The 55,854-nt window shown below is 69.8% G+C and carries 56 protein-coding genes, 4 tRNA genes and 1 pseudogene (1 of these 61 only partly in view); 40 read left to right on the plus strand and 21 right to left on the minus strand.

Going from position 1 to position 55,854, the window contains the following annotated elements; genetic code table 11:
- Together ABZ906_RS33635 and ABZ906_RS33640 are read right to left on the minus strand one after the other, a co-directional pair.
- Window positions 1-242, minus strand: a pseudogene (locus ABZ906_RS33635) (hypothetical protein); the annotation flags it as partial.
- A gap of 56 nt (window positions 243-298) precedes the next feature.
- Window positions 299-676 (minus strand): hypothetical protein, encoded by a 378-nt coding sequence (locus tag ABZ906_RS33640; protein ID WP_361389528.1) that lies wholly within the window; start codon window positions 674-676, stop codon window positions 299-301.
- Window positions 677-854: 178 nt separating this feature from the next.
- Between ABZ906_RS33640 and ABZ906_RS33645 the strand changes: the two genes are divergently transcribed.
- Window positions 855-1,670, plus strand: a complete 816-nt coding sequence (locus ABZ906_RS33645) for an HAD family hydrolase (protein WP_361389530.1) — start codon at window positions 855-857, stop codon at window positions 1,668-1,670.
- A 4-nt stretch (window positions 1,671-1,674) separates the two neighbouring features.
- Here the strand turns inward: ABZ906_RS33645 and ABZ906_RS33650 are convergent, their stop codons facing one another.
- Together ABZ906_RS33650 and ABZ906_RS33655 are read right to left on the minus strand one after the other, a co-directional pair.
- Complete coding sequence (locus ABZ906_RS33650) at window positions 1,675-3,663, minus strand: CocE/NonD family hydrolase (protein WP_361389532.1); 1,989 nt, start codon at window positions 3,661-3,663, stop codon at window positions 1,675-1,677.
- 19 nt (window positions 3,664-3,682) lie between these two features.
- Window positions 3,683-5,197, minus strand: coding sequence for an oligopeptide:H+ symporter (locus ABZ906_RS33655; protein ID WP_361199695.1), 1,515 nt, complete (start codon window positions 5,195-5,197; stop codon window positions 3,683-3,685).
- A 320-nt stretch (window positions 5,198-5,517) separates the two neighbouring features.
- Here ABZ906_RS33655 and ABZ906_RS33660 point away from each other — a divergent pair, with 320 nt between their 5' ends.
- The 5 genes from ABZ906_RS33660 to ABZ906_RS33680 all read left to right on the plus strand — a co-directional run bounded on the left by ABZ906_RS33660 (window position 5,518) and on the right by ABZ906_RS33680 (window position 11,364).
- Window positions 5,518-6,528 carry a polyprenyl synthetase family protein gene (locus ABZ906_RS33660; RefSeq protein ID WP_361199692.1) on the plus strand — a complete coding sequence of 337 codons (1,011 nt, stop codon included), beginning with the start codon at window positions 5,518-5,520 and terminating at the stop codon, window positions 6,526-6,528.
- 163 nt (window positions 6,529-6,691) lie between these two features.
- Entirely contained in the window at window positions 6,692-7,651 is a 960-nt protein-coding gene (locus ABZ906_RS33665) for a CHRD domain-containing protein (RefSeq protein WP_361389534.1), read from the plus strand.
- A 324-nt stretch (window positions 7,652-7,975) separates the two neighbouring features.
- A complete protein-coding gene (locus ABZ906_RS33670) occupies window positions 7,976-9,283 on the plus strand; it encodes a DUF2092 domain-containing protein (protein WP_361389536.1) in 1,308 nt (435 codons plus the stop codon).
- Between the two features lie 151 nt (window positions 9,284-9,434).
- Window positions 9,435-10,412, plus strand: coding sequence for an ABC transporter ATP-binding protein (locus ABZ906_RS33675; RefSeq protein ID WP_361389538.1), 978 nt, complete (start codon window positions 9,435-9,437; stop codon window positions 10,410-10,412).
- Between the two features lie 109 nt (window positions 10,413-10,521).
- Window positions 10,522-11,364: an ABC transporter permease gene (locus ABZ906_RS33680; RefSeq protein WP_361389821.1), complete on the plus strand. Its 843-nt coding sequence runs from the start codon at window positions 10,522-10,524 to the stop codon at window positions 11,362-11,364.
- A 39-nt stretch (window positions 11,365-11,403) separates the two neighbouring features.
- Here ABZ906_RS33680 and ABZ906_RS33685 read toward each other — a convergent pair whose 3' ends face one another.
- From ABZ906_RS33685 to ABZ906_RS33695, 3 genes are all read right to left on the minus strand, one after another.
- Entirely contained in the window at window positions 11,404-11,997 is a 594-nt protein-coding gene (locus tag ABZ906_RS33685; RefSeq protein WP_361389540.1) for an NAD(P)H-dependent oxidoreductase, read from the minus strand.
- Between the two features lie 193 nt (window positions 11,998-12,190).
- Window positions 12,191-13,132 carry a M28 family metallopeptidase gene (locus ABZ906_RS33690; RefSeq protein ID WP_361199678.1) on the minus strand — a complete coding sequence of 314 codons (942 nt, stop codon included), beginning with the start codon at window positions 13,130-13,132 and terminating at the stop codon, window positions 12,191-12,193.
- A gap of 262 nt (window positions 13,133-13,394) precedes the next feature.
- The gene (locus tag ABZ906_RS33695; protein WP_361389542.1) at window positions 13,395-14,261 is read right to left on the minus strand and encodes an AraC family transcriptional regulator; all 867 of its coding nucleotides are present in this window, start codon (window positions 14,259-14,261) and stop codon (window positions 13,395-13,397) included.
- A gap of 100 nt (window positions 14,262-14,361) precedes the next feature.
- Here ABZ906_RS33695 and ABZ906_RS33700 point away from each other — a divergent pair, with 100 nt between their 5' ends.
- Window positions 14,362-15,201 (plus strand): NAD(P)H-binding protein, encoded by an 840-nt coding sequence (locus ABZ906_RS33700; RefSeq protein WP_361389544.1) that lies wholly within the window; start codon window positions 14,362-14,364, stop codon window positions 15,199-15,201.
- Window positions 15,202-15,426: 225 nt separating this feature from the next.
- On the opposite strand, the gene rarD is transcribed toward ABZ906_RS33700, so the two are convergent.
- Window positions 15,427-16,434, minus strand: a complete 1,008-nt coding sequence (gene rarD, locus ABZ906_RS33705; RefSeq protein ID WP_361389546.1) for an EamA family transporter RarD — start codon at window positions 16,432-16,434, stop codon at window positions 15,427-15,429.
- Window positions 16,435-16,637: 203 nt separating this feature from the next.
- Window positions 16,638-17,498, minus strand: coding sequence for an SDR family oxidoreductase (locus tag ABZ906_RS33710; protein ID WP_361389548.1), 861 nt, complete (start codon window positions 17,496-17,498; stop codon window positions 16,638-16,640).
- Between the two features lie 118 nt (window positions 17,499-17,616).
- On the opposite strand from ABZ906_RS33710, the gene ABZ906_RS33715 reads away from it, so the two are divergent.
- Complete coding sequence (locus tag ABZ906_RS33715; protein ID WP_361389550.1) at window positions 17,617-18,051, plus strand: helix-turn-helix domain-containing protein; 435 nt, start codon at window positions 17,617-17,619, stop codon at window positions 18,049-18,051.
- A gap of 36 nt (window positions 18,052-18,087) precedes the next feature.
- Here ABZ906_RS33715 and ABZ906_RS33720 read toward each other — a convergent pair whose 3' ends face one another.
- From ABZ906_RS33720 to ABZ906_RS33740, 5 genes are all read right to left on the minus strand, one after another.
- A complete protein-coding gene (locus ABZ906_RS33720; protein WP_361389552.1) occupies window positions 18,088-19,185 on the minus strand; it encodes a 2-oxoacid:ferredoxin oxidoreductase subunit beta in 1,098 nt (365 codons plus the stop codon).
- Window positions 19,178-21,109: a 2-oxoacid:acceptor oxidoreductase subunit alpha gene (locus ABZ906_RS33725; RefSeq protein ID WP_361389554.1), complete on the minus strand. Its 1,932-nt coding sequence runs from the start codon at window positions 21,107-21,109 to the stop codon at window positions 19,178-19,180. The genes ABZ906_RS33720 and ABZ906_RS33725 overlap by 8 nt, the downstream gene beginning before the upstream one ends.
- Before the next feature lie 309 nt (window positions 21,110-21,418).
- Complete coding sequence (locus ABZ906_RS33730) at window positions 21,419-22,078, minus strand: response regulator transcription factor (RefSeq protein ID WP_361182523.1); 660 nt, start codon at window positions 22,076-22,078, stop codon at window positions 21,419-21,421.
- Window positions 22,079-22,316: 238 nt separating this feature from the next.
- Window positions 22,317-23,675: a sensor domain-containing protein gene (locus ABZ906_RS33735; RefSeq protein WP_361182436.1), complete on the minus strand. Its 1,359-nt coding sequence runs from the start codon at window positions 23,673-23,675 to the stop codon at window positions 22,317-22,319.
- Window positions 23,676-23,907: 232 nt separating this feature from the next.
- Window positions 23,908-25,098, minus strand: a complete 1,191-nt coding sequence (locus ABZ906_RS33740; RefSeq protein ID WP_361389556.1) for a sensor domain-containing protein — start codon at window positions 25,096-25,098, stop codon at window positions 23,908-23,910.
- A 296-nt stretch (window positions 25,099-25,394) separates the two neighbouring features.
- Between ABZ906_RS33740 and ABZ906_RS33745 the strand changes: the two genes are divergently transcribed.
- The 13 genes from ABZ906_RS33745 (at window position 25,395) to ABZ906_RS33805 (ending at window position 37,400) form a co-directional block, all read left to right on the plus strand.
- Window positions 25,395-25,784, plus strand: coding sequence for an NADH-quinone oxidoreductase subunit A (locus tag ABZ906_RS33745; protein WP_361182433.1), 390 nt, complete (start codon window positions 25,395-25,397; stop codon window positions 25,782-25,784).
- Window positions 25,775-26,443 carry an NADH-quinone oxidoreductase subunit B family protein gene (locus ABZ906_RS33750; protein WP_361389557.1) on the plus strand — a complete coding sequence of 223 codons (669 nt, stop codon included), beginning with the start codon at window positions 25,775-25,777 and terminating at the stop codon, window positions 26,441-26,443. Before ABZ906_RS33745 ends, ABZ906_RS33750 begins: the two co-directional genes overlap by 10 nt.
- Window positions 26,440-27,819 (plus strand): NADH-quinone oxidoreductase subunit C, encoded by a 1,380-nt coding sequence (locus tag ABZ906_RS33755; protein WP_361389559.1) that lies wholly within the window; start codon window positions 26,440-26,442, stop codon window positions 27,817-27,819. Before ABZ906_RS33750 ends, ABZ906_RS33755 begins: the two co-directional genes overlap by 4 nt.
- Window positions 27,816-28,784 carry a complex I subunit 1 family protein gene (locus ABZ906_RS33760; RefSeq protein ID WP_361389561.1) on the plus strand — a complete coding sequence of 323 codons (969 nt, stop codon included), beginning with the start codon at window positions 27,816-27,818 and terminating at the stop codon, window positions 28,782-28,784. The genes ABZ906_RS33755 and ABZ906_RS33760 overlap by 4 nt, the downstream gene beginning before the upstream one ends.
- Window positions 28,785-28,786: 2 nt before the next feature.
- Window positions 28,787-29,347 (plus strand): NADH-quinone oxidoreductase subunit I, encoded by a 561-nt coding sequence (locus tag ABZ906_RS33765; protein ID WP_361182427.1) that lies wholly within the window; start codon window positions 28,787-28,789, stop codon window positions 29,345-29,347.
- Window positions 29,344-30,006, plus strand: coding sequence for an NADH-quinone oxidoreductase subunit J (locus tag ABZ906_RS33770; RefSeq protein ID WP_361389563.1), 663 nt, complete (start codon window positions 29,344-29,346; stop codon window positions 30,004-30,006). The genes ABZ906_RS33765 and ABZ906_RS33770 overlap by 4 nt, the downstream gene beginning before the upstream one ends.
- Entirely contained in the window at window positions 30,006-30,410 is a 405-nt protein-coding gene (gene nuoK / locus ABZ906_RS33775; RefSeq protein WP_361389565.1) for an NADH-quinone oxidoreductase subunit NuoK, read from the plus strand. Before ABZ906_RS33770 ends, nuoK begins: the two co-directional genes overlap by 1 nt.
- A complete protein-coding gene (locus ABZ906_RS33780) occupies window positions 30,407-32,407 on the plus strand; it encodes an NADH-quinone oxidoreductase subunit L (RefSeq protein ID WP_361389567.1) in 2,001 nt (666 codons plus the stop codon). Before nuoK ends, ABZ906_RS33780 begins: the two co-directional genes overlap by 4 nt.
- Before the next feature lie 6 nt (window positions 32,408-32,413).
- Window positions 32,414-34,003: an NADH-quinone oxidoreductase subunit M gene (locus tag ABZ906_RS33785; protein ID WP_361389569.1), complete on the plus strand. Its 1,590-nt coding sequence runs from the start codon at window positions 32,414-32,416 to the stop codon at window positions 34,001-34,003.
- Entirely contained in the window at window positions 34,000-35,538 is a 1,539-nt protein-coding gene (locus ABZ906_RS33790) for an NADH-quinone oxidoreductase subunit N (protein WP_361389571.1), read from the plus strand. Before ABZ906_RS33785 ends, ABZ906_RS33790 begins: the two co-directional genes overlap by 4 nt.
- Window positions 35,539-35,738: 200 nt before the next feature.
- Window positions 35,739-36,602, plus strand: coding sequence for a zinc metalloprotease HtpX (gene htpX / locus ABZ906_RS33795; protein ID WP_361182415.1), 864 nt, complete (start codon window positions 35,739-35,741; stop codon window positions 36,600-36,602).
- Window positions 36,599-36,991, plus strand: coding sequence for a YccF domain-containing protein (locus ABZ906_RS33800; protein WP_361182413.1), 393 nt, complete (start codon window positions 36,599-36,601; stop codon window positions 36,989-36,991). Before htpX ends, ABZ906_RS33800 begins: the two co-directional genes overlap by 4 nt.
- Window positions 36,992-37,133: 142 nt before the next feature.
- Window positions 37,134-37,400 (plus strand): GlsB/YeaQ/YmgE family stress response membrane protein, encoded by a 267-nt coding sequence (locus ABZ906_RS33805; protein WP_361182411.1) that lies wholly within the window; start codon window positions 37,134-37,136, stop codon window positions 37,398-37,400.
- A 107-nt stretch (window positions 37,401-37,507) separates the two neighbouring features.
- On the opposite strand, the gene ABZ906_RS33810 is transcribed toward ABZ906_RS33805, so the two are convergent.
- A complete protein-coding gene (locus ABZ906_RS33810; RefSeq protein WP_361389573.1) occupies window positions 37,508-37,996 on the minus strand; it encodes a YajQ family cyclic di-GMP-binding protein in 489 nt (162 codons plus the stop codon).
- Window positions 37,997-38,199: 203 nt separating this feature from the next.
- Here ABZ906_RS33810 and ABZ906_RS33815 point away from each other — a divergent pair.
- Window positions 38,200-38,281, plus strand: a tRNA-Tyr gene (locus tag ABZ906_RS33815).
- A 68-nt stretch (window positions 38,282-38,349) separates the two neighbouring features.
- Window positions 38,350-38,598, plus strand: coding sequence for a hypothetical protein (locus ABZ906_RS33820; protein WP_361389575.1), 249 nt, complete (start codon window positions 38,350-38,352; stop codon window positions 38,596-38,598).
- 33 nt (window positions 38,599-38,631) lie between these two features.
- Here the strand turns inward: ABZ906_RS33820 and ABZ906_RS33825 are convergent, their stop codons facing one another.
- The 3 genes from ABZ906_RS33825 to ABZ906_RS33835 form a co-directional block, all read right to left on the minus strand.
- Window positions 38,632-39,021 (minus strand): nuclear transport factor 2 family protein, encoded by a 390-nt coding sequence (locus ABZ906_RS33825; RefSeq protein ID WP_361389577.1) that lies wholly within the window; start codon window positions 39,019-39,021, stop codon window positions 38,632-38,634.
- Between the two features lie 149 nt (window positions 39,022-39,170).
- Window positions 39,171-39,827 (minus strand): SDR family oxidoreductase, encoded by a 657-nt coding sequence (locus ABZ906_RS33830; RefSeq protein WP_361182406.1) that lies wholly within the window; start codon window positions 39,825-39,827, stop codon window positions 39,171-39,173.
- Window positions 39,828-39,921: 94 nt separating this feature from the next.
- Entirely contained in the window at window positions 39,922-41,217 is a 1,296-nt protein-coding gene (locus tag ABZ906_RS33835; protein WP_361182405.1) for an amidohydrolase family protein, read from the minus strand.
- A 448-nt stretch (window positions 41,218-41,665) separates the two neighbouring features.
- On the opposite strand from ABZ906_RS33835, the gene ABZ906_RS33840 reads away from it, so the two are divergent.
- The 8 genes from ABZ906_RS33840 (at window position 41,666) to ABZ906_RS33875 (ending at window position 46,549) form a co-directional block, all read left to right on the plus strand.
- A tRNA-Thr gene (locus ABZ906_RS33840) sits at window positions 41,666-41,738 on the plus strand.
- A 47-nt stretch (window positions 41,739-41,785) separates the two neighbouring features.
- Window positions 41,786-41,858, plus strand: a tRNA-Met gene (locus ABZ906_RS33845).
- Between the two features lie 90 nt (window positions 41,859-41,948).
- Window positions 41,949-42,113 carry a 50S ribosomal protein L33 gene (gene rpmG / locus ABZ906_RS33850; protein WP_004571794.1) on the plus strand — a complete coding sequence of 55 codons (165 nt, stop codon included), beginning with the start codon at window positions 41,949-41,951 and terminating at the stop codon, window positions 42,111-42,113.
- Between the two features lie 84 nt (window positions 42,114-42,197).
- The gene (locus tag ABZ906_RS33855) at window positions 42,198-42,662 is read left to right on the plus strand and encodes a MaoC family dehydratase N-terminal domain-containing protein (RefSeq protein WP_361182403.1); all 465 of its coding nucleotides are present in this window, start codon (window positions 42,198-42,200) and stop codon (window positions 42,660-42,662) included.
- 4 nt (window positions 42,663-42,666) lie between these two features.
- Window positions 42,667-43,095, plus strand: a complete 429-nt coding sequence (locus tag ABZ906_RS33860) for a MaoC family dehydratase (protein ID WP_361182401.1) — start codon at window positions 42,667-42,669, stop codon at window positions 43,093-43,095.
- Between the two features lie 219 nt (window positions 43,096-43,314).
- Window positions 43,315-43,872: a TetR/AcrR family transcriptional regulator gene (locus ABZ906_RS33865; protein WP_361182399.1), complete on the plus strand. Its 558-nt coding sequence runs from the start codon at window positions 43,315-43,317 to the stop codon at window positions 43,870-43,872.
- Window positions 43,873-43,947: 75 nt separating this feature from the next.
- Complete coding sequence (locus ABZ906_RS33870) at window positions 43,948-45,417, plus strand: DHA2 family efflux MFS transporter permease subunit (protein WP_361389579.1); 1,470 nt, start codon at window positions 43,948-43,950, stop codon at window positions 45,415-45,417.
- Window positions 45,410-46,549 carry a UDP-N-acetylmuramate dehydrogenase gene (locus ABZ906_RS33875; RefSeq protein ID WP_361389581.1) on the plus strand — a complete coding sequence of 380 codons (1,140 nt, stop codon included), beginning with the start codon at window positions 45,410-45,412 and terminating at the stop codon, window positions 46,547-46,549. The genes ABZ906_RS33870 and ABZ906_RS33875 overlap by 8 nt, the downstream gene beginning before the upstream one ends.
- 30 nt (window positions 46,550-46,579) lie before the next feature.
- Here the strand turns inward: ABZ906_RS33875 and ABZ906_RS33880 are convergent, their stop codons facing one another.
- Entirely contained in the window at window positions 46,580-47,212 is a 633-nt protein-coding gene (locus tag ABZ906_RS33880) for an NAD(P)-binding oxidoreductase (protein ID WP_361182395.1), read from the minus strand.
- Between the two features lie 87 nt (window positions 47,213-47,299).
- Here ABZ906_RS33880 and ABZ906_RS33885 point away from each other — a divergent pair, with 87 nt between their 5' ends.
- Complete coding sequence (locus ABZ906_RS33885) at window positions 47,300-47,899, plus strand: TetR/AcrR family transcriptional regulator (RefSeq protein WP_361182393.1); 600 nt, start codon at window positions 47,300-47,302, stop codon at window positions 47,897-47,899.
- On the opposite strand, the gene ABZ906_RS33890 is transcribed toward ABZ906_RS33885, so the two are convergent.
- Complete coding sequence (locus ABZ906_RS33890) at window positions 47,889-48,941, minus strand: adenosine deaminase (protein WP_361182392.1); 1,053 nt, start codon at window positions 48,939-48,941, stop codon at window positions 47,889-47,891. The two genes, ABZ906_RS33885 and ABZ906_RS33890, sit on opposite strands and share 11 nt — an antisense overlap.
- Before the next feature lie 148 nt (window positions 48,942-49,089).
- Entirely contained in the window at window positions 49,090-50,316 is a 1,227-nt protein-coding gene (locus tag ABZ906_RS33895) for a pyridoxal phosphate-dependent aminotransferase (protein ID WP_361389583.1), read from the minus strand.
- A gap of 191 nt (window positions 50,317-50,507) precedes the next feature.
- On the opposite strand from ABZ906_RS33895, the gene ABZ906_RS33900 reads away from it, so the two are divergent.
- The 8 genes from ABZ906_RS33900 to rplJ form a co-directional block, all read left to right on the plus strand.
- A tRNA-Trp gene (locus ABZ906_RS33900) sits at window positions 50,508-50,580 on the plus strand.
- Window positions 50,581-50,685: 105 nt separating this feature from the next.
- Window positions 50,686-50,973, plus strand: coding sequence for a preprotein translocase subunit SecE (gene secE / locus ABZ906_RS33905; protein ID WP_190084400.1), 288 nt, complete (start codon window positions 50,686-50,688; stop codon window positions 50,971-50,973).
- 89 nt (window positions 50,974-51,062) lie between these two features.
- Complete coding sequence (nusG, locus tag ABZ906_RS33910; RefSeq protein ID WP_361182388.1) at window positions 51,063-51,965, plus strand: transcription termination/antitermination protein NusG; 903 nt, start codon at window positions 51,063-51,065, stop codon at window positions 51,963-51,965.
- A 175-nt stretch (window positions 51,966-52,140) separates the two neighbouring features.
- On the plus strand, window positions 52,141-52,575 hold the full coding sequence (gene rplK, locus ABZ906_RS33915) for a 50S ribosomal protein L11 (protein ID WP_160506641.1): 435 nt from the start codon (window positions 52,141-52,143) through the stop codon (window positions 52,573-52,575).
- Window positions 52,576-52,662: 87 nt separating this feature from the next.
- Window positions 52,663-53,385, plus strand: coding sequence for a 50S ribosomal protein L1 (gene rplA / locus ABZ906_RS33920; RefSeq protein ID WP_361182387.1), 723 nt, complete (start codon window positions 52,663-52,665; stop codon window positions 53,383-53,385).
- A gap of 156 nt (window positions 53,386-53,541) precedes the next feature.
- Window positions 53,542-54,435, plus strand: a complete 894-nt coding sequence (locus ABZ906_RS33925; protein WP_361389585.1) for a hypothetical protein — start codon at window positions 53,542-53,544, stop codon at window positions 54,433-54,435.
- 83 nt (window positions 54,436-54,518) lie between these two features.
- Complete coding sequence (locus ABZ906_RS33930) at window positions 54,519-55,466, plus strand: DUF6612 family protein (protein ID WP_361182383.1); 948 nt, start codon at window positions 54,519-54,521, stop codon at window positions 55,464-55,466.
- Between the two features lie 261 nt (window positions 55,467-55,727).
- A protein-coding gene (gene rplJ, locus ABZ906_RS33935) for a 50S ribosomal protein L10 (RefSeq protein ID WP_361182382.1) crosses the window boundary here: on the plus strand, window positions 55,728-55,854 show its 5' end (the start). The gene runs 404 nt beyond the window's last position; only the first 127 of its 531 coding nucleotides appear in the window; the start codon lies at window positions 55,728-55,730; the stop codon falls past the right edge of the window.

The following is a 55,854-nucleotide window of genomic DNA, read 5'->3' on the forward strand; positions in this document are numbered from 1 at the left end:
AGCTTCTTCAGCTTGCCCGGCGCGTCCTCGAACTCCGCCGTGAACGACTCCGCCGTCTTGCCCGCCCACGTGAGGATCGCGTCCTCGCCCGCCATGCCCTTGATGTCACGGAGGACCTTGGAGACGTCGTCGGCGAAGTCGTGCAGGTTCTTCGCCAGATTCCGCACCCGGTCCGGATCACCGGGCGTCGGGTCCTTGTCCAGGTCAAGGACATGCCAATCCGCCGGACGATTCCCCGCCATCCCGCAACCCCCGCCACGTGTCCACCACTAGTCACTCCGTGCAAAGAGCAAAGTTACTAGGAACGCAGGTGGGGACGGGTGCCGGAGGGAGTTTCATTACCAGATGCGTACGTCCAGGCCGGGGAGTCCGGTGGTGGCGCGGGCCAGATTTGCAGGGTGGTGAAGTCGAGGGCCGCGTCGGCTTCCTTGTCGCCCGTGGGTTGGCGGCCTTGTGCGTCGGGCTTGTAGTAGAGGCCGTACGCCCAGAACTCGGGGAACTCGTGGCCCATGATTTCGTGCTCCGGCGTCTCGATGTCCGCCGGCGTGTACCGCTCATTGATCCTGGCGACGGCTTCCGCCCGGGGCATGTCGAACAGTTCCACCATGACGTCCACCATCTCGCGGTAGTACTCCAGCATGGTGTCGCTCAGGGGTGCGAGGAACTCGTGCGTCATCTCTTCTCCGGATGAGGATTTCGGGTCAAGTACTACCGTAAGGACGGTTCGCGCAGACTCGTCTCGGTGAATCCGGTGGGCGCCGGTAGTGCGACCAGCGCACCACGGCGTGTCACGGCGCGTCACAGCTCCCGTCACACTGCTTTCAGCATCGCCCGGGATCCGTATTCTCTGGATCATGGCTGCACCCCTCGCATATTCACTTATCGCCACTGACCTGGACGGAACGCTGCTGCGCGGTGACGACACCGTCTCCGACCGGTCGTTGGCCGCGCTGGCGGCGGCCGTCGCCGCGGGGGCGCACCACCTGGTGGTGACCGGACGGCCCGCGCCGCGGGTGAAGCCGCTGCTCGACGATCTGGGAGGCGGCGGCCTCGCGGTGTGCGGGCAGGGGGCGCAGTTGTACGACGCCGGGACCGACCGCATGCTCTGGTCCGTGACGCTGGACCGCGAGCTCGCCGAGGCCGCGCTCGGCAAGATCGAGGCGGAGGTGGGGGAGGTCTACGCCGCCGTCGACCAGGACGGCGTGGACGGGCTCACCCTCATCGAGCCGGGGTATCTGATGCCGCATCCCACCCTGCCCGCGGTGCGCGTGCACAGGCGGGACGCGCTCTGGGCCGAGCCCATCAGCAAGGTGCTGCTGCGCCACCCCGAGCTGAACGACGACGAGTTGGCCGCCGTGGCGCGCGACGCCGTCGGGCCTCTCGCCACCGTCACCATGTCCGGGCCCGGCACCGTCGAGCTCCAGCCGCGCGGCGTGACCAAGGCGACCGGGCTCGCGCTCGCCGCCGAGCGGATCGGGATGTCCGCCGAGGACACCATCGCCTTCGGGGACATGCCCAATGACGTGCCGATGTTCGTGTGGGCGGCCCGCGGTGTCGCCATGGCCAACGCCCACCCCGACCTGAAGTCCGCCGCCGATGAGGTGACTTCGTCCAATGAGGACGACGGGGTGGCCGTCGTGCTTGAGCGGCTGCTGGCCTCCCCCGAGTGAAGCTCTAGCCCGCCGTTCGCGGGATGCGCTTCTCCCAGGTGCGGTGGAAGACGACCTCGTCGCCCTCCCTGCACACCACCTCGTTCGACGTGATGAAGTCCGCCGCGTCGCACGTGATCTCCGAGCGGGAGACGATCGACACGTCCCACGCCAGTTCCGGGCGGTGCAGCCGGATCGTCCAGTCCGAGCGGGTGCGGGCGCTGAGGGGGTCGAACTCGTTGATCGTGTACGTCTCCACCGCGTCCTCGGTGAATTCGAGGCCGTCCGGGTAGACCCGCGTACCGCCGTAGCGCGGGTCCACCTCCAGGCGCCATTCGCCCTTCGCCACATCGCGGACGACCAGGCGCTCGGGGCGCAGCTCGTCGAGCGTCGCGGGGTACACCACCCCGAGCGGCTCCGACTGCTCGGGGGCGGAGAAGGTGATCGCCGGGTCGAGATCGCCCTCCCGCACCGGGAGTTCGAGGGCGCTGCCGACCGGGTCGAGGACGAAGCCCGCCGAATCCGCCTGCGGCCAGATCCACGGCCAGTACGCGGACGACACCGCGAGGCGGATCTTGTGGCCCGGCGGGAACGTGTGGCCGATCGCGTTCAGTTCGAAGGTCACGTCTTCCGTCTCGCCCACCGGCCACGGGTCCACCCGGTCCCGGCCGTTGCGGGCGGAGAGGTTCAGGACGCCTCGCGTGACCAGGGTCGACGAGCCGTCCGGGGCGACGTCGCACACCCGCGCGATCGCCTGGCCCGACGGGGTGTCCATCGCCAGGCGCAGCGTCACCCTGGGGCGGCCGAGGATGCGTACGGCCGAGGGGACCTCGAACTCGAAGCACGCCGACTTGGCGTCCTCGTCCCGCTGGTCGGGCGGCAGGTCAGCGTCATTGCCGAAGGGGAAGTAGCGGCCCGCGTCCAGGCCGGTGTGCTGGGGCGAGTTCACGATCACCGGGGCGCCCTGGAGGGCGTACGGGGTCGGCGTGACGTTCGGGGAAGGCCAGGAGGGGTCGCCGACCCAGCCGCCCGGCAGCTCGTCGTACACCGTCGCCGGCGGGTGCGAGTCGCTGATCCAGGAGCGGAGCTTCGGCTCCGCCATGACGCCGGTGTCCACCCCCTTCAGGTGGTGGTCCCACCAGCGCAGCGTCTCCTGGAGGAAGCCGATCGCCGGGCCCGGCGGCAGACCGCGGTCCGGGTACTGGTGCGACCACGGTCCGATCAAGCCCCGTACGTCGCCCGGCAGATGTTCGACCAGGCGCAGGACCGTGTCCCGGTAGGGGTCGTGGAAGCCGCCCACCGCGAGCACCGCGGCCCCGATCGCGGAGTAGTCCTCGCAGACGCTGCCGTGCTGCCAGTAGGCGTCGCGGGTCTGGTGGTCGAGCCAGGTGTGGATGAAGGGGGCGACGGCTTCGAGGCGGGAGAGCCACATGTCCCGCCAGCGGTCGCCGACGAACAGCGGGTCCGGCGGCCGGGACACGAAGGCGAGCATCGTCGACGCCCACGCGTGCATGTCCACCGCGAGGACGGAACCACCCATGTAGTGCACGTCGTTGTCATAGCGGTCGTCCGCGGAGCAGACCGTGACGATCGCCTTGAGCGGCTCGGGCGCGAGGGCCGCGATCTGGAGGGAGTTGAAGCCGCCCCAGGAGATGCCGAACATGCCGACCTTGCCGGTGGACCAGGGCTGCGCGGCGAGCCAGTTGACGACCTCGACCCCGTCGGCCAGCTCGACCGGGGAGTATTCGTCGCCCGGCATGCCCTCCGAGTTGCCGTGCCCCCGCACGTCCACGCGCACGGAGGCGTAGCCGTGGCCCGCGTACCAGGGATGGCGCTGGAAGTCGCGGGGCGCCGTCCAGTCGCTCAGGCGGTAGGGGAGGTACTCCAGGAGCACGGGGACGGGTTCGTCCGTCACCGGGCGCCAGACGCGGGCGTAGAGCCTGGTCCCGTCCGGGAGGGGGATCAGGACGTCTTCGCGCGTGGTCTCGTACGGGAAGGAAGTGCGAATCTGCATGGGGGGAACCTCAGTGTCCTCAGTGGACGGGGTGCATGGTGCGGCGCAGCCACGGTGCGAGCAGGACGACGGCGACACCGGCGGCCACCGCGATGGCGCCGTTGACGCCGAAGTACGCCGGGTTGGAGACCTCTCCGTACAGCTTCACGACCTGTGCCTGGATGCCGTTGGCGAGGGCGAGCGAGAGGAACCAGAGGGCCATGGTCTGGCTGGCGAAGGCCTGCGGGGCGAGCTTCGTCGTGGCCGACATGCCGGAGGTCTCCACGAGGATGTCGCCGAGGCCGAGCAGCAGATAGGAACCGACGATCCACCAGACCGCCATCTTGTACGTGTCGTCGCCGTGCCCCGAGGTCGGCAGGACCATCAGGATGAACGAGAGGCCGCCCAGGATGACGCCGAAGGCGATCTTGTTGGAGGCGTGCGGCTGGCGGCGGCCCATCCGGGCCCAGACCGCGGCGACGACGGGGGCGAGCGCGACCTCGAAGGCGCCGAGCGCGGAGGCGTACCAGCTCGCGGGGAAGGTGAAGCCGAGGATCGACGTCTCGGCGTTCGTCGACGCGAGCAGGATCATCGTCGAGTAGGCCTGGAAGAGGATGAAGTTGAAGACGACCGAGGCGAGGAAGAGCACCACGTAGGGCCGCAGGCGGCCGCGTTCCTCTGCGCTCACCCGCGGGCTGCGGAACATGACCGCGAAGTAGACGATCGGCGCGATCACCGAGACGACGGTGAGCAGGTCGACGAAGCGGTCCATCGTCAGCCAGCCGACGGCGGCGAGCACTCCCGCGAGGACGGCGAACGCGAGGATGCCCGCGACGATCAGGAGGACCGCGCGGCGCATCGCGGTCTTGGGCAGCGCGAACTCCGCCGACGCCTTGCGTCCGGCGAGGTGGCGGCGGCCCAGGACGTACTGGACCAGGCCGAAGGTCATGCCGATCGCGGCCGCCGAGAAGCCCCAGTGCCAGCCCTTGTGGTCGCCGAGCCAGCCGGTGATCAGCGGGCCCGCGAACGCGCCGATGTTGATGCCCATGTAGTACAGCGCGAAACCGGCGTCGCGCCGCTGGTCGTCGGTGCGGTAGAGCTTGCCGACCATCGAGGCGACGTTCGGCTTCAGGAGCCCGGTGCCCGCGCTGATCAGGCCCAGGCCCACCCAGGTCATGGTCGCCGTCGGTACGGCCATCGAGTAGTGGCCGCAGGCGATGAGGATGCCGCCCCACAGGACCGCGCGGTACGAGCCGAGGATGCGGTCGGCGAGCCAGCCGCCGGCCACCGACACCAGATAGACGAGCGTTCCGTACGCCGCCGACACCGACGCGGCGGTTCCGGAATCCATGCCCATTCCGTCGTTCGCGACGGAGTCCGCGAAGTAGAGGACGAGGATGGCCTGCATGCCGAGGAACGAGAAGCGCTCCCAGACTTCGAGGCCGGACAGGGTGAGCAGACCGCGCGGCTGCCCGAAGAACGCGTGGTCGTCGCCGGGCGGCGGATCCGTGGGGGAGTCCGCGGGCGGTTCGCTGTCGGCCTCGGTGCGGGACAAAGGTTGTGCTCCCGGTAGTTCCGTTTGGTTCTGTTTGCCGTGAAGCTTCGGCGGATCGCGGGATGATGCGGTCTTCCGGCCCTTATCGGCTGATCAAGAACATACCGGTGGTGATCGAACGTCGCCTGGGCGGCATTGCACAGGCGGGTGCCCACTGTGATCGAAAGGCGACCGGATACGCTGACTTGTGTGATGGCAGCGACACATCGACAAACCGTGTCATCGACCCCGTCATCACGCAAAGATCGACCGAGTGATGATCGACCGAGTGATCCAGCGAGTGACCGACTTGTGATCGTCAGCAGACAGGAGAACCCCTCGTGACCGTCGTCGGGCCCTTCGGCCTCAGCGTGCGGGACCAGGCTCTCGAAGCCGATGTCCAGGCCGGATTGGCGGCCGTCGAGGAAGGTCTGCTCGACGCCACCAAAAGCGGGGTCCCCTTCATCACGGAGGCCGCGCAGCATCTGGTGCGTGCGGGCGGCAAGCGGTTCAGGCCGCTCCTCGTGATGCTCGCCTCGCAGTTCGGCGATCCGTACGCGCCGGGCGTCGTGCCCTCCGCCGTCGTCGTCGAGCTCACGCACCTCGCGACGCTCTACCACGACGACGTGATGGACGAGGCGGACGTGCGCCGCGGCGTCGAGAGCGCCAATCAGCGCTGGGGCAACTCCGTCGCCGTGCTCACCGGCGACTTCCTGTTCGCCCGCGCCTCGTACATCCTGGCCGACCTCGGTCCGGACGCCGTCCGCATCCAGGCGGAGGCGTTCGAACGCCTGGTCACCGGCCAGATCCTGGAGACGGCGGGGCCCACCGAGGGCCGCGACCCGGTCGACCACTACCTCGACGTGCTCGGCGGCAAGACCGGCTCGCTCGTCGCCGTGGCGTGCCGGTTCGGCGCCATGATGTCGGGCGCCGACGAGACCGTCGTGGACGTCCTGACCCAGTACGGGGAGCGGCTCGGCGTGGCTTTCCAGCTCGCCGACGACGTCCTCGACATCGCCTCCGACTCGCACGAGTCCGGCAAGACGCCGGGCACGGACCTCCGTGAAGGCATCCCCACCCTTCCGGTCCTGCGGCTTCGCGAGCGGGTGGAGAAGCTCGGGCTCCCCGAGGACATCGCCCTGAGCGAGCTGCTCGACTCGGATCTGACGGACGACGCGCGGCACGCCGAGGCGCTGGCGCGGCTGCGGGCCCACCCGGCCCTCGAGCAGGCGCGCAAGGACACCGTGCGGTTCGCCGAGGAGGCGCGGGACACGCTCGCGCCGCTGCGGGACTGCGACGCGAAGGCGGCGCTGGTCGAGCTCTGCGATCTGGTGGTGCACCGGGCGGGCTGAGGCCTTCTCGATGAATGCTGGAGATGTGACCCAGGGTGTGTCCTAGGTCACACCTCCATTTCTTCTTTGGATTGAGTCCAGGATCGGATCCATTCCGTACCTATGCCCGGAAGCTGACGCAGGGGGCGTCGGCTCGGGTACGGGGAGATTTCTGATCATGGGCATGAGTGGCAGTTCAAGTACTTCCGCGAACCGGCGCCGGGCTCTGCTCGCGGCCGGTGTGGCCGTCGCCGCGGCGGGAGGGGTGGCGGTCTCGGCGCCGTCAGCCGCCGCGCACGACGGCAGTCATGGCTCGACCGGTGGCGGATCGGTCTTCGCGGCGAGCATGAACGGCGCGAACGAGGTGCCCGTGCCCGGCGGGCCCGCGGTCGGCGACAAGGACGGCAGGGCGCTGGAGTTCGTCCGGGTCAAGGGCGACAAGGTGTCCGTCACCGTCAAGTGGCGCGGCACCGGCAAGCCGACCGGCCTCCACATCCACCAGGGCGTCAAGGGCACCAACGGCGGCATCAAGATCGAGTTCACGAAGCTGCTCGGCAAGAGCAAGGGCAACCGTGTCACCGGCACGGTCAGGGTCGCCGACGCGGCGCTGCTCGCACAGCTGAAGGCGAACCCCGGCAGCTTCTACGCGAACCTGCACACCGCCGAGTTCCCCGGCGGCGCGGTCCGCGGCCAGCTCCACAAGGTGACCGCGGACGTCGACTTCCGCCACGCGGCGGCCGGCTTCCAGGCGTCGGTCATCGAGGGCAAGCAGATCTACGAGTGCAAGAAGGCCGACGACGGCTCCGGGAAGTTCGCCTTCGCCCAGCGTGACGTGCGCGCCCGGCTCGGCGGCAACATCGCGCACGACTTCGTCGCCCCCAACTCGGGCACTCCGCGCTGGACCGCGCCCGACCGCAGCCAGGTCACCGGCAAGCTGATCTCCAAGACCCCGAACGGCGACAAGAACATTCCCGAACTCGACCTGGCGGCAACCCAGACCGGCAAGCGGCACGGGCTGCTCGCGCGCACCGCGGAGATCCTGCGCCTGAACACGGTGGGCGGCATCGCCCCGGCGGGTGACTGCAAGCCCGGCGCCATCGCGAAGGTGCCGTACAAGGCGGACTACGTGTTCGTGCAGCGCTGAGCCTTCGTGCAGTGCAGTGCTGAGCCTTCGTGCAGCGCAGCGCTGAGCCGCGTTTTCGTGCGGCGTTGAGCCCGGTGACTCAGGGCTGAAGCGGCGTCTCCCCTACGGGACGGGGGAGGCGCCGCCTCTCTGTGTCATCCCACAGCAGTACGTGGAGTTGCTCCCGGGGTCTGACGCTTCTCGCTGGCCGATTTGGTCGTATGGACACAGCAAGGTCCGGCAAGAACAACCACTCCTGACCTATTCGGGTGAGAATGGCGGCACAGGGTGGACGCACGCACGTACTGGGAAAGGCCGCCGCCGACCACGGAGGTAGGGCACACAATGGCACCGTACGAACCGGAGCAGGACACCAGCGGGACCGGGGAACTGCGCGCGGGCCGCAGAAAGGCCGCGCGTTACGTGGTCCCCGTCGCGGTGGCGGGGGTGGCGGCGGCGACCATCGGTCTCGTCCCGGCGCTCGCCACTTCGGGCGACCCCGATCTGCCCGATGTCACCGCACAGGAACTGATCGAGAAGATCGCCGCGTCGGACACGCAGCAGCTCTCGGGCAACGTGAAGATCAGCACCGACCTCGGCCTGCCGTCCTTCGGCGGCGACATGGCCGGTGGCTTCGCCCCGGGCGGCGGCGGAAGCGACGAGGGCGGGGACGGCAAGGGCTCGGCCGCGGACCCGCAGTCCAAGCTGATGGAACTGGCCTCCGGCACGCACACGCTGCGCGTCGCCGCCGACGGCCCCGACAAGCAGAAGCTGTCCGTCCTCGACGACGCCGCCGAGTACAGCCTGATCCACAACGGCGACGACGTATGGGCGTACGACAGCAAGTCGAACGAGGCGTACCACTCGAAGGCCGAGGGCAAGGGCTCCGGCGAGAGGGGTTCCGGCGAGAAGGGTTCCGGCGGGAAGGGCTCCGGCGACAAGGCCCTCCCCGAGGGCGTTCCCTCCACGCCCAAGGAGCTGGCCGAGGAAGCCCTGAAGGCGGTCGACGACACGACCTCCGTCAAGGTGGACGGCACCGCGCAGGTAGCGGGCCGTGACGCGTACCGCCTGGTCATCAAGCCCAAGCAGACCGGCTCGACGGTCGGCCAGATCACGGTCGCGGTGGACTCCGAGACGGGTACGCCGCTGAAGTTCACGCTCAGCCCGGCGGGCGGCGGCAGCGCGGTCGTCGACGCGGGCTTCACGAAGGTCGACTTCGGCAAGCCGGCCGCGTCGACCTTCGACTTCACGCCGCCCAAGGGCGCGAAGGTCACGGAGGCCGACGAAGCCAAGGCCGGGACGCACCGTTTCAAGGACGGCGGCAAGGAGTTCGGCGGCAAGGAGTTCAACGGCAAGGAGTTCAAGGGCGGGCAGGACCTGAGCGGTCTGAACGTCATCGGCAAGGGCTGGAACTCCATCGCCGAGCTCGAACTGCCGGGCGGCCAGGGCCTCCCGACGGGCGGCTCCGGCGACGTACCGGCGGACGCGCAGCGGCTGCTCGACTCGCTCGGCGACCAGGTCTCGGGCAAGTTCGGCTCGGGCACGGTCTTCAAGACGCGCCTGGTCAACGCCCTCATCACCGAGGACGGCAAGGTCTACGCGGGCGCGGTGACGAAGGACGCCCTGGTGAAGGCGGCGAACGCGGCGAAGTAGCGCCCCTTAGGGGGCGCGGGGAACGGCGCGAACAGCCACTACGCACCCGCGCGTGGCATACCGGCGGCGGATTCAGGGGACACACCCCTGAGTCCGCCGCAGCGGTGACCGGCAGCGCAGCCACCGGGCGCTCGGGCGATGGGAGGACCAAGTGCCGAGCACCAGCGGCAGTGCAGCGGAAAGCGTGATCGAGACCTCCGGTCTCACCAAGCGCTACGGCAAGCAGTTGGCCGTGGACCAGCTGAGCCTCACGGTCCCCACCGGCAGCGTCTTCGGTTTCCTGGGGCCGAACGGCTCGGGCAAGACGACCACCATCCGGATGCTGATGGGCCTGATCGAGCCGACTTCGGGCCGGGCCAGGGTCCTCGGCCGCCCCGTGCCGCGCGAGATCCGCGGGGTGCTCCCGCACGTGGGCGCGCTCATCGAGGGCCCGGCGCTCTACGGCTTCCTCTCCGGCCGCGACAACCTCCTGCGGTACGACGCCGCGGACCCGACCGCCGATCCCCGCACCCGCCGCGCCCGCGCCGAAGCAGCCCTGGACCGGGTGGGGTTGACGGCCGCCGCGGGCAAGAAGGCCAAGGCGTACTCACTGGGCATGAAGCAACGCCTGGGCCTCGCCGCCGCGCTGCTCCAGCCGCGCAGGCTCCTCGTGCTCGACGAGCCGACCAACGGACTCGACCCGCAGGGCATGCGCGAGATCCGGGCGCTGGTGCGGGAGCTGGCGTCGGAGGGCACGACGGTGTTCCTCTCCTCGCACCTCCTGGACGAGATCGAGCAGGTCTGCACGCATGCCGCGGTGATGGCGCAGGGCCGGCTCATCACGCAGGGCCCGGTCGCCGAACTCGCCGCCGGTGTGCGGGGACGGCTGACCGTGACGACCCCGGACACGGGCGACGCGGCCCGCGTCCTGAAGGAACTCGGCGTGACGGATCTCGTCGTGACGGAGGACCGCGTGACGGGCGAACCGCCGGGCGCGGGCACACCGGCCGACCCCGGCACCGACCTCGCGGAACTGAACGCCGCCCTGGTCGGGGCGGGCGTACGGGTGCGGGGCTTCGGCGTCGAAAGGGCATCGCTCGAGGACGCGTTCGTGGCACTGACGGGGGAGGGCTTCGATGTCGCGGGCTGAGACCGTCGGCGTGGGCGACGAGCACGGTGAGCACGGCGAGCACGACAAGAGCGGCGAGCACGACAACCACGACGGCCACGAGGTACGGGACCGGGGTGACGCGCGCGAGGTGCGGCGGATCTGGACCCTCGGGCTCTTCCGCAGCGAGCTGGGCATCACGTTCCGCCGCTGGCGCACCCTCGCCCTGCTCGGTGTGCTCGCCGCCGTACCGATCCTCGTGGGCATCGCCGTCAAGATCGAGACCAGCGACGGTTCGACGCTGGGCGGGGGCGGTGGCGGCGGCCCCGCGTTCATCGCGCAGATCACCAACAACGGCCTGTTCCTCGTCTTCACCGCCCTCGCCGCGACGCTCCCCTTCTTCCTGCCCATGGCGGTCGGCGTCGTCGCGGGCGACTCCATCGCGGGCGAGTCCAGCGCGGGGACGCTGCGCTATCTGCTCGTCGCCCCGGCGGGCCGGACCCGGCTGCTGCTGGTCAAGTACGCGACGACGATGACGTTCTGCCTGGTCGCGACCCTCGTCGTGGCGCTCTCCGCGCTTGCCGTCGGAGCGCTGCTCTTCCCGCTCGGCGAGGTCACGACGATCTCCGGCACCCGGATCGGCTTCGGCGAAGGACTGCTGCGCGCCCTGCTCATCGCCCTCGTGGTCGCCGCGTCACTGATCGGTGTGGCGGCGCTCGGGCTCTTCGTGTCGACGCTGACGAGCAGCGGCATCGCGGCGATGGCGACGACGGTGGGCCTGCTCATCACGATCCAGATCCTCGACCAGATCCCGCAGCTGCACGCCATCCAGCCGTACTTCTTCTCGCACTACTGGCTGTCCTTCGCCGACCTGATGCGCGAGCCCGTCTACTGGGACGAGCTGGGCAGGAACCTCGGCCTCCAGGGCCTGTACGCGGCGCTGTTCGGCTCGGCGGCGTGGGCGAGGTTCGGGGCGAAGGACATCACGGCGTAGGACGGCACGGGGAGCCGGCGTCAGCTCTCGTACGGGAAGTCAGCTCTCGTACGGGTAACGGGCGAGCGGCGGCTCCTGTGCGAAGAACGTCTTGGCGCGGGCGAGGGCATCGGAGTCGTCGAGCACGTTGCCCGGCCTCGATCCGTTGCCGAGCAGGACGCCGCCGAAGCGCAGCGGGAAGAAGGCGGCGACGTGGTTCAGGGTGCCGATCAGCGGCTCCGCGACCTCTTCCTCGCGGTGGGCGAGCGCCGTCACGCCCCACAGGGCGCGGTTCTTCATGGTGTTCTTGAAGTCGACCTCGGGGACTTCGAGCCAGGCGTCCCAGTAGTCGAGGTAGCGCTTGGTGGTGGCCGACAGCGAGTACCAGTACAGGGGCGACACGACGACGATGTCCGTGGCGTCGAGGGTGGCGTCCAGGAGCAGGGCCTCGTTGTCGCCGGCCGGGCGGGGGCGGGCACGGGGGCGGCTGCCGTCGTGGCGGAGGTCCTCGAAGTCGGGCAGCGGGTGATCGGAGAGGTGCAGCCAGCGCTGCTCGACGTCCGGCGGGAGCTGCTCGGCGGCCTTGCGGGCCAGGGTCTCCGAGTTGCCGTCGTGCCGGGCGCTGCCGAGCAGGAAGAGGAACTTTCGGGTCATGGTGGGCCCCCTGTGTGTGGCATGGCGTGGCGGCGCACGGCCGCGCGGGGCCGTGCAATTACCTGCGCATGCACTATATGTACGCGCAGGTAATTGCGTCCAGGGGGTGCTTCGCCGGCGGGCACCCGGAGAGGCTTTGGGCGTCCGCAGGGGTCCTAGGCGAGCGGATGGTTCCTAGCCGCCCGCGGAGTTCCTAGGCGGAGAGCCCCCACACCGCGTGCGCCACGGCGTCGCTGTTGGTGTCGAGGGCCTTCCCGTCGATGTTCTCCTCCGTGTCGCAGGCGGAGTGGTAGCACTTGTCGAACGGCTCACCGGCCGTGCCGCCCCAGTTCTGGGCCTGCTCGGCGGTCTTCTCGTAGTCCGCGCCGCTGAAGAGGCCGCCGACCGGGATGCCCGCGTCCTTGAACGGCGCGTGGTCCGAGCGGCCGTCGCCCTCCTCGTCGGGCTCCGTGGCGAGGTCGAGGCCGCCGTAGAAGTCCTTGAAGGTCTTCTCGATCGTGGGGTCGTCGTCGTAGACGAAGTAACCCGGGTTCGGGGAGCCGATCATGTCGAAGTTCAGGTAGTCCTTGATCTTCTTGCGCTCGTCGGCGGGGAGTTTGTCGACGTAGTGCGAGGAGCCGACGAGGCCAAGCTCCTCGGCGCCCCACCAGGCGAACCGCAGGTGCTTGCTGGGCTTGTACTGCTCCTTGGCCACGGTGAGCGCGGTCTCCAGGATCGCGGCGGAACCGGAGCCGTTGTCGTTGATGCCGGGACCCGAATCGACGCTGTCGAGGTGCGAGCCCGCCATGACGACCTCGTCGGCGCTGCCGCCGGGCCAGTCGGCGATGAGGTTGTAGCCGGTCTTGCCGTTGGAGGTGAACTCCTGCAAGGAGGTGGTGAATCCGGCCTCGTCCAGCTTGCCCTTCACGTAGTCGATCGAGGCCTTGTAGCCCGCGCTGCCGTGCGCGCGGTTGCCGCCGTTGGACGCGGCGATCGACTGCAACTGCGAGAGGTGGCCTTGGACGTTGGCCACGGAGATGTCGGGAGCGGCCGCTGTGGGGGAGGGGGCCGCGGAGGATATCGCGCTGGTGGTGAGGAGTCCGGCGACGGCTATGACGGCGGCTGCCGTGGTGCGTCCGGGAACGGAGAGCTTCATGTGGGGGGCTCCGTGTTCTGTTGGATCGTTCCGTTGAGGGCCGTGGGGGCCCGTGAGGGTTGACCGATTCCGTGAACGTCGAACGGAATTGGCGTGCCTGATGGTGCGGGTGAGCTTGACCGCGCGTCAAGAGCGCATATCGGTCGCGGTGTTCCGCATGGCGGTCGGAGGGGTGTTCCGCAAGGCGGTCGGTGGGGTGATTGGTACGGCGGCCGGAGCGGTCCTCACCGTCCCTGCGGCGCATCCGTACGAGCGGCGCCCGTCACCCCGCGGCCCTGAGCGAGCCGGAGCCTGCCCGTCCCGCGGCCAGGGATGCCCGGTAGCCGCTGGGCGCGATGCCACGGGTCCGTTTGAACGCGTCGCTGAAGCCGAAGCCGTCCGCATAGCCCACCTGCCCCGCCACGGAAGCCACCGTCGCCCCCGGCTCGGCGAGCAACTCGGCGGCCAGCGTCATCCGCCACTCGGTGAGGTACGCCATCGGGGGCCTGCCGACCAGCTCCGCGAACTGCCGGGCGAACGCCGCGCGCGACACCTGCCCGCGCGCGGCGAGCGACGCCACGGTCCAGGGCCGCGACGGCTCGTCGTGCATGGCGTGCAGGGCCGGGCCGACCACCTCGTCGCCCAGGGCGCGGTACCAGGAGGGCGGGCAGGCGTCCGGCAGGTCGAACCACTCGCGCAGGGTGCAGGCCAGCATCCAGTCGAGCATCCGGTCCATCACGTACTGGCGCCCTGGCCGGTCGGCGGCCACCTCGGCGGCGATGAGCTCCAGGATCGGCAAGCAGTCCTCGCCCGACGGGACCACGAGGAGCGGCGGCAGCATGCTGATCAGACGGCGGCCCACCGCTCCGTCCAACTGGTATGCGCCGGTGATGAGTTCGCTCTCGCGGCCGTCGTCCGTGGACGCCAGGGTGAACGGATCCGTCGTACAGACCACGGCGGCGCCCCCCTCCCGCAGGACGCGCGGTTCGCCCGACGCGGCGGTGACCCGCGCCGTCCCGTGCACCACCGAGACCAGCGTCAGCGCGGCTCCCTCGGTGTGGCCGGTCTCCCAAGGCCCGGTCAGTACGGCACGGTTGAACAGCGCGCCGTCCGCGCGCACCCCTCGCAGCAGATCCCCCAGAGCGTCCATGCCCCCACCGTAAACGGCGCCGCGAGGCCGTAGACGTACTCCGATGCGGGCGAGACGGGCGCCCATGTCCCCTGCGCCAGGAGGGTAGTTGGCTGTACCCATGACCGACAACGCGAAGAACACCCCGGCAGCCGACGGCCTCATCCTCGTACTCGGCGCCACCGGAAAGACGGGCCGCCGCCTGGTGACCCGACTGCGGGACCAGGGCCGTGCCGTACGCGCGGCGTCCCGCTCCGGCGAGACCCGCTTCGACTGGTACGACCGCGCCACCTGGGCCCCGGTCCTGGACGGTGTGACCGCCCTCTACCTGGTCGGCCCGCCCGAGCCCGGCCCGATCGCCGACTTCGTCGACCGGGCGGCGGCAGCGGGCGTACGCCGCTTCGTGGTCCTGTCCGCGCGGGGCATCGAGGTGTTCGGCGACTCCTTCGAACCGTCCATGGCCGAGGCCGAGCGCGTGGTGCGCGAGGCGGGCGTCGACTGGACGGTGATCCGCCCGAACAACTTCTCCCAGAACTTCGACGAGGACATCTTCGCCGACGCCCTGCGCGAAGGCCGCCTCGCCCTGCCGGTCGGCGACGTGCCGGAGCCGTTCATCGACGTCCACGACATCGCGGAGGTGGCCGCCGCGCTGCTCACCGAGGACGGGCACACGGGCCGGGTCTACGAACTCTCGGGGCCGCGCGCGCTCAGCTTCGCCGAAGCGGTCGCGGAGTTGGCGCAGGCGTGGGGGCGGCCGATGCGGTTCGAGCACATCACGGCGGACGCGTACACGGCGGAACTGACCGCGGCCGAAGTCCCCGCCGCCCCCGCCCGCGCCCTAGCGGACGTACTGGCCTGGCTGACCGAAGGCCACAACGCAACACCGACAACGGGCGTACGGGATGTCCTGGGCCGCGACCCACGAGACTTCAGCGAGTACGCGAAGACGAGCGCCCCGTAAGGGGCGCGGGGAACGACGAGAGCAACCACGACGTACGGGCAGACGAAGCCCCGTAAGGGGCGCGAGGAACGGCGCGAGCAACCCCAACGCACCCGCAGACGAAGCCCCGTAAGGGGCGCGGGGAACTGCGCGACAAGCCACAACGCACCCGCACCCACAACGCACCGGCACCCACAACGCACCCGCACCCCCAAAGCGGACCCCGGGCAGAAAGCGGGCCCCGCCTCAGACCGCGGACTCCTCCCGCCCGGCAGCGGGAGTCATCGGCTCCGTCTCCCGCCCTGCGGCAGGCGCAGCCGCAGCCCCGCGGGCAGCTGCAAGACGCCCCGCATTGACCCGCGCGGAGCGCACCGCATCCCAGGTCAGCAAGGTCAGCGCCAACCAGACGAGCCCGAACCCGGCCCACCGCTCCGGCGGCATGGCCTCATGGAAGTAGAGGATCCCGAGGAGGAACTGGAAGACCGGCGCGAGGTACTGCAACATCCCCAGCGTCGCGAGCGGCACCCGGATCGCCGCGGCGCCGAAGCAGACCAGGGGAATCGCGGTGACCAGACCGGTCGCCGCAAGGAGAGACGCCTGCCCGAAGCCCTCCGAGCCGAACGACGCATCGCCCCGCACGCCGAGCCACACGATGAACCCCATCGCGGGCAGGAACTGGATCGCGGTCTCCGCGGCGAGCGACTCGAGCCCGCTGAGCCCCACCTTCTTCTTCGCCAGGCCGTACGTGGCGAAGGAGAAGGCCAGGCAGAGCGAGATCCACGGCGGCTGCCCGTACCCGAAGGCCAGGACGAGTACCGCCGCGAGGCCGACGGCGACGGCCGCCCACTGCACGGGACGCAGCCGTTCGCCGAGGAGCAGGACGCCCATCGCGATGGTGACCAGGGGGTTGATGAAGTAGCCGAGGGAGGCTTCCACGACGTGGCCGGAGTTCACGGCCCAGATGTAGACGCCCCAGTTGATCGTGATGACCCCCGCGGCGACCGTCACGAGGCCCAGCTTGCGCGGCTGGCGGATCAGCTCGCCCGCCCAGGCCCAGCGCCGCACGACGAGCAGCGCGATGCCGACCACGACGAGGGACCACGCCATCCGGTGCGCGAGGATCTCGCCCGCCCCGGCCGGCTTGAGCAGCGGCCAGAAGAGGGGGACGAGGCCCCACATCCCGTAGGCGGCGATGCCGTTCAGCAGACCTATGCGCTGCTCGCTCTTCGACTGCTCAGCTGCGGCAGCGTCCACGGCCCCTCCTTGGTGCACGGCAGCCCCACGCTGCCTTCAAGAAGGTAGCGGTCCGGCCACCCCCGTGTCATGCCCGTCTCACGAAAACGGTAATGACCCCGGTCTCACCCGCTCCAGCCCTGGCCACAGCCCTGCCGAAGCCCTGGCCACAGCCTTGCCGAAGCCCTGGCCGCAGCTCTGCCGAAGCCCCGCCGAAGCCCGCCTCAGCCCTTGAGCGCCACCGCGATCGCGTCCGCGAGAGGCGTCGTCGGCCGCCCGATGAGCCGGGCCAGGTCACCGCTCGTACCGGCGAGGCGGCCTCGCTCGATCGCCGAGTCCACGTCGACGAGGATCGCGGCGAACTGCTCGGGCAGACCGGCACCGGTCAGGATCGCGAGGTTCTGCTCGGCGGGGACGTTCGTGTACGCGATGTCCTTGCCGGTCTGCCGGGAGATCTCGGCGGCGTACTCGGCCAGGCTCCACGCGACGTCGCCGCTGAGCTCGTACGCCTTGCCCTCGTGGCCCTCACCGGTCAGTACGGCGACGGCGGCGGCCGCGTAGTCCGCGCGCGACGCCGAGGCGACCCGGCCCTCGCCCGCGGAGGCGACGACGGCGCCGTGCTCCAGGACGGGGGCGAGGTTGGCCGTGTAGTTCTCGTGGTACCAGCCGTTGCGCAGGAACGTGTGCGGAAGCCCGGAGTCGAGCACGAGCCGCTCGGTCTCCTTGTGCTCGGCCGCGAGGTCGAAGTCGGCGTCGGGTCCGCCGAGGATGCCGGTGTACGCGAGCAGCGCGACGCCCGCCGCACGGGCCGCGTCGATCACCGCCGCGTGCTGCCCCACGCGCTGCCCGACCTCGCTGCCGGAGATCAGCAGGACGCGGTCGCCCGCGGCGAACACACCGGCCAGGGTCTCGGGCGCGCTGTAGTCCGCGATCCGAAGCTCGACGCCGCGCGCCGCGAGCTCGGCGGCCTTCTCCTTGTTGCGGACCACGGCGGCGATCTGCCCGGCGGGCACCTGCGCGTCGAGCAGCCCGTCGATGACGAGACGGCCGAGGTGTCCGGTGGCTCCGGTGACGACGATGCTCATGTCTGGTGACTCCCTTTGGTGCCTTTAATTACTTTGGTGCCTTTGGTGTGCTTCTGACGATGAGCCTACGTCGGGCGCTAACTATTGGAAAGTACCCACTTTGAAGTAAGGTACTGGCATGGCAGTAAGTGACTGGAACCTCGGAGAAGAGGGCATGTGCCCCCAGCGCCTCGTCCTGGAGCACGTCACGAGCCGCTGGGGCGTGCTCGTCCTGATCGCCCTGGACGAGCGCTCGCACCGCTTCAGCGAGCTGCGCCGGGCCCTCGGCCGGGTCAGCGAGAAGATGCTGACGCAGACCCTGCAGACCCTGGAGCGCGACGGCCTCGTGCACCGCGACGCCAAGCCGGTCATTCCGCCGCGCGTCGACTATTCGCTGACCGATCTCGGGCGCGAGGTCGGTCAGCAGGTCCGGGCGCTCGCCGAGTGGACAGAGCGGCGCCTGGGGGACGTACAGGAAGCGCGCAAGACGTACGACGATGCCCGCAAGACGTACGACGACGCCCGCAAGACGAACCGCGACGCCCGCAAGACGTACGACGAAGCCCGGTCCTGAAGGGTCAGAACCGGGCTTCGGAGGGATCGGTCGGCGCTAGCCGACGACGGTCCAGGTGTCGTTGCCGGCGAGGAGCGCGGCCAGGTCGCCCTTGCCGTTCTGTTCGATGGCGGTGTCGAGCTGGTCGGACATGAGGGTGTCGTAGACCGGCCGTTGGACGTTGCGGAAGACGCCGATCGGGGTGTGGTGCAGGGTGTCCGGATCGGCGAGGCGCGAGAGGGCGAACGCGGTCGTGGGCGAGGTCGAGTGCGCGTCGTGGAGCAGGATCTGCGACTCGGTCTCGGGCGTGACCGGGACGACCTTGAGGTCGCCGGTGGCGGGGTCCCGTACGACGCCCTTGGAGCCGAGTCCGTTTTCCATGGGGGCCCCGAAGCGGATGGGCAGCCCGTGTTCGAGGCGGATCACCGCCTCTTCGGCCTGCTGCTTGTCCTTGAGGACTTCGAAGGCGCCGTCGTTGAAGATGTTGCAGTTCTGGTAGATCTCGACCAGGGCGGTGCCGGGGTGTTCGGCGGCCTCGCGCAGCACGCTGGTGAGGTGCTTGCGGTCCGAATCCACCGTCCGCGCCACGAACGACGCCTCCGCGCCGATGGCCAGCGAGACGGGGTTGAAGGGTGCGTCGAGGGAGCCCATCGGCGTGGACTTGGTGATCTTGCCGACCTCGGAGGTCGGGGAGTACTGGCCCTTGGTCAGCCCGTAGATCCGGTTGTTGAACAGCAGGATTTTCAGGTTGACGTTGCGGCGCAGGGCGTGGATGAGGTGGTTGCCGCCGATGGACAGGGCGTCGCCGTCGCCGGTGACGACCCAGACGGACAGGTCGCGTCGGGATGAGGCCAGTCCGGTGGCGATGGCGGGGGCGCGGCCGTGGATGGAGTGCATCCCGTAGGTGTTCATGTAGTACGGGAAGCGGGAGCTGCAGCCGATGCCGGAGACGAAGACGATGTTCTCTTTGGCCAGGCCGAGTTCGGGCATGAAGCCCTGCACGGCGGCCAGGACGGCGTAGTCCCCGCAGCCCGGGCACCACCGCACCTCCTGGTCCGACTTGAAGTCCTTCATGGACTGCTTGGCCTCGGCCTTGGGCACCAGAGAAAGCGCTTCGATCGTGCTCCCGGTGCCTTCGGTCTTCGTGTCAGCCATTGATGGCCTCCTTGAGAGCCGTGGCGAGCTGCTCGGCCTTGAACGGCATTCCGTTGACCTGGTTGTACGGGACCGCGTCCACGAGGTACTTGGCGCGGAGCAGTGTGGCGAGCTGCCCGAGGTTCATCTCGGGGATCACCACTTTTTCGTAACGCTTCAGGACCTCGCCCAGATTCCGCGGGAAGGGGTTGAGGTGGCGCAGATGGGCCTGCGCGACACTCTCGCCGACCGCGCGCAGGCGGCGTACCGCGGCGGTGATGGGGCCGTAGGTCGAACCCCAGCCAAGAACAAGCAACTTGGCGTCGCCGGTCGCGTCGTCGACCTCCAGATCCGGGACCTGGATTCCGTCGATCTTGGCTTGGCGGGTGCGGACCATGAAGTCGTGGTTGGCCGGGTCGTAGGAGATGTTGCCGGTGCCGTCCTGCTTCTCGATCCCGCCGATCCGGTGCTCAAGGCCCGGCGTGCCCGGGATCGCCCACGGGCGGGCCAGCGTCTGCGGGTCGCGCTTGTAGGGCCAGAACACCTCCGTGCCGTCCGCCTCCGTGTGGTTGGTGCCCGAGGCGAACTGCACCCGCAGGTCCGGCAGTTCCTCGGGGTCCGGGATCCGCCACGGCTCGGAGCCGTTGGCCAGATACCCGTCACTCAAGAGGAAGACCGGGGTGCGGTAGGTGACCGCGATCCGCGCCGCCTCCAGCGCCGCGTCGAAACAGTCCGCCGGCGTCCGCGGCGCCACAATCGGCACCGGCGCCTCACCATTACGCCCGAACATCGCCTGCAACAGATCGGCCTGCTCCGTCTTGGTCGGCAGCCCCGTGCTCGGCCCGCCCCGCTGGATGTCCACCACCAGCAACGGTAGCTCCAGCGACACCGCAAGCCCGATCGTCTCCGACTTCAGCGCCACCCCCGGCCCCGACGTCGTGGTCACCGCCAGCGACCCGCCGAACGCCGCGCCAAGGGCCGCCCCGATCCCCGCGATCTCGTCCTCCGCCTGGAACGTCCGCACCCCGAAATTCTTGTGCCTCGACAACTCGTGCAGGATGTCGGAGGCCGGAGTGATCGGATACGACCCCAGATACAACGGCAGATCCGCCTGCCGCCCCGCCGCGATCAACCCGTACGACAACGCCAGATTCCCCGAGATATTGCGGTACGTCCCCGCCGGAAACGCCTGCGCCGCCGGCGCCACCTCATAGGAGACCGCGAAATCCTCCGTCGTCTCCCCGAAATTCCAGCCCGCCCGAAACGCCGCGATGTTCGCCGCCGCGATCTCCGGCTTCTTGGCGAACTTCGTCCGCAGAAAGCGCTCCGTGCCCTCGGTCGGCCGGTGATACATCCACGACAGCAACCCAAGGGCGAACATGTTCTTCGACCGGCCCGCATCCTTGCGCGAGAGGTCGAACTCCTTCAGCGCCTCCACCGTCAGCGTCGTCAGCGGCACCGGATGCACGCTGTACCCGTCCAGCGACCCGTCCTCCAGCGGCGAGGCCGCATAGCCGACCTTCGCCATCGCCCGCTTGGAGAACTCATCCGTGTTCACGATGATCTCCGCGCCGCGCGGCACATCGGCGATATTCGCCTTCAGCGCCGCCGGATTCATCGCCACCAGCACATTCGGCGCATCCCCCGGCGTGAGAATGTCATGGTCGGCGAAATGCAGCTGGAAGGACGAGACACCCGGCAGCGTCCCGGCAGGCGCCCGGATCTCCGCCGGGAAATTCGGCAGCGTCGACAAATCGTTCCCGAACGACGCCGTCTCCGAAGTAAACCGGTCACCCGTCAGCTGCATACCGTCACCCGAGTCACCCGCAAAGCGAATGATCACCCGATCCAGACGGCGGACATCCTTCTCACCTGCGTGCTTGCGCTGCTCTCCGACGACTGCCCCATCGGCCTGCTCGGCTGGGCTACTGACCTGGCTGGTCACTGAACTGGACCTCCCTCGGGCGGCTGAGCGGGAAGGGCTGGGCGACCGGCCTTCCCAAGGGCCACCCTACGTCGGTAAGGGTCGCCTACCTGGGGTAGATCGCATGACGGACACGCTTTTGAGACGCGCCAATGCCCCGATTTGTCATGGTGCGCCTCACCCCCCGGCCCGTCATGGAAGACGCCCCCCACTCATCCTTTGGTTCTAGGACTGTTCTGTTCCGCGTACTCATGCCTCTGGCTCGCGCTGTCGCTGGTGCTCCCGTGAACCCTGAATAGCTGACGAAGCGTCAGATTGCCAGGCGCATCGCTAGGAGTTGAGGTAGGTGAGAACCGCCAGCACGCGCCGGTGGTCCCCGTCGCTCTGGGAGAGCCCCAGCTTCAGGAAGATGTTGCTGACGTGCTTCTCGACCGCGCCGTCGCTCACCACCAACTGGCGTGCCACCGCCGAGTTCGTCCGTCCCTCGGCCATCAGACCGAGTACCTCGCGCTCGCGCGGAGTAAGCCCCGCGAGGACATCCTGCTTGCGGCTGCGGCCGAGCAGCTGCGCCACGACCTCCGGGTCGAGCGCCGTGCCGCCCTCCGCGACGCGCACCACCGCGTCCACGAACTCCCGCACCTCGGCCACGCGGTCCTTGAGCAGATAACCGACGCCACGGCTGGACCCGGCGAGCAGCTCGGTGGCGTACTGCTCCTCCACGTACTGCGAAAGGACGAGTACCCCGAGGCCCGGGAACTGATGGCGCAGATGCACCGCGGCCCGCACCCCCTCGTCCGTGTGCGTCGGGGGCATCCGCACGTCGGCGACGACCACATCGGGCAGCTCGCCCGCCGAGGAGAGCTCGCCGATCGTCTTGATCAGCGCGTCCGCGTCACCGACCCCCGCGACGACGTCGTGTCCGCGGTCGGTCAGCAACCGGGTCAGGCCCTCCCTCAGCAGCACTGAATCCTCGGCGATGACGACCCGCACTTTGTCCTCCACGTTCACGGCCCCCCGGCATATTCGATTCTGGTTGTCCCCGGCCCCTCAGTATCGCGCGTACGAGGGGGCGTTACGGCTTTCGTGGACAGACCGCTTGCCCGTGTTCGCTCCCGGCGGGCCGGGGCGGACACGGGCGGGCCCGGACCGGCACGGACCGGCACAGGCAGAGCCCACCCGGCCGCCCCCGCGCTGCGGGCCGGCCGGGTGGGTGGACGCCGAAGTCCCGCTACGCCCGCCAGGGCAGCTCCGCCGTCACCGTCGTGGGCCCGCCCGCCGGCGAGTCCACGACCAGGATCCCGTCGACCGCGTCGAGCCGCTCGGCGAGCCCCGCGAGCCCGGAGCCACCGGTCACATCCGCGCCCCCGGCCCCGTCGTCGGTGACCTGGAGCATCAGCCGGTCCTCGATCTTCCAGACGTCGACCGAGCCCCGTGACGCCCGCGCGTGCTTGCTGATGTTCTGCAGGAGCTCGGAGACCGTGAAGTACGCGATGCCCTCGATCGCGGCGGCGGGACGCGCGGGCAGGTCCACCTCGACCTGGACCGGGACCGTGCACCGGGCGGCGAGCGCGGACAGGGCCGCGTCCAGGCCGCGGTCGGTGAGGACGGCGGGGTGGATGCCGCGGGCCAGGTCGCGCAGCTCCTGGAGGGCGACCTTCACCTCGCCGTGCGCCTCGTCCACCATGCGTGCCGCGGCCTCGGGGTCCTCCGCCAGCTTCTCCTTGGCCAGACCCAGGTCCATGGCGAGGGCGACCAGGCGGGCCTGTGCACCGTCGTGCAGATCGCGCTCGATGCGGCGAAGGTCGGCCGCCGCCGTGTCGACGACGACCCCGCGGTCCGACTCCAGCTCGACGACGCGCGTCGCCAGCCTTGAGGGGCCGAGCAGTCCGACGACCATGACGCGGTCGACGGTGGTCAGGGCGCGGATGATCCAGGGGGTGGCGAGCGTGATCAGCAGGCCGGTGAGGGCGGTGACGCCGATCTCGAAGGGGTTGTCCAGGTAGACGCGGTGGCCGTCGTCGCCGTAGAGCTGGATGCCGCCCTGGCCGCCGTAGAGCGGGAAGAGCCACTGCCACAGGGGGTACGTGAGCATCGCCCAGCCGTACGTCCAGAACGCCACCGACACCGTGAAGGAGAAGATCGCCCACGGCATGTGCAGGAAGGCGTAGAGGGCGTGCCGCCAGGAGGCGCCGCTCTTGAGCACGGCGCCCATCCACGCCATGAGCCCGCCGCCGTTCTTGGGCCGCAGCGGCTCCGGGTTCGCCACCTCCACGTCGAGCAGCGCCCGCGCCCGCACCCGCTCCAGGGAGCCGAAGCCGCGGCAGCCCGCGAGCCCGGCGGCGAGCACCGGGATGCCGATGAACGTGATCAGCAGGCCGACGCCGAGCGACAGCATCGTGACCGCGAACGTGAACGTGACGATGCTGATCGGCAGGCTCAGGAGCACATGGCCGAACTCCTTCCAGGCGCGGGCCTCGATCGGCGCGCGCAGCCCGGCGGGGATACGGCGCCGCCGCTCGTCGAGGTCGGATCCCCGGAACTCCGAACGGTTCATGCGTCCGTACTCCTGTCCGTACTCCGTGGCCATCGGTGTCGTCCGTTTCTGCTCGGTCCACCCGGTCCGACCGGTTCACCCGGCCGTGGGTTGCGTCGGCGTCGTACCCGAGTGCGGATTCGGCGTCGTACCTCAAGACTGCTGGCCCGGCGTGATCGGGACCATGTGGTGCGTAGGTGTCTTGAACCGGGGGTTTTCCCTACCCCCTGGGGTTGCGGCGCTCACCCCTTGGCGTCGCTGCCCTCACCCCCTTACGTCGCGGCCTTTACCCCCTGGCGTCGCGGTCCCGGTCGCGGTCCCGCCAGGGCAGCTCCGCCGTGATCGTCGTGGGGCCGCCCACCGGCGACTCGATCACGAACAGGCCGTCGACCGCGCCGAGCCGGTCCGCGAGCCCCGCCATGCCCGTGCCCCCGTCGAGATTCGCGCCGCCCCGGCCGTCGTCCCACACCTGGATGAGCAGCCGCTGGTCGGCCCGCCACACCTCCACGGACGCCGAACGCGCCCCGCTGTGCTTGCTGATGTTCTGCAGGAGCTCGGAGACCGTGAAGTACGCGATGCCCTCGATCGCGGCGGCCGGACGCGTCGGCAGATCGGCCGTCACCTTCACCGGAACCGTGCACCGCGAGGCCACCGAGGACAGCGCCGCGTCCAGGCCTCGGTCGGTGAGGACGGCGGGGTGGATACCGCGAGCCAGGTCGCGCAGCTCCTGGAGGGCGAGCTTCACCTCGCCGTGCGCCTCGTCGACCATCGCCGCCGCGGTGTCGGGGTCCTCCAGGAGCTTCTCCTTGGCCAGACCGAGCCCCATGGCGAGGGCGACCAAGCGGGCCTGCGCCCCGTCGTGCAGGTCGCGCTCGATGCGGCGCAGGTCAGCCGCCGCCGTGTCGACGACGATCCCGCGGTCCGACTCCAATTCGACGATGCGCCGCTCCAGTTCGTCGGAGGGCGAGAGAAGACCGCGCACCATCGCGCGGTCGGCGTTGCTCAGACCGCGCACGATGAAGGGGAGCACGGGCCACAGGACGAAGAGCCCGACCAGGGAGACCGTGAACGTCACGATGCCCCAGGGCAGCCGCATGAACGAGTACAGCATCGTGCGCCAGCCGACCGGATCCTTCAGGCTCGACCACAGCCAGCTGAAGAAACCGTGGTCGCGCTGTTTCGGCATCGGGCTCGGCTCGTCGATCCGCAGCCCGAGCAGCCCCCGCGCCCTGGCCCGCTCCGCCTTGCCGATCTGCCGCGCGCCGAGCAGCGCGGCGGCGAGGAGCGGCAGGCCGATGACCGTCACGGCGAGACCGCCGCCGGCCGCGAGCGCCACCACCACGTAGACGAAACCCGCCACGCCCAGCGGCAGGTTGGCGAGGAGGTGCGCGATCTCCCTCCAGGTCTGCCGGTCGTACGCCGCGAAGCGCGCGGGCGGCGGCGGGGACATGGCTGAGGACGAGGCGCGTGCGGTCATACGCGCTAGCGTGCCCGGCCCGCCGCCGCGATGCCATGAGGAGGGCCGCCCGGACATCCGGGGGATAACCCCACCAGCCGGTGCGAGGTCGGCGCGGCGTCGGCGCTGCGTGGGCGCCGGACCGGTGCCGCGTGGGCGTCGGACCGGCGTCGGGTCGGCGCGGCGTCGCGGGGGATCAGTCCTTGCCGATGCGTGACGCTCTGCTTACCTCGCCTTTAGCAGGCCCTAGACTCCCGTGCGTACAGATCGTCGAACAGTGATGAGTGCCAGAGGCGGTCAGGGAGTGAGGGGCTGACGTGCACGTGACGAACGTCGCGGCGAGCTACTACCAGTCGTACTCCGTCGTCGGACTGCTCGCCGTCGTCGGCGTGCTGTTCGTCGCTGTCGCCTTCGGCGCGGGTCGGCTGCTGCGGCCCGTGGTGCCGACCCCCGAAAAGCTCCTGACGTACGAGTGCGGCGTCGACCCGGTCGGCGACGGCTGGGCCCACACCCAGGTCCGCTACTACGTCTACGCCTTCCTCTACGTCATCTTCGCCGTCGACTCGATCTTCCTCTTCCCGTGGGCGACGGTCTTCGCCGCGCCCGGCTACGGTGCGACGACGCTGGTGGAGATGTTCATCTTCCTCGGCTTCCTGACCGTGGGCCTGCTGTACGCATACAAGAAGGGCGTCCTGACATGGACGTGACCCCGGAGCCTGTGCTCTTGCCCGAGCCGACCGTGCTCTCCACGCCCGAGCCGCAGAAGCTCGGCGTGCTCTCACGCCTGGCCCCCGAGCCGATGAAGGTGGTCCTGAACTGGGGCCGCCGGTATTCGTTGTGGGTCTTCAACTTCGGTCTCGCCTGTTGCGCCATCGAATTCATCGCCGCTTCCATGGCCCGGCACGACTTCATCCGGCTCGGCGTGATCCCGTTCGCGCCGGGTCCGCGCCAGGCGGACCTGATGGTCGTCTCCGGCACGGTCACGGACAAGATGGCCCCGGCGGTGAAGCGCCTGTACGAGCAGATGCCCGAGCCGAAGTACGTGATCTCCTTCGGCGCCTGCTCCAACTGCGGCGGCCCGTACTGGGATTCCTACGCGGTCACCAAGGGCGTCGACCAGATCATTCCCGTCGACGTGTACGTGCCCGGCTGCCCGCCCCGTCCCGAAGCGCTGCTCCAGGGCATCCTCAAGCTCCAGGAGAAGATCGCGGCGGAGTCGCTGGGCGCGCGGTACGGCGGTGAGAGCGGCCGTGAGAACGGTCGGGGGAGCGGCAACGGCAACCGGCCTTCGGCGGCGGCGCTGCAGAGCGGGCTCGTGAAGCCGCCGGTGCCGGGCGAGGTCGTGACGGGGGAGGGGAAGGCATGACCGGCTGGCTGCCGAGCCCCGTCGAGGAGCTCTTCGGTACGGAGGCCACGGCGGAGGAGTCGTACGACCTCCTGACCGTCGACGTCCCGCCGGGCTCGTGGATCGCCGCGCTCGAAACCGCGCGCACGACCCTGACCTGCACTTACTTCGACTGGTTGAGCGCCGTCGACGAACCGGGCACGGGCTTCCACGTCTCGGCCCACGTCGTCGCCCTCTCTCCGGTACGCCGCCTCCTCATCCGTACGACCGTTCCGCACGACGCCCCTGTCCTGCCGACCGCGGTTGACGTCTACGCGGGCGCGGCATGGCACGAGCGCGAGACGCACGAGATGTTCGGCGTCGCTTTCGAAGGCCACCCGCACCTGGTGCCGCTGCTGCTCCCGGAGAGCTTCGAAGGCCACCCCCTCCGCAAGGACTTCGTACTCGCGGCCCGGGTCGCGAAGGCGTGGCCCGGCGCGAAGGAGCCGGGGGAGTCGGAGCACGGCGGTCCCAAGCGCCGCCAGATGCTGCCTCCGGGCGTACCCGACCCGAATGAATGGGGCCCCCTGAAGGGCCAACTCCCCGCGGCCCCGGCCCGCCCGGCCCGCGGCGCCGCCCGCGCGGCAGGCGACCGCCCCGTACGCCGGTCACGCACGGCGGGCGAGGGCTCGGCCAGCCAGACGGCGGCGGCTCCGGCGTCGGCAGCTCCGGCGGCGGGCGCTCCGGCAGCGGGTGCTTCGGCGGCGGCTGCCGGTCAGGCGGAGGGCGCGCAGCCGGAGGCCCCGGCGCGGCCCCCGCGTCGCTCGCGCAGCGTGAGCCAGGGCTCGGCATCGCAACGAACGGCACCGGAGACACCGCAGGAGCCGAAGCCCGAGCCGAAGCCCGAGCCCACGCCCCAGCCGGAGGCCGCTTCGGCCCCCGAGCCGAAGCCCGAGAAGCCTGCCGCCAGTTCCGACGCCCCCTGGCACCAGGCACGACCGGCATTCGACGCCACGGACGCCACGGACGCCGCGGAAACCACGAAGGACGCCAAGGCCGCGGACGCCAAGGCCGCGGACGGCACCACCGAGGCGACCGAAGCGGCCAAGCCCGCCCCCGCCAAGCCGGACCCCGCCAAGCCTGAAGCGGACAAGCCGGCCCCGGCCGATCCCGAAGCGGACGCGTCCGCCTCCGCCAAGCCGGACCCGGCCGAGCCCGAAGCGGACGAGCCGGCCCCGGCCAAGCCCGAAGCGGACGAGCCCGCCTCCGCCAAGCCGGACCCGGCCAAGTCCGAAGCGGCCGAGCCCGCACCGGCCAAGCCCGAAGCGGATGAGCCGGACCCGGCCAACCCCGCCCCCGCCAAGCCCAACCCCACCCCCACCACCCCCGGCGACGACCGCCAAGGAGGCTCGGAGTGACCGACGTGCTCGACGTCGCCCTGCGTCTCCTCATCGTCTTCGCGGTCTTCCTCGTGCTGCCCCTGGTCATCGGCCAGACCGAGCACAAGGTGATGGCCCACATGCAGGGCCGCCTCGGCCCCATGTACGCGGGCGGCTTCCACGGCTGGGCCCAGCTCGTCGCCGACGGAGTCAAGTTCGCGCAGAAGGAAGACGTCGTACCGGCCGACGCTGACCGCCGCATCTTCCAGCTCGCCCCCGCCGTCGCCCTGCTGCCCTACCTCCTCGTCCTGGTCGCCATCCCCATCGGCCCGAGCGAAGGCGCCGTCGGCCAACTCCTCGACGCGGGCATCTTCTTCGTGCTCGCGGTCATGGGCGTCGGCGTACTCGGCTCGCTCATGGCGGGCTGGGCGAGCGCCAACAAGTTCTCCCTCCTCGGCGGCCTGCGCACCGCCGCCCAGCTCCTGGCGTACGAACTCCCGATGCTGCTCGCCGCGGCCTCGGTCGCGATGGCCGCCGGGACGGTCTCGCTGCCCGGCATCCTCAACGCCTTCGAGTGGTGGTGGCTGCCCTGGCAGATCGTCGGCGCCCTCGTCTTCTTCGTGGCGGGCCTCGCCGAACTCCAGCGCCCGCCCTTCGACATGCCGGTCGCCGACTCCGAGATCATCTTCGGCGCCTACACCGAGTACACGGGCCTGCGCTTCGCCCTCTTCCTCCTCGCCGAGTACGCCGGAATCGTCGTCCTCTGCGGCCTCACCACCGTGCTCTTCCTGGGCGGCTGGCACGGCCCCTGGGGCGCCGACGGCCTCGGCTGGGTCTGGACCCTCCTGAAGACGGGCCTGCTCGCCTTCGTCGTCATCTGGCTACGCGTCAGCTACCCCCGTCTCCGCGAGGACCAGCTCCAGAAGCTCTCCTGGACCCTCCTCGTCCCGCTCGCCCTCGCGCAGATCGCGCTCACCGGAATCGTGAAGGTGGCGATCTCCTAACCATGTCTCCCGTCCCCGGATCCGGCCTGGCCAAGGGCCTCGCCGTCACCCTCCGCACGATGACGAAGAAGACCGTCACCGAGCAGTACCCGGAGCACCAGCCCGAACTCCCGCCCCGCACCCGCGGCGTCATCGGGCTCTTTGAGGAGAACTGCACGGTCTGCATGCTCTGCGCCCGGGAGTGCCCGGACTGGTGCATCTACATCGACTCCCACAAGGAGACGGTCCCGCCCGCCGTCGAGGGCGGCCGCGAGCGCAGCCGCAACGTCCTCGACCGTTTCGCCATCGACTTCTCCCTCTGCATGTACTGCGGCATCTGCATCGAGGTCTGCCCCTTCGACGCACTGTTCTGGTCCCCCGAGTTCGAGTACGCCGAGACCGACATCCACGAACTCACCCACGAGCGCGACAAGCTCCGCGACTGGATGTGGACGGTCCCGGCCCCGCCGGCGCTCGACCCCGCGGCCGAGGAGCCCAAGGAGATCGCCACCGCCCGCAAGGCAGCGGAGAAGCTCGCCGCCGCACAGGAAGCCGAAGCTGCCGGCCCGGAGGGATCCGCGTGAACCTCGCAGCCAACGCCCCCCAGGGCTTCCTCTCCCCGACGGGAGTCGAGATCGCCTTCCTCCTGGTCGGCCTCGTCACCCTCGGCTCGGCGATCGTCACCGTCACCACCAAGCAGCTGGTGCACGCCGCCCTGTGGCTCGTGGCGACGCTCGGCGGCCTGGCCGTCGAGTACCTCCTCCTCACCGCCGAGTTCATCGCCTGGGTCCAGGTACTCATCTACGTCGGCTCCGTCGTCGTCCTCCTCCTTTTCGGACTGATGCTCACGCGGGCCCCCATCGGCCGCTCCCCGGACGCCGATTCGGGCAACCGCCCGGTCGCCCTGGCGGTGGCCGTCCTCGCGGCGGCCGCCCTGGTCTGGGTGGTCGTCGACGCCTTCCGTACGACCTGGATCGACCTCGACCGCGCCGCCGACGAGGCCCAGGGCTCCACCGGCGTGACCGGCCAGTTCCTCTTCCGGCACTGGGTGCTGCCCTTCGAGGCCCTGTCGGTCCTGCTCCTGGCCGCCCTGGTCGGCGCGATCGTCCTCTCCCGCAGGAACGCCCGCATGACCCGCCTGAACGGCGCCCCCGGCGACACCCGTACGAACGGTGCCCCCGGCGACACTCCCCGCCACGCCCCCGGCGACAGCGACGCCCCCAGCGACAAGGAGCAGCGCTGATGCACCTCGCCTATCCCGCCGTCCTGGCCGCCCTCCTCTTCTGCGTAGGCCTGTACGGAGTGCTCGCCCGGCGCAACGCGATCCTCGTCCTGATGTCCGTCGAGCTCATGCTCAACGCCGTCAACCTCAACCTGGTCGCCTTCGACGTCTGGCTCCGCGACGCCCTCCACTCCGGCCAGGCCCTGACCCTGTTCACCATCGCCATCGCCGCCGCGGAGATCGGCATCGGCCTCGCGATCGTCCTGGCGGTCTACCGCAACCGCGGCTCCTCCGCCGTCGACGAACTCCGCGACACCGCCGAGGGCCCCGACGACGACACCGGAGACACCGAGGCCGCTGCGGGCGTCGACGACGCCGCAGGCGAAGAGCCCGCCCCGGCACAGAAGGCTGAGGCCACCGCGTGACCACGACCACCCTCGCCGTACTCGTCCCCCTCCTGCCGTTCCTCGGCGCGGTCGCCGGTCTGCTGCTCGGCCGCACCGTCCCCGGTCTCGTACGCCCCCTCGCGGTACTGCCCACCCTGGCGGCGCTGCTCCTCGCCGTGATGGTCGCCGCCCGCCACGGCGGCGGCCCCGACATCGACTCCGCCACCGAGCTCACCCCGACCGGCTCGGTCCCCGTCGAACTCGCCCTGCACATCGACGGCTTCGCCGCCCTGGTCGCCGTCCTGGTCGGCGTCGTCGCCTCGTGCGTGCAGATCTACTCGACGGGTTACCTGCGCGACGACCCGCGCTACCCCTCGTACGCCGCTCTCGTCTCCCTCTTCACCTCCGCGATGCTGCTCGTCGTCTACTCCGGCGACCTGATGGTGCTCCTGGTCGGCTGGGAGATCATGGGCATCTGCTCGTACTTCCTCGTCGGCCACTACTGGGAGACGTCCGAAGCCCGCGCGGCCTCCCTCAAGGCCTTCCTGGTCACCAAGCTCGGCGATGTCCCCTTCCTGATCGGTCTGTTCGCGCTGGCCGTCGACGCCGGGTCGTTCCGCATCACGACCGTCCTCGGCACGGTCGCGGGCGGCGGCCTCGACCACCCGACGCTCATCGCCCTGCTGCTCCTGGCCGGTGTGGCGGGCAAGTCCGCGCAGTTCCCCCTGCACACCTGGCTGCCCGACGCGATGGCGGGCCCGACCCCCGTCTCCGCGCTGATCCACGCCGCAACGATGGTCGCCGCCGGTGTCTACTTCGTGGCCCGGCTCCTCCCGGTCTTCGCCGCATCCGCGGCAGCAATGGTCGTCCTCGCCGTCATGGCCGCCGTCACGATGGCCGGATCGGCCCTCGCCGCGCTCGCCCAGGACGACATCAAGCGCGTCCTCGCCTACTCGACGATCGGCCAGCTCGGCTATCTCACCGGCGCCCTCGCCGTCGGCGACCGCGGCGCCGCCGTCTTCCACCTCCTGTCGCACGGCGCCTTCAAGGCGCTCCTCTTCCTCGGCGCGGGCGTGATCATCCACGCCGCCGGCACCAACTCCCTCGCCGCGATGTCCCGTATGAAGGGCCTGCGCGACCGGGTCCCCGACGCCTTCTGGACGATGACCGTGGCGCTCCTCGCGCTCGCCGCGATCCCGCCCTTCAGCGGCTTCTTCTCCAAGGAAGCCGTCCTGGGCGCCGCCGAGCACGCGGCCACCGGCCACTCCGAGACCGCGCCCACCGCGGCGGGCTGGATCGTCCTGGTCGCCGGCCTGCTGACCGCCCTCCTCACCGCCGCCTACGCGACGCGCCTGTGGCTCCTCGCCTTCAACGGCCAGGGCCCCGAAGCCCCGGACCACGGCCGTCAGCCGATCACGATGACCGCCGTGCTCTGGGTGCTCGCCGTCCCCTCACTCGCCTTCGGCCTCACCGTCGGCGTCCTGCCGGACTGGTTCGACGGCCACTCGCTCACCCCGACCCTCACCACCTCCGTCCTCGGCACGGGATTCGCCCTCGTCGGCGGGCTCGTCACGTACGGCGCGTGGCGTCACACCACGGCGCTCGCCGTCCGCCACCCGATGGGCGCGGTCGCCGCCGACACGGCAGCCGGAGCCGACGGAGGCCAGGTCGAAGCCGAGGCCATCGCCACGCACGCCCCCGCCTACGGAGACGTGGCCGCCGCCCACGACCCGGCCGACCCCGGCCGCCTCCTGCTCGGCCCGCTGCACCGGCACGCCGCCGTCGGCTTCCACCTCGACGCCGTCTACGCCGCCCTGTTCGTACGCCCCGTACAGGCCGCGGCGCGTCTCGTCCGGTTCCTCGACCGCGCGGTCGTCGACACGTACGTGCGCGGCGCGGGCACCGCACCCCGCTGGCTCGGCGCGGCCGTCCGCCGTGCGCAGACCGGCAACGTGCAGACCTACCTGAGCGCGCTGCTCGCAGGCACCGTCGTCCTGGCTGTCGCCGCCGTCCTCGTCGCCACCGCCGGAGCGTGAGCAGCCGTGATCGATATCAGTGAATCCGTGATGCAGCTTCTTCTGGCGTTGATCGTGGTCGGCCCGCTCATCGGAGCGGTGGCCGCCCTGCTCCCGGCCCCGCCCGGACTGAAGGGAAAGTCGCCCGACCAGGCGGTGCTGCGCCACGGCGTGACCGTGACCGGCGCGATCCTCATCGCGGCGATCGTCCTGGCGCTCGGCTTCGACCATGACCACCCGTCAAAGATGCAGGCCACGACCGATATCAGCTGGATCCCCGCACTCGACGTGCGCATCCACCTCGGCATCGACGGCATCTCGCTCCCCCTCCTGGTCCTGACCGCGCTCCTGACCTTCCTCTGCGCGCTGTACTCCTACTTCAAAATGCCGTCGGGCCCGTCTCCCAAGGCATTCGTCGCGCTGATCCTCGTGCTCGAGTCCGGCACCCTCGCGACCTTCGCCGTCCTCGACCTGCTGCTGTTCTTCCTGGCGTTCGAGATGGTCCTCATCCCGATGTACTTCCTCATCGCCCGCTGGGGCGGCGCCCAACGCACGCAGGCCGCCTGGAAGTTCATCCTCTACACCCTGCTCGGCTCCGTCGTGATGCTGCTCGGCCTCCTCCTCATCGGCCTCAAGTCCGGCACATTCGACATGGTGGCACTCGCCACTGACAACGACCCCGGGCTGAGCACGTCCGTGCAGGTCATCGCCGTTCTGGCGATCGGAATCGGGCTCGCGGTCAAGACGCCGATGTGGCCGCTGCACAGCTGGCTGCCGGACGCGCACACCGCCGCGCCCACGGTCGGCTCGGTCCTGCTGGCCGGCGTGCTGCTGAAGATGGGCACGTACGGCTTCGTCCGGATCCTGCTGCCGATCGCACCCGACGGAATGCAGACCTTCGCGCCGTACCTCGCGGCCTTCGCGGTCGTCGGGATCATCTACGGTTCGCTCGCCTGCCTCGCCCTCGCCAAGCAGGGCGCGAAGGGCGATCTCAAGCGCCTCATCGCTTACTCGTCCGTGGGCCACATGGGCTTCGTGCTCCTCGGCATCTCGACGATGAGCCCCACCGGCGTGAACGGCGCGCTGTTCGCCAACATCGCGCACGGCCTCATCACCGGCCTGCTGTTCTTCCTCGTCGGCGCGCTGAAGGACCGCACCGGCACCAGCGACCTCGACACCCTCGCGCAGGAATCGGGCGCCGCGCTGTACGGCAAGGCGCCCCGCCTCGGCGGTCTCCTGGCCTTCGGCGCCGTCGCCTCGCTCGGTCTGCCGGGTCTCGCCGGATTCTGGGGCGAGATGCTCGCCCTGTTCGGCGCGTTCAAGCCCGCCGACGAACTCAGCCGCCCTGCCTTCCTCACCTTCATGGCGATCGCCGCCGTCGGCACCCTGCTCACCGCCGCGTACATGCTGATCGTCGTGCGCCGCGTCTGCATGGGCCCGCTGCCACAGGGCCCGGCCGAGACCGCGTCCCCGGCGCTCGCCGACGTCCAGGGCTATGAGTTCGCCGCCTGGACCCCGCTCGTCGCCCTCACCGTCCTCGCCGGACTCTGGCCCGCCGCGCTGCTCGGCCTCACCGACCCGGCCGTGCAGCAGCTCCTCTCAGGAGGCAAGTCGTGACCGTGGCCGCCGAAAGCGCCGCCGGCGTCGTCCAGTCCGTCGACTGGCTCGCGATCGCTCCGCCCACCATCGCGGCGGTCGTCGGTCTCCTCGTGCTCGTCGCCGACCTTTTCGTGGGCGACAAGAAGAAGGCGCTGCTCGGCTGGATCTCCGTGGCGGGTCTCGCCGTCGCCGCGCTCTCCCTGCTGCCGATCCTGAACGACGACCGGTCGACGTTCTGCCTGACCGGCGGCGCGAACGCCTGCAGCTACACCGCCGACCGCTTTACGCTCGTCATCCAGCTGCTCGTCCTGGGCGGCGCCCTGCTGGCCGCGCTGCTCTCGATGAGCGCCCTCAAGGACGCGAACGGCACGGAGAAGGAACTCCCCGAAGGGGAGTTCTGGTTCCTGCTGCTCTCCTCCGCCGCGGGGGCCGCGCTGCTGCCCGCGTCGCGCGACCTGGCCACCCTCGTCGTCGCCCTCGAAGTCGCCTCACTCCCCGCCTTCGCGCTCGTGGGCCTCAGGCACGGCGACAAGCGCTCCTCCGAAGCGGCCCTGAAGTTCTTCCTCTCCTCCGTCACCGCGACCGCCGTGACGCTGATGGGCGTCAGCTTCGTGTACGCCGCCACGGGCACCCTGCACCTCACGGAGATCGCCGACGAGCTGCGGCACGTCGACGGGCAGCTGGACACGCTCGCGCAGGCCGGCGTCGCCCTCACCCTCGTCGGCTTCGCCTTCAAGGTGGCCGCCGTGCCGTTCCACTTCTGGGTGCCGGACACCTACGTGGGCGCCCCGCTGCCGGTCGCCGCGTACCTCTCCGTGGTCGGCAAGGCGGTCGGCTTCACCGGCCTCATCCTCGTCACCGTCGTCGCGTTCCCCTCGTACGCGGACGTGTGGGGCCCGGCTCTCGCAGTGCTCGCCGCTCTCACCATGACAGCGGGCAATGTGGCCGCGCTGCGCCAGCAGGCCACGCGCGCGTACAGCGCCGTACGCCTGCTCGCCTGGTCCTCGGTCGGCCAGGCGGGATACCTCCTGGTGCCGATCGCGGCCGCCGGATACGCCGACAACCCCGCGGAGGCCGAGAAGGCCATCGGCTCCACCGTCGCCTACGCCCTGATGTACGCGGCCGTGAACCTCGGCGCCTTCGCCGTCGCCGCGCTCGTCGGCCGTACGCAGCGCCTGAACCGCGTCAGCGACTACCGCGGCCTGTACGCCACAAGCCCCCTCGCGGCCCTGGTGCTCGGCTTCTTCCTGCTCTGCCTCGCGGGCCTGCCGCCGGGCATCATCGGCCTCTTCGCCAAGGTCACCGTCTTCTCGGCGGCGGTCGACGCGGGCCTGGGCTGGCTCGCCGTGGTGATGGCCGTGAACGTGGTGATCGCGCTCTTCTACTACCTCCAGTGGACCGCGTTGCTGTTCCGCGCCCCCGAGGGCGAGCCGGTCGCACACCGCGTCCCGGCCCCGCTGACGGCGGCCATCGCCCTGACCGCGGTCCTGGGCGTCGCGCTCTCCGGAGCGCCGCAACTGGTCCTGAGGTTCTCCGACACCGGTCTCTTCTGACGGGCCCCGCCCCGGCGGGGTCCGCCGGGGCGTCACCCGGGCGGTATCACCCGAGCGGCCCACACCGCGCCCGCACCGCTCCTGCGCGCACAAGGGAACTAGTGCTCCCCGCCTGGCGTTGACCAGTACGGGAGGGTCCACTGAAGAGTGGAAGCACCAGTAGCCAGAGGGTTCCCCCACGCACCACAGGAGGGCGCACCGTGCACCGCCGGCACAACGGGCTGAAGACCGCCGTACTCCTCGGGGGACTGTCCGCTCTCATCATCGTGATCGGCAGTTTCTTCGGCCGTACGGGCTTGATCGTCGCGCTTTTCGTGGCGCTCGGCACCAACGCGTACGCGTACTGGAACAGCGACAAGCTCGCCCTGCGCGCCATGCGCGCGCGCCCGGTGAGCGAATTCGAGGCACCCCAGCTGTATCGCATGGTCCGCGAGCTCTCCACACAGGCCCGCCAGCCCATGCCCCGCCTCTACATCTCGCCCACCGAGGCACCGAACGCGTTCGCCACGGGCCGCAACCCGCGCAACGCGGCGGTGTGCTGCACCGACGGCATCCTGCGCCTCCTGGACGAGCGCGAACTGCGAGGCGTCATCGGCCATGAGCTCAGCCATGTCTACAACCGCGACATCCTGATCTCGTCGGTCGCGGGCGCACTCGCCTCGGTGATCATGTTCCTGGTCAACTTCGCCTGGCTGATCCCCGTAGGCAGGTCGAACGACAACGACGGCCCCGGCATCTTCGGCATGCTCCTGATCATGCTCCTCGGCCCGCTGGCCGCCTCCGTCATCCAACTCGCGATCAGCCGCTCCAGGGAGTACGAGGCGGACGCGTCCGGCGCACAGCTCACAGGGGACCCACTGGCCCTCGCGAGCGCCCTGCGCAAGCTCGACGCGGGTACGAAGCAGCTCCCCTTGCCGCCCGAGCCGCGCCTCGAGACGGCAAGTCACATGATGATTGCGAACCCTTTCCGTCCGGGGCAGGGCATGTCCAAAATGTTTTCCACGCACCCGCCCATGGCGGAGCGCATTGCCCGGCTCGAGCAGATGGCAGGTCGCCACCAGTGAAGACAATTCTCAACGTCATATGGCTAGTCCTCTGCGGCTTCTGGATGTTCCTCGGCTATCTCCTGGCCGGGGTGCTCCTGTGCATCACGATCATCGGCATCCCGTTCGGCCTCGCCAGCTTCCGGATCGGCCGCTATGCCCTGTGGCCCTTCGGCTACACGACAGTTGAGCGCCGAGACGCGGGCGCGCCGTCCTGCATCGGCAACGTCCTGTGGCTGATCCTCGGAGGCTGGTGGCTCGCCATCGGCCACATCGTCACCGGCTTCCTCCTGTGCGTCACGATCATCGGCATCCCGCTCGGCATCGCCAACTTCAAGCTGATCCCGGTGTCGTTGCTGCCGCTCGGACGCGAAATCGTGCGTACGGACCAGCCGTTCGCGGCGCGCTGACCCGGCGCCCCCGCCTCTGACCCGGCGCCTCCGCCTCTAAACCGGTTGTGGCATACGCCGCACCCAACCGATCACCGCAACCGTGCCCCGCTCTCGTGACGTCCTTCAGGACAACAGCACGACAGAGGGGCAGGTTCACCGCATGGGCATCATCAGCTGGATCGTTCTAGGGCTGCTCGCCGGTGTCGTGGCCAAGGTCCTGCTGCCCGGCCGCGACCCGGGCGGATTCATCGGCACGACCGTCATCGGCATCGCGGGCGCCTTCATCGGGGGCTGGCTCTCCGCCCGCTACTTCGACCGCGAGATAGCCAACGACATCTACGACGGCGCGACCTGGGCATCCGCGATCGGCGGCTCGCTCGTCCTGCTCGTCGCCTACCGCATCCTCTTCGGCCACTCACGCCGCTGAGGCCACGCGCGCCGCTCACGGCGCCATCCGATCTGCAGCCAGCAGCAAGGGCGGGCACCCGATCCGGGTGCCCGCCCTCCGGCGTCCTGCCTGCTGTCTGCCGCCAATTACCGGTAGTTCACGAACTGCACGGCGAAGTCGAAGTCCTGCCCCTTGAGCAGCGCCTGTACGGCCTGGAGGTCGTCGCGGCTCTTCGAGCTGACCCGCAGCTCGTCGCCCTGGACCTGCGCCTTGACGCCCTTCGGGCCCTCATCGCGAATGATCTTGGCGACCTTCTTGGCGTTCTCCTGGGAGATGCCCTCCTCGATGGAGGCGAAGATCTTGTACTCCTTGCCGGACAGCTGCGGCTCACCGGCGTCCAGCGACTTCAGCGAGATGCCGCGCTTGATCAGCTTGGACTGGAAGATGTCGAGGATCGCCTTGACCCGCTCCTCGCCGTTCGCCTCCATCAGGATCTGCTCGCCGGACCAGGCGATCGAGGCGCCCGTGCCCTTGAAGTCGTAGCGCTGCGAAATCTCCTTGGCGGCCTGGTTGAGGGCGTTGTCGACCTCCTGCCGCTCGACCTTCGAGACGATGTCGAAACTGGAGTCGGCCATGTCCTGTGGCTCCTTGTATCGGGGTCTGCGTACTCGGCTGGTGCACGGCCTTCGGTCCCCGGCCGCACCCGCAAAGCCTAGCCACCGCCTCCGCACCGGGCGCTGATCAATCGGGTGGCGAAGCACCCCTGTGTATCGGGTATCGTTTACGTCGTTGCCACGGAGCGCACCGCACCAGCGGGTCGTTTCCAGGCAGCAACCCAGGCGGTGTGCCCGAGCGGCCAAAGGGAGCAGACTGTAAATCTGCCGGCTCAGCCTTCCCAGGTTCGAATCCTGGCGCCGCCACACGAAGGAGACCCTCTCCGGTCTTGCGGAAACGCGAGGCGGAGGGGGTCTTTTCGTACGCTGGGATCATGTCGTCCATGTCCTCCACGTCGTCAGCGCCCTCCACGTCATCGCGCCGCAGGAACTGTCCCGAGTGCCGTCGTGAAATTGCCGTCGTCGCGGGGCGTTTTGCGCGCCACGATCCGCCGGGCCAGCGCGGCAGCGGTGACCTCGTCTCCTGCCCCGGCTCGCGCAGGCAGGCCCTGCTGGGCGCCGCACAGCCCGCTCTGGACGGTTACACGGTCCCGGACTTCCCCGGCCAGCTCCCGCTGTTCTGAGGCGCTCTCACGGCTCTCCAGGCGGGCGGACGGTCACGGCTGGCGTACGTCCATGCGGCTCACCAGGCCGTCGGCGCGGAACGTGTAGACGTGCTCGACCGTCCGCGGCGCCCAGTGATCGCCCGTCTCGTCCCGCAGGCCCGGCCGCACGGTCGCCACGACCCGCCGTCCGTCGTCGTCGAGCCGCAGTCTCTCCAGGTGCACCAGCGGGTGCATCACTGCGAACTGCCGTGCCCAGTAGGCGCGTACCGCCGCGATGCCGCGGGCGCGGGTGTTGTCCAGGAGGTTCGGCCAGTTCACTTCGGGTGCCAGCGAGCGGGGGATGAACGCGTCGCGCTCTTCGGTACTGAAGACGGCGTACATCTGCCGCAACAGGGCTTCCTGCGCGGCGGGCACGGCGGAGGGCACAGGGGAAGCAGGCATGGCGTTCCTCCCGTAGGCGGCAGCTCATGTAGCGGCAGCTCAAGTAGGCGGCATCTCAAGCCAAGCATCGCCCCACGCGCGTGACATCCCTCAGGAGACCGACATCCAGGAGACCGACATCCCCGTACTGACGTCAGACGGGACGGACGTCAGTTGCCCGCCACCGACTTGACCGCCACCGACACCGGCGTGGAGCCGCTGACCAGTTCCAGCGTCAGGCCCGCCGTCGCCGACGAATCGACGAGCTCCGCGAGCACCGCGGCCACGTCGTCACGCGGGATCGGCCCGCGTCCCGTCGACGCCTCCAGGCGTACGAGACCGGTGCCCGCGTCGTCCGTCAGCATGCCGGGGCGCAGGATCGTCCAGTCCAGGGACTTGCGGCCGCGTACGTACGCGTCGGCCTCGCCCTTGGCCCGCAGATAGGCGTCGAAGATCTCGTCGCCCTCGTGCGCGGGGTCGGCGCCCATCGACGACACGACGACGTACCGCCGCACGCCCGCGCGCTCCGCCGCGTCGGCGAAGAGCACGGCGGCGTCACGGTCCACGGTGTTCTTGCGGTCGGCTCCGCTGCCGGGACCCGCGCCCGCCGCGAAGACGGCCGCGTCGGCGCCTTCCAGATGCCCGGCGACCTCGTCGACGGACGCCGACTCCAGGTCGCACAGCGCGGCCTCGGCGCCCGCCGCCCGCAGGTCGCCTTCCTGCCCGTCTCTGCGGATGAGCCCGACGACCTCGTCACCCCGCGCGGCGAGCAACCGCTCGAGCCGCAGCGCGATCTGACCATGACCACCAGCGATGACAATGCGCATGTCTCCGACCGTACGGCAGCTCCCGCAAGATCGCCCCGCGCACACAGGGGCACGCCGGGAAGTGCCGCCGCGCCCTCAGGACGGTTGCGCGTCCTCAGGACGGTTCCGCACCCTTCGCCCGGCCCGGCCCCGCTCCGTTCGAGCGGCCCTGCCGTGGCAGGTCGAGGGCGACGGCGGCTGCCGAGTCGCAGTACTCCCGCACCGCGCTCGTCCGTGCCACCACGCGCCCCCGGTGCACCACGATGCGGCTGTACGCGAGCGAGAGCGCCCCCGCGAGACGGTCGCCCCGCACCGCGAGCAACTCGGCGGGAAAGCCCGCCTCCACCCGCACCTGCGGAAGCCCCATGGCGGCCCGCGCCGCCGTGCTGACGGTGCCGTACGCCTCCTGGGGGCGCAGCCCGCACCGCGAGGCCAGCAGGTAGGCGGCCTCCAGCGGATCGCCGCGCCCCACGGGGTTCGACACGTCCCGCATGGCCCCGCTGCCCGCGGCGACCCGCACCCCGGCCGCCCGCAGCAGCCGTACCGGAGCCACGGCGCCCCGCCGGTCCACGCTTCCGCACCCGCCCTGCGGCAGGCACACCACCGTCACGCCGGCCGCCGCCAGCTGTTCCGCCGTCCGCGCGGCCACGTCCGACGGCAGCCGTCCGAGCCCGCCGCACGGCCCGATCGTCACCCCGGGCCGCAGCCCGCCCGCCATCGCCGCGAGCCGCCCGAGCCGCGCCGGATCACTGCCGTCCGTGTGCAGGTCGACGGGGCAGCCGTGCTCGGCGGCGACCTCGAGCACCGTCTCCACGTACCCGGTGGGGTCGGGGTCGAGGTCGGGGCAGCCGCCCACTACGGAGGCGCCCATCTTCAGCGCGTCCCGCAGCATCGCGAGGCTGTCGGCGCCGGCCGCCCCGGTCAGCAGCCGCGGCACGGCCACGGCCGTCAGGTCGACCAGGCCGCGCAGCGAACGCCGCGCCTGCAGCACCGCCTCCATCGACGTGAGCCCCGGTACGTCGCCGATCCGTACGTGTGAGCGCAGCGCCGTGGCTCCGTGCCCCAGCTGCAGCAGGGCGGCCTCGGTGGTCCTGCGCTGGACGTCGGCGAGTTCGTACGAGACCGGGCCCTCGACGTCCGCGGACAGGGCCGTGTCGCTGTGCGCGTGCGGTTCGGCCGCGGCGGGCAGCAGGAGGTAGCCGTCGAGGTCCACGCGCGCGTTGAGCGCGGTCAGGCTGCCCGCGGTGCCGACCGCTTCGATGCGCCCGGAGCCGAGCCGCACGTCCACGGTCCGGCCGTCGGTGAGCCGGGCGCCGCACAGGAGCAGCGAGGTGGCGTCGGCGTCGTCACCCGAGGAGCCGGAGGAGCCGGAAGAACCGGAGGAGTGGGGCTGCGGCTGACTGTCGGGCATCGCGCTCCTGAGGTTCGGGGGCGGCTGCGGGACGTGGCGTCGTCCGGGGCCGAGGCGTCCCGGGTGGGGGCGCCCGGGAGCACGACGTCCAAGATCACGCAGAGTGGGTCGAGCCTAGGACGACGACCGGCCCTCTTCGAGGAGGAGCGAAATAGTCGTACCGGCGTGGTGCGAGGTCCCGGGCGGTCGAGATACGAGGTCCCGGACGGTCGAGATACGGGACCCCGGGTGGGCGTGGTGCGAGACGCCCGGCGGGCAAGGTGCGAGGCCCCGGACGGGCGCGGCGCGGGCCCTGAACCGGCAGGAAGCTACCTGCCGAACCGGTGTGGCGGAAGGCGCCGAAGTGACGTGGTGAGGCCGCTGGGACGAGTGCCGAACTGCCCCCGGACAGCCCTGGCGAAACGGATTTGGGCGATCGGCGACCGACCGTGTAATGTCTTCATCGCTCGCCCCAATAGCTCAGTCGGTAGAGCGTCTCCATGGTAAGGAGAAGGTCTGCGGTTCGATTCCGCATTGGGGCTCTGATGTCGGTTGATCCTCACCTCCGGGTGGGGGGATCCGGCATCGCAGCGGTGTAGCTCAGTCGGTAGAGCAAGCGGCTCATAATCGCTGTGTCACCGGTTCAAGTCCGGTCACCGCTACTAATTGGTAGCCGATTGTGGGGTCGGACCTTCGATCGGCTACTATTTTTTTGCGTTCATCCGTCCATCCGTCCGTCAAGGAGCACTCACGTGGCTGCCACAGACGTCCGCCCGAAGATCACGCTGGCCTGCGTGGAGTGCAAGGAGCGGAACTACATCACCAAGAAGAACCGGCGTAACGACCCGGACCGTCTTGAGATGAAGAAGCACTGCCCGCGCTGCAACGCGCACACTGCGCACCGCGAAACGCGCTAGACACAGGCTCGTACACGAGGCCGTCCCCGTTTTCCGGGGGCGGCCTCGCGTCGTTCACCCATACCTGCAGGAGGTACGGAGTCCATGGCGCTCGACCAGTCCTTCGTGGGGCGGTCCTACCCGCCCACCGCTCCCTATGAGGTCGGCCGGGAGAAGATCCGTGAGTTCGCCGAGGCCGTCGGCGACACCAATCCCGCGTACACCGACGCGGAGGCCGCCAAGGCGTACGGGCACCCCGATGTGATCGCCCCGCCGACCTTTGTGTTCGCCATCTCGTTCAAGGCGGCCGGCCAGGTCGTCGAGGACCCGCAGCTGGGGCTCGACTACAGCCGCGTCGTGCACGGCGACCAGAAGTTCGCGTACACCCGCCCGGTGCGTGCGGGGGACCGGCTGACGGTCACCTCGACCATCGAGGCCATCAAGTCGCTGGCGGGCAACGACATCCTGGACATCCGCGGCGAGGTCCACGACGAGGCCGGCGAGCACGTCGTGACCGCCTGGACCAAGCTCGTATCGCGTGCGGCGGACCCCGCGGCAGAGGGAGCGTGAGTCGATGACCGCCAAGATTTCGTACGACAGCGTCGAGGTCGGCACCGAGCTGGCGCCCCAGAGCTTCCCCGTGACGCGAGCAACACTCGTGCGGTACGCGGGCGCTTCCGGTGACTTCAACCCGATCCACTGGAACGAGAAGTTCGCGGTCGAGGTCGGCCTTCCCGACGTCATCGCGCACGGCATGTTCACCATGGCCGAGGCGATCCGTGTGGTGACGGACTGGACGGGCGACCCGGCCGCCGTCGTCGAGTACGGCGTGCGCTTCACCAAGCCCGTCGTGGTCCCGAACGACGACAAGGGCGCGCTGATCGAGGTCAGCGCCAAGGTCGCCCAGAAGCTCGACGACAACCGGGTCCGGGTGGACCTGGTGGCCAAGAGCGGCGACCAGAAGGTGCTCGGCATGTCCCGCGCCGTGGTCCAGCTCGCCTGATCTTCGGTACGGCGTCAAGCGGTAGGGGCCAGTCCGGTAAGGGCCAGTGCAGTAAGGATCAGTGCAGTAAGGGGCATCCGTCATGGACGGGTGCCCCTTACCTGTCGGCCTCCCTGCCGGCCTTCCTGGCGGCCTTACCTGTCGGCCTTCCCGTCGGCCGAAATACCAGGCGGACGAAGACCCTTGACTTAGGTAGTGATTGGCCACTAACTTACTCGCATGGTCAGGATGAGCGCAGAAGAGCGACGCGAGAGCGTCATCCGCGCGGCGATGATCGAGTTCGCCCGCGGCGGCTTCAACGGCACGTCCACCGAAGTGATCGCCAAGCGGGTGGGCGTCTCGCAGCCGTATCTCTTCCGTCTCTTCCCGGGGAAGGAAGCCATCTTCCTCGCCGCTTCCAAGCGGTGCCTCGAAGAGGTCAAAGAGGTCTTCAGGAAGGCGTCCGAGGGTCTGACGGGCCAGGATGCCCTGCATGCGATGGGCCAGGCCTACCAGGGGCTCATCGCCGACGACCCGGACATGCTGCTCATGCAGATGCAGACGTACGTAGCCATCGCCTCCGCGGAGGCGTCCGGTGACCGGGAGTTCGGCGAGGCGCTGCGGGCCGGCTGGATGGAGATGTACGACACGGCCCACCTCGCGCTGGGGGCGGACGTCGACGAGACGACACAGTTTCTCGCCTACGGGATGCTGGTCAATGTCCTGGTGTCGATGGGGTTCAAGGGCGATCACCGGGTGTGGACCGGCTTCTACGAATCGGCGCAGCCCAAGAAGTGAGTCGCGTGTGTCATGGGGGGTGCGTTTTTTGCGCCCGCGAAAGTTAGTCATCAATAACTAACCACAGGGGAAGCAATGTCACAGCAGACAGCACGTCGCGGGGGAGCAGGCTGGGCCCTCGCCATCACCAGCGTCGCCGGGTTCATGGCGGCACTCGACAACCTCGTCGTCACCACGGCCCTGCCCGCCATCCGCGAGGACTTCGGGGGAGCGCTGCACGACCTCGAATGGACGGTGAGCGCCTACACCCTCACCTTCGCCGTGCTGCTGATGTTCGGCGCGGCCCTCGGTGACCGCTTCGGGCGCCGCAAGCTCTTCATCACCGGCCTCACGATCTTCACCGGAGCCTCCGCCGCCGCGGCCCTCGCACCCGGCATCGAGGCCCTGGTCGCCGCCCGCGCGGTCCAGGGTGTCGGCGCCGCGATCATGATGCCGCTGACGCTGACCCTGCTCACGGCGGCCGTTCCGGCAGCCAAGCGCGGGATGATGTACGGGATCTGGGGCGCGGTCAACGGACTCGCGGTCGCCAGTGGACCGCTCATCGGCGGCAGCCTCACCGAACATGTGTCCTGGCAGTGGATCTTCTGGCTGAACGTCCCGCTCGGCCTCGCGCTGCTGCCGCTCGCCCGGCTGCGCCTCTCCGAGTCGTACGGCACCGGAGCACCGCTCGACATCACCGGAACGCTGCTGGCCAGCGGCGGCCTCTTCGGCATCGTGTACGGGCTGATCCGCGGCAACATCGACGGCTGGACCAGCGCGACCGTCCTCACCGGCCTGATCGCGGGCGCCGCGCTGCTCGGCGGCTTCGTCCGGCACGGAATCCGCAGCAAGAACCCGATGCTGCCGATGCGGCTCTTCCGCAACCGCGCGTTCTCCGCGATCAACGCCGCGAGCCTGCTGATGTTCGTCGGAATGTTCGGCTCGATCTTCCTGCTCAGCCAGTTCCTGCAGAACGTCGTCGGCTACTCGCCCACCGAGGCGGGTCTGCGGATGCTCCCCTGGACCGGTATGCCGATGATCGTCGCGCCCATCGCGGGCTACCTCTCGGACCGGATCGGCGGCCGCCCCGTCGTCACCGCGGGCCTCGCGCTCCAGGCGATCGGCCTCGCCTGGTTCGCGGCCGTCGTCGAGCCCGACGTGTCGTACGCCGCCCAGCTGCCCGCCCTGATCATCAGCGGCGTCGGCATGGCGCTGTACTTCGCTCCCGCCGCCAACCTGGTGATGTCCAGCGTCCGCCCCTCCGAGCAGGGCATCGCGTCCGGCGCCAACAACGCCCTGCGGGAGGTCGGCGGCGCCCTCGGCATCGCGATCCTCGCCTCGGTCTTCTCCGCTCAGGGCGGATACGGGCCCGCCCAGTACTTCGTGGACGGCCTCGCGCCCGCGCTGTGGGTCGGTGCCGCCGTGGTCGGCGTGGGCGCGGTGGCGGCCGCGCTGCTTCCGGGGCGGAAGGCCGCGGGGAAGGCTGCCGCCGCCGTACCGGCCGAGGCCGCGGTCGAGGCCGCAGGCGAGGCCCCGACCGAGGCGCGCACGCCGGCCGGTGTCTGAACCGGCCGCACCCCTCGCACCCCACGGTCCGTGGCCCCGCCCGAGCGGCGGGGCCACGGACCGTACTCTTGAGCACGTGCAGGAACTCCACGATGCCCCCCTCGCCCCGCTGACCACCTTCCGGCTCGGCGGTCCCGCGGCCCGTCTGATCACCGCGACGACCGACGCCGAGGTGATCGCCGCCGTCCGCGAAGCCGACGACTCCGGGACCCCGCTGCTGATCATCGGCGGCGGCTCGAACCTCGTCATCGGAGACAAGGGCTTCGACGGCACCGCGCTGTGCATCGCCACGAAGGGCTTCGAACTCGACGGAACGAAGCTCGAACTGGCGGCCGGTGAGGTGTGGACCGACGCGGTGGCCCGCGTGGTGGAGGCCGGTCTCGCGGGCATCGAGTGCCTCGCCGGAATCCCCGGCTCCGCGGGAGCGACGCCGATCCAGAACGTGGGGGCGTACGGCCAGGAGGTCTCGTCGACCATCACCGAAGTGATCGCGTACGACAGGAAGACGCACGAGACGGTCGCCGTCACGAACGCCGAGTGTGACTTCTCGTACCGCCACAGCCGCTTCAAGGCCGAGCCCGACCGCTTCGTGGTGCTGCGCGTCCGCTTCTCCCTTGAAGACGCCCAGGGGATGAGCGCCCCCCTCAAGTACCCGGAGACGGCGCGCACCCTCGGCGTCGCGGCCGGAGACCGGGTCCCGGCCGCCGTGGCCCGCGAGACCGTCCTGAAGCTGCGCGCGGGCAAGGGCATGGTGCTCGACCCCGAGGACCACGACAGCTGGTCGGCCGGGTCGTTCTTCACCAACCCGATCCTCACGGAGGAAGAGTTCGCGGCCTTCCACGCGCGCGTGGCGGACCGCCTGGGCCCGGACACGGCACCCCCCGCCTTCCCGACCGACGACGGCCGCGTGAAGACCTCCGCGGCCTGGCTCATCGACAAGGCGGGCTTCACCAAGGGCTACGGAACGGGCCCGGCGCGCATCTCCACCAAGCACACCCTCGCCCTCACCAACCGCGGCGGCGCGACCACGGAGGACCTGCTCGCCCTCGCCCGCGAGGTCGTCGCCGGAGTGCGGGAGACCTTCGGGGTCACGCTGGTCAACGAGCCGGTGACGGTGGGCGTCAGCCTCTAGGACGGGCCCGGGGAGCAGGGCCGGTAAGGGCTAGTAGGCCACGCCCACGCCCTGCTTCACCGTCGCCAGGTCGTCGACCGCCGCCAGCATCGCGTGCGCCACATCGGCCCTGCCGATGAACCGCCCGCTGGCCGGGGTGCCCCCGACGACCGTGCGGTAGACGCCCGTCGCGGGCTTGTCCTGGAGCCTCGGCGGGCGCACGGACGTCCAGTCCGTGGAGCTGTTGGCCAACTCGGCCTCCATGGCCCGCAGATCGTCGTACACGGGCTTGAGGATCCTGCCGACCAGGGACCCCACGATCCGGTCGACCGCGGGCTCACGCTCGGCGGGCGGCCCGACCGGCGCCGCGCTCACCACCACGATCCTGCGCACTCCCTCGGCCTCCATCGCCCGCACCACCGTCTGCGTCAGCCGGGCCGCGATGCCCGCGTCCGCCTTCTTGCGCGGCCCGAGGCCCGAGAGGACCGCGTCCCGCCCGGCCACCGCCGCCCGCAAGGCCTGTGCATCGGTCAGGTCGGCCCGGACCACCTCAAGGCCCTCTCCCGTCACGCTCAGCCGTGCGGGGTCACGCACGACGGCCGTGACTCCGTGGCCCGCCGCGAGTGCCTGCCTGACGATCTCCCCGCCGATACCGCCGGTGGCACCGAACACCGTGAGCTTCATCGTGCACCCTCCCCAGGTGGGTAAGTATTCACTCACCACTAGGGTGAGTATTCACTCACCCATGCGTCAAGGTTGGTTGGACGGCACATGCAGCAGAAGCCCACCCGGGCCCGCATCCTCGATGCGGCCCACGAACTCATGCTCACCATCGGCCTCGCCCGTGCCACCACCAAGGAGATCGCCAAGGCGGCAGGATGCTCCGAAGCCGCGCTCTACAAGCACTTCGCGAGCAAGGAGGAGCTCTTCGTGGGCGTCCTCCAGGAGCGACTGCCGCGCCTCGGCCCGCTCCTGCGCCGCCTCGCCGAAGATCCGGGGGAGCGCTCCGTGGCGGACAACCTCGCCGAGATCGCCCGCCTGGCCTGCCACTTCTACGCCCAGAGCTTCCCGATCGCCGCATCCCTCTACGCCGAGACCAGGCTCAAGCGCCGCCACGAGGACTCCATGCAGGAGATGGGCACGGGCCCGCATGTGCCCATCGAGGCCCTCGACGCCTACCTCCGCACCGAACGCGACGCCGGCCGGATCGCCCCCGACGCCGACACCTTCGCCGCCGCCTCGCTCCTCCTGGGAGCCTGCGCCCAGCGTGCCTTCGCCTACGACTCCAAGGTCGGCAAGCAGCCCCCGCAGCCCGTCGACGCGTTCGCCGCCGCCCTCGCCGGCACGCTCCTCGCGGGCATCAGCCGCTGAGCCACTCCTCGATCCCCGCAAGGAGCTTCTGCTGTACGTCGACGGGGGCGGCCGAGCCGCGTACCGACTGCCGGGCGAGTTCGGCCAGGTCGCTGTCGTCGAAGGCGTGGTGCTTGCGGGCGATCTCGTACTGCGCGGCCAGCCGGGACCCGAACAGCAGCGGATCGTCGGCCCCGAGAGCCATCGGCACCCCGGCGTCGTACAAGGTGCGCAGCGGCACGTCCTCGGGCTTCTCGTAGACGCCGAGGGCCACGTTCGACGCCGGGCACACCTCGCAGGTCACGCCCCGGTCGGCGAGCCGCTTCAGGAGCCGCGGGTCCTCGGCGGCCCGCACCCCGTGCCCGATCCGGCCCGCGTGCAGGTCGTCGAGGCAGTCACGCACCGAGGAGGGGCCGCTGAGCTCACCGCCGTGCGGCGCCGCGAGCAGGCCGCCGTCCCGCGCGATCGAGAAGGCCCGGTCGAAGTCGCGTGCGAATCCCCGGCGTTCGTCGTTGGAGAGCCCGAAGCCGACGATGCCGCGATCGACGTACCGCACGGCGAGCCGGGCCAGCGTGCGGGCGTCCAGCGGGTGCTTCATGCGGTTCGCGGCGACGAGCACGCGTATCCCGAGGCCGGTGTCCCGAGAGGCGCTGTCGACGGCGTCCAGGATGATTTCCAGGGCCGGGATCAGCCCGCCGAGCCGAGGGGCGTACGACGTGGGGTCCACCTGGATCTCCAGCCACCCCGAGCCGTCCCGCAGATCCTCCTCCGCGGCCTCCCGCACCAGGCGCTGGATGTCCTCGGGCTCCCGCAGACAGGACCGCGCCATGTCGTAGAGCCGCTGGAAGCGGAACCACCCGCGCTCGTCGGTCGCCCGCAGCTGCGGAGGCTCACCGCCGGTCAGCGCCGGGGGCAGGCGTACGCCGTACTTGTCGGCGAGCTCCAGCAGGGTCGTGGGCCGCATCGACCCGGTGAAGTGCAGATGCAGATGGGCCTTCGGCAGCTCTCTTACGTCACGTACACCCGGGGGGTTCGGGGGGTGCCCCCCTGAAGAACGCAGCATTCGAAGATCTTGCCGTACGTGGATGGCCTCCGGAAGCCACTTCCCCACATCGTGCACATGCCCGAACGAAGAAACGGGCCGCCTCCCCGGAGAGGGGGAGACGGCCCGCACGCGCGCGTAGACCTACCGAAAATGGCAGGTGACCTATTTAGTCGCGTGCCTCGGCCAGCAGCTTCTGGATCCGCGAGACGCCCTCGACGAGGTCCTCGTCACCCAGGGCGTACGAAAGGCGCAGGTAACCCGGCGTCCCGAAGGCCTCGCCCGGGACGACCGCGACCTCGGCCTCCTCCAGGATCAGCGCGGCGAGCTCGACCGAGTTCTGCGGGCGCTTGCCGCGGATCTCCTTGCCGATGAGGCCCTTCACCGACGGGTACGCGTAGAAGGCGCCCTCCGGCTCGGGGCAGAGCACGCCGTCGATCTCGTTCAGCATCCGCACGATGGTCTTGCGGCGCCGGTCGAAGGCCTCGCGCATCTTCTCGACGGCGGTCAGATCGCCGGAGACGGCCGCGATGGCGGCGACCTGCGCGACGTTGGAGACGTTCGACGTGGCGTGCGACTGGAGGTTCGTCGCGGCCTTCACGACGTCCTTCGGGCCGACGATCCACCCCACGCGCCAGCCGGTCATCGCGTACGTCTTGGCCACGCCGTTGACCACGATGCACTTGTCGCGCAGCTCGGGGACGATCGCGGGGAGCGAGGTGAACTTCGCGTCTCCGTAGACGAGGTGTTCGTAGATCTCGTCGGTCATCACCCACAGGCCGTGCTCGACGGCCCAGCGGCCGATCGCCTCGGCGTCGGCCTCGCTGTAGACGGCACCCGTCGGGTTGGACGGCGACACGAAGAGGACGACCTTCGTGCGCTCCGTGCGCGCGGCCTCCAGCTGCTCCACCGACACGCGGTAGCCCGTGGTCTCGTCGGCGACGACATCGACCGGCACACCGCCCGCGAGACGGATCGACTCCGGGTACGTCGTCCAGTACGGAGCCGGGACGATGACCTCGTCGCCCGGGTCGAGGATCGCGGCGAACGCCTCGTAGATGGCCTGCTTGCCGCCGTTGGTCACCAGGATCTGCGAGGTCTCGACCTCGTACCCGGAGTCGCGCAGCGTCTTCGCGGCGATCGCGGCCTTGAGCTCGGGAAGCCCGCCGGCCGGGGTGTAGCGGTGGTACTTCGGGTTCTTGCAGGCCTCGACGGCGGCTTCGACGATGTAGTCGGGCGTCGGGAAGTCGGGCTCACCCGCGCCGAAACCGATCACCGGCCGTCCGGCGGCCTTGAGGGCCTTCGCCTTGGCGTCGACGGCGAGGGTCGCGGACTCGGAGATCGCGCCGATGCGGGCGGAGACCCGGCGCTCGGTGGGAGAAGTGGAAGCGCTCATCGCCCCATCGTTCCAGACCCGAAAGACCCCCGGCACACGGGTTTCAGATGTTCGACAAGGCCACCGGATCTGTTTCTGTTCGACGGGGCGCCGCAGAACACGTACACTCACTGCTCGTTGGCCCTCACCGGCCGCACCCTCTCCTCGCACTCTGTGCAGCCGGGCGGATGCGGTAGGTTGGGGGAAATCAAAGGGTCGTAGCTCAATTGGTAGAGCACTGGTCTCCAAAACCAGCGGTTGGGGGTTCAAGTCCCTCCGGCCCTGCTACACACTCCTCTCGGATGTGTGCGCATGTACGTACTGCATTGCACCGCCGTGCGGCTCATACCGGGCGCGGCACGGCCACGACCCGGAATCAGGTGAGGACGAGTGACGGACGCCGTGGGCTCCATCGACATGCCTGATGCCCAGGACGAGGCGCCGGAGTCCAAGAAGAAGGCCCGCAAGGGCGGCAAGCGCGGCAAGAAGGGCCCCTTCGGCCGTCTCGCGCTCTTCTACCGCCAGATCGTCGCGGAACTCCGCAAGGTCGTCTGGCCGACTCGCAGTCAGCTCACGACGTACACCACCGTGGTGATTGTCTTCGTCGTCATCATGATCGGTCTGGTGACCGTGATTGACTATGGGTTCAACCAGGCCGTCAAGTACGTCTTCGGCTGAGCCGATGGCACAGCCAAGAGCGAAGGGCGCCGTACCCGGCGCCCGTTTCGCGCGTTCCACCCCTCTGTATCCAGGAAGAAGCAGCCACCGTGTCTGACCCGAACCTGAACGACGCCGTTGAGCCGCGCGTGGACTCCGCGGAGTCCGTGGAGGACCAGCTCGACATCGTCGAGGCGGCGGACGCCGAGGACCCGGACCAGGCCGAGGCTGCTGACGCCGCCGCGGGCGCCCCCGCCGAGGAGTCGGCGCTGCACGTCGAGCCCGGCGCCGAGTCCGCGGACGCCGACGAGGACGTCGAGACCGCCGCGGAGGACGAGACCGAAGAGGCCGCCGAGTCCGCGGATTCCGCAGAGGACGAGGAAGAGGCCGAGCCGGTCGACCCGATCGTGGCCCTGCGCGACGAGCTGCGCACCCTCCCCGGCGAGTGGTACGTCATCCACACGTACGCCGGTTACGAGAACCGCGTGAAGACCAACCTCGAGCAGCGTGCCGTCTCGCTGAACGTCGAGGACTTCATCTTCCAGGCCGAGGTGCCGCAGGAAGAGGTCGCGCAGATCAAGAACGGCGAGCGCAAGACCATCCGTCAGAACAAGCTCCCCGGATACGTCCTGGTGCGCATGGACCTGACGAACGAGTCCTGGGGCGTCGTCCGCAACACCCCCGGCGTCACCGGCTTCGTGGGCAACGCCTACGACCCGTACCCGCTGACCCTGGACGAGATCGTCAAGATGCTCGCCCCGGAGGCCGAGGAGAAGGCCGCCCGTGAGGCCGCCGAGGCCGAGGGCAAGCCGGCTCCGTCCCGCAAGGTCGAGGTCCAGGTCCTGGACTTCGAGGTGGGCGACTCGGTCACCGTCACGGACGGTCCGTTCGCAACGCTGCAGGCGACGATCAACGAGATCAACGCCGACTCGAAGAAGGTCAAGGGTCTCGTCGAGATCTTCGGCCGCGAGACCCCGGTCGAGCTCAGCTTCGACCAGATCCAGAAGAACTAGCCTTAGCGGCTTCCTCTGGAACACACGCCTCCGACCAGGTCAGACCGGCTCTCAAAGCCTGTCTGACCTGCTCGGTTTTTGGCCGCGCGACTATACCCGTTATCGTGGTGCGGTATGCCTCCATCCGGATGACTGGATGGCGGCTGGAAACTCTCACTAGGACCCGGAGAGAGCAATGCCTCCCAAGAAGAAGAAGGTCACGGGGCTTATCAAGCTCCAGATCCAGGCCGGCGCAGCCAACCCGGCCCCGCCGGTCGGTCCCGCGCTGGGCCAGCACGGCGTCAACATCATGGAGTTCTGCAAGGCCTACAACGCCGCGACCGAGTCGCAGCGTGGCTGGGTCATCCCGGTGGAGATCACGGTCTACGAAGACCGCTCCTTCACCTTCGTGACCAAGACTCCGCCGGCCGCCAAGATGATCCTCAAGGCCGCGGGTGTCGAGAAGGGCTCCGGCGAGCCGCACAAGACCAAGGTCGCCAAGATCACCGAGGCGCAGGTCCGCGAGATCGCCACCACCAAGATGGAAGACCTCAACGCCAACGACCTGGACGCCGCGTCGAAGATCATCGCCGGCACCGCCCGTTCCATGGGCATCACGGTCGAGGGCTAAGAGCTTTCCCCGTCTGACCTTTCTCAGTGGTAGGGCCAAGCGCTGGTCCACACCACGACTCCACACCTGAAACCCACAGGAGCAGAAGTGAAGCGCAGCAAGACTCTCCGCGCTGCGGACGCCAAGATCGACCGGGAGAAGCTCTACGCCCCGCTCGAGGCCGTCCGTCTCGCCAAGGAGACCTCCTCGACCAAGTTCGACGGCACCGTCGAGGTCGCCTTCCGCCTGGGTGTCGACCCGCGCAAGGCCGACCAGATGGTCCGTGGCACCGTGAACCTCCCGCACGGCACCGGCAAGACCGCCCGGGTCCTGGTCTTCGCGACCGGTGACCGTGCTGCGGCCGCGGAAGCCGCTGGGGCCGACATCGTCGGCGCCGACGAGCTCATCGACGAGGTCGCCAAGGGCCGCCTGGACTTCGACGCCGTCGTCGCCACCCCGGACCTCATGGGCAAGGTCGGCCGCCTCGGCCGCGTGCTCGGTCCGCGTGGTCTGATGCCGAACCCGAAGACCGGCACCGTGACCCCCGACGTCGTGAAGGCTGTCAACGACATCAAGGGCGGCAAGATCGAGTTCCGCGTCGACAAGCACTCGAACCTGCACTTCATCATCGGCAAGGTGTCCTTCGACGACACCAAGCTGGTGGAGAACTACGCCGCGGCCCTGGAGGAGATCCTCCGTCTGAAGCCGTCGGCCGCCAAGGGTCGCTACATCAAGAAGGCCGCGCTCACCACCACGATGGGCCCCGGCATTCCGCTGGACAGCAACCGCACCCGCAACCTCCTCGTCGAGGAGGACCCGGCCGCCGTCTGAATCTGACGGCAGCCGCGTCGTGTACGCGTTTGTGATGACGGGCCCCGCAACCTTTCGAGGTGCGGGGCCCGTCCTCGTATTAGTGCGTGTTCCTCAGCGCTTTCGGGGGACTGCATTAGCGTGCGGGATTCACACGAGTGCAAGGGGTGGGATGTCATGAACAGCACGACCATGCGTCACGCGGGCCTGTCGATCGCGGTGGCCGCCGCGCTGACCGGGGTCGCGGCCTGTGGCTCCTCCGGCGGCGGGGAAGGCGAAGGGGAGGGCAAGGGCAAGGGTTCCGTCGCCCTCAGCCCCGTGGCCGCCCTGCGCACCATCGAGGACAAGACCGACGACGCCGACTCGGCCAAGATCGAGGGCAAGACGGTCATGGGCAACAAGATGTCGATGGACATGACCGGCTCCATGAAGTGGTCGGACGGCATCACCGGCAACATGACGGCGACGCTCACGGGCGGGACCCAGGCCCAGCAGATGGAGCAGATAGGGCAGTCGAAGATCGACTACCGCTATCTGAAGAACGGTTTCTACGCGAACATGGGCGACAAGTTCGCGGCGCAGGCGGGCGGCGGCAAGCACTGGATCGAGTACGACTACGCCACGCTGGCCGAGATAAGCGGCGCCGCCGGCGACGCCTTCAAGGACCAGATGCAGAACTCCACGCCGAACCAGTCGGTCAAGATGCTCCTTGCCTCGGGTGACGTGAAGCGCGTGGGCGAGGAGACCGTACGCGGCACGAAGACGACCCATTACTCGGGGACCGTCGACGCCGCGGACTTCACCGGCAAGAACTCGGATCTCGACGCCGGGCAGATGGAAGAGCTGCGCAAGCAGTTCAAGCAGGTGGGCCTGAGCAAGCAGACGATCGACATCTGGGTCGACGGCGACGATCTGCTGGTCAAGAAGGCCGAGAAGGGCGAGATGGCTGACGGGGAGTTCTCCCAGACCGCCTACTACAGCGACTACGGCACGCCCGTTTCCGTGGAGAAGCCCGCGGCCTCGGACACCATGAGCTTCAAGGACCTCATGAATCAGCAGCCGCAGGCCTGACCTCGGCCGTCAGGTATTCTCGCCAAACCGAATTGCGTCGATCATGTGTTCTTGGTCGATCTTTTGTTCCTAGGGGTGGGGTCATGACTGTGAAGAGAGCTGCGGGCGCCGTGCTCGCCACCGCGATGCTGTGTACCGGTGCCGTGGCCTGCGGAGGCGACGACAAGAAGACCGAGGGGGCGGACTCGGGGGAGACGCAGTCCCGGTCGAAGGTGACCGAGGTCATCACGGCGGCGTACGAGAAGACCTCGAAGGCCAAGTCGGCCAAGGTCGAGATGACGATGACGGCACCGGCGTCGATGGGCGGTGGCGCCGGTGAGATGAAGATGTCCGGCGTCATGGGCTGGGACCCGACCGTCATGGATATGACGATGTCCGGTTCGGCGCTCACGGAGGGTGACCCCGAGGCGCCGGAGAAGGTCCGGATGCTGTGGCTGGACAACGTCATGTACATGGACATGGGGGCCGCGGCCGCCAAGGACATGGACGGCAAGCAGTGGATGAAGATGGACCTGAACTCCATCGCCGAGCAGGCCGGTGACGAGAAGCTCGCCAAGCAGATGACCGGCGGCCTGGAGAGCATGAACCAGGACCCGGCGCAGCAGCTCGCCATGCTCCTGGACTCGCCGAACCTGAAGCACGTCGGCTCCGCGAAGGTCGACGGCGTGCAGGCCCAGCGTTACAAGGGCCGGCTCACCGTCAAGGAAATGATGGAGTCCAACAAGGGCCTCGACGAGGTGCTCGGCAAGAGCGAGCGCGAAGAGCTGCTCAAGGGCATCGAGAAGTCGGGCATCAAGGGTTACGACACCGAGGTCTGGGTCAACGAGGACGACTACCCGGTCCGTATGGACATCGACATCAAGTCCCCCGAGGGCACGATGAAGACGTCCCAGACGTTCTCCGACTACGGCTCCGAGGCCAAGGTGAGCGCTCCTCCGGCCGGGAAGACCTTCGACCTGATGGAGATGTTCAAGGAGCTCGGCAAGGGCGGCTCGGGCGGCCTGGGAGACGACACCGACAGCGGCATCTGAGCCGATTTGCTTGACGCGAACTCGTTCGCGTACTCTTCCACAGAAGCCAAAGACCGCTGGTCGTTGCCGTGCACTCGTAAGGGAGTGCGGTGGCCGAAGGATCCGCTGAAACTGCGGACGACCCGCGCAGGTGACTGTGGAAGTGCTCCCGGACGGAATTCCGTCGGGTCGAGCTCACGCCCCGTGCGCCTGCGCCGGGGCGTTTTGTTTTGTCAGCCCCTTCTGAGCGGTCCTCATCACCCGGAAGGAGGCCGACGCTCTATGCCGACGCCCGACAAGGCTGCCGCGGTAGCCGAGCTCACGGACAAGTTCCGCAGCTCGAACGCCGCCGTGCTGACCGAGTACCGGGGTCTCACCGTGGCGCAGCTCAAGCAGCTGCGCCGCTCCC

The organism is Streptomyces sp. NPDC046925 (assembly GCF_040644915.1).
Classification (GTDB): domain Bacteria; phylum Actinomycetota; class Actinomycetes; order Streptomycetales; family Streptomycetaceae; genus Streptomyces.

Coding starts and splice junctions, on each gene's coding strand:
- ABZ906_RS33640 (WP_361389528.1), bottom strand. CDS start 676: ATGACGCACGAGTTCCTCGCACCCCTGAGCGACACCATGCTGGAGTAC.
- ABZ906_RS33645 (WP_361389530.1), top strand. CDS start 855: ATGGCTGCACCCCTCGCATATTCACTTATCGCCACTGACCTGGACGGA.
- ABZ906_RS33650 (WP_361389532.1), bottom strand. CDS start 3,663: ATGCAGATTCGCACTTCCTTCCCGTACGAGACCACGCGCGAAGACGTC.
- ABZ906_RS33665 (WP_361389534.1), top strand. CDS start 6,692: ATGAGTGGCAGTTCAAGTACTTCCGCGAACCGGCGCCGGGCTCTGCTC.
- ABZ906_RS33670 (WP_361389536.1), top strand. CDS start 7,976: ATGGCACCGTACGAACCGGAGCAGGACACCAGCGGGACCGGGGAACTG.
- ABZ906_RS33685 (WP_361389540.1), bottom strand. CDS start 11,997: ATGACCCGAAAGTTCCTCTTCCTGCTCGGCAGCGCCCGGCACGACGGC.
- ABZ906_RS33690 (WP_361199678.1), bottom strand. CDS start 13,132: ATGAAGCTCTCCGTTCCCGGACGCACCACGGCAGCCGCCGTCATAGCC.
- ABZ906_RS33695 (WP_361389542.1), bottom strand. CDS start 14,261: ATGGACGCTCTGGGGGATCTGCTGCGAGGGGTGCGCGCGGACGGCGCG.
- ABZ906_RS33700 (WP_361389544.1), top strand. CDS start 14,362: ATGACCGACAACGCGAAGAACACCCCGGCAGCCGACGGCCTCATCCTC.
- ABZ906_RS33710 (WP_361389548.1), bottom strand. CDS start 17,498: ATGAGCATCGTCGTCACCGGAGCCACCGGACACCTCGGCCGTCTCGTC.
- ABZ906_RS33715 (WP_361389550.1), top strand. CDS start 17,617: ATGGCAGTAAGTGACTGGAACCTCGGAGAAGAGGGCATGTGCCCCCAG.
- ABZ906_RS33720 (WP_361389552.1), bottom strand. CDS start 19,185: ATGGCTGACACGAAGACCGAAGGCACCGGGAGCACGATCGAAGCGCTT.
- ABZ906_RS33735 (WP_361182436.1), bottom strand. CDS start 23,675: ATGGCCACGGAGTACGGACAGGAGTACGGACGCATGAACCGTTCGGAG.
- ABZ906_RS33740 (WP_361389556.1), bottom strand. CDS start 25,098: ATGACCGCACGCGCCTCGTCCTCAGCCATGTCCCCGCCGCCGCCCGCG.
- ABZ906_RS33750 (WP_361389557.1), top strand. CDS start 25,775: ATGGACGTGACCCCGGAGCCTGTGCTCTTGCCCGAGCCGACCGTGCTC.
- ABZ906_RS33755 (WP_361389559.1), top strand. CDS start 26,440: ATGACCGGCTGGCTGCCGAGCCCCGTCGAGGAGCTCTTCGGTACGGAG.
- ABZ906_RS33765 (WP_361182427.1), top strand. CDS start 28,787: ATGTCTCCCGTCCCCGGATCCGGCCTGGCCAAGGGCCTCGCCGTCACC.
- nuoK (WP_361389565.1), top strand. CDS start 30,006: ATGCACCTCGCCTATCCCGCCGTCCTGGCCGCCCTCCTCTTCTGCGTA.
- ABZ906_RS33805 (WP_361182411.1), top strand. CDS start 37,134: ATGGGCATCATCAGCTGGATCGTTCTAGGGCTGCTCGCCGGTGTCGTG.
- ABZ906_RS33810 (WP_361389573.1), bottom strand. CDS start 37,996: ATGGCCGACTCCAGTTTCGACATCGTCTCGAAGGTCGAGCGGCAGGAG.
- ABZ906_RS33820 (WP_361389575.1), top strand. CDS start 38,350: ATGTCGTCCATGTCCTCCACGTCGTCAGCGCCCTCCACGTCATCGCGC.
- ABZ906_RS33825 (WP_361389577.1), bottom strand. CDS start 39,021: ATGCCTGCTTCCCCTGTGCCCTCCGCCGTGCCCGCCGCGCAGGAAGCC.
- ABZ906_RS33830 (WP_361182406.1), bottom strand. CDS start 39,827: ATGCGCATTGTCATCGCTGGTGGTCATGGTCAGATCGCGCTGCGGCTC.
- ABZ906_RS33835 (WP_361182405.1), bottom strand. CDS start 41,217: ATGCCCGACAGTCAGCCGCAGCCCCACTCCTCCGGTTCTTCCGGCTCC.
- ABZ906_RS33855 (WP_361182403.1), top strand. CDS start 42,198: ATGGCGCTCGACCAGTCCTTCGTGGGGCGGTCCTACCCGCCCACCGCT.
- ABZ906_RS33860 (WP_361182401.1), top strand. CDS start 42,667: ATGACCGCCAAGATTTCGTACGACAGCGTCGAGGTCGGCACCGAGCTG.
- ABZ906_RS33865 (WP_361182399.1), top strand. CDS start 43,315: ATGGTCAGGATGAGCGCAGAAGAGCGACGCGAGAGCGTCATCCGCGCG.
- ABZ906_RS33870 (WP_361389579.1), top strand. CDS start 43,948: ATGTCACAGCAGACAGCACGTCGCGGGGGAGCAGGCTGGGCCCTCGCC.
- ABZ906_RS33880 (WP_361182395.1), bottom strand. CDS start 47,212: ATGAAGCTCACGGTGTTCGGTGCCACCGGCGGTATCGGCGGGGAGATC.
- ABZ906_RS33885 (WP_361182393.1), top strand. CDS start 47,300: ATGCAGCAGAAGCCCACCCGGGCCCGCATCCTCGATGCGGCCCACGAA.
- ABZ906_RS33890 (WP_361182392.1), bottom strand. CDS start 48,941: ATGCTGCGTTCTTCAGGGGGGCACCCCCCGAACCCCCCGGGTGTACGT.
- ABZ906_RS33895 (WP_361389583.1), bottom strand. CDS start 50,316: ATGAGCGCTTCCACTTCTCCCACCGAGCGCCGGGTCTCCGCCCGCATC.
- rplK (WP_160506641.1), top strand. CDS start 52,141: ATGCCTCCCAAGAAGAAGAAGGTCACGGGGCTTATCAAGCTCCAGATC.
- ABZ906_RS33925 (WP_361389585.1), top strand. CDS start 53,542: ATGAACAGCACGACCATGCGTCACGCGGGCCTGTCGATCGCGGTGGCC.
- ABZ906_RS33930 (WP_361182383.1), top strand. CDS start 54,519: ATGACTGTGAAGAGAGCTGCGGGCGCCGTGCTCGCCACCGCGATGCTG.